General features: G+C 61.3%; 48 protein-coding genes, 1 tRNA gene and 1 rRNA gene (1 of these 50 cut by a window edge). 36 read left to right on the forward strand and 14 right to left on the reverse strand.

Going from position 1 to position 54,173, the window contains the following annotated elements; all coding sequences use genetic code 11:
- Positions 1-110, forward strand: the end of a protein-coding gene (locus tag GTP45_RS26240; RefSeq protein ID WP_161016774.1) for a GntP family permease. 1,306 nt of this gene lie to the left of the window's left edge; the window shows 110 of its 1,416 coding nt (coding positions 1,307-1,416); its start codon lies off the left edge, out of view; its stop codon occupies positions 108-110.
- Here the strand turns inward: GTP45_RS26240 and GTP45_RS26245 are convergent.
- The gene (locus GTP45_RS26245; RefSeq protein ID WP_161016775.1) at positions 52-855 is read right to left on the reverse strand and encodes a DNA-formamidopyrimidine glycosylase family protein; all 804 of its coding nucleotides are present in this window, start codon (positions 853-855) and stop codon (positions 52-54) included. The genes GTP45_RS26240 and GTP45_RS26245 overlap by 59 nt on opposite strands.
- Before the next feature lie 168 nt (positions 856-1,023).
- Here GTP45_RS26245 and GTP45_RS26250 point away from each other — a divergent pair, with 168 nt between their 5' ends.
- From GTP45_RS26250 to GTP45_RS26360, 23 genes are all read left to right on the forward strand, one after another.
- Positions 1,024-2,682 (forward strand): M28 family metallopeptidase, encoded by a 1,659-nt coding sequence (locus tag GTP45_RS26250; RefSeq protein ID WP_229258651.1) that lies wholly within the window; start codon positions 1,024-1,026, stop codon positions 2,680-2,682.
- A 6-nt stretch (positions 2,683-2,688) separates the two neighbouring features.
- Positions 2,689-3,324: a cytochrome c biogenesis heme-transporting ATPase CcmA gene (gene ccmA, locus GTP45_RS26255; protein ID WP_161016776.1), complete on the forward strand. Its 636-nt coding sequence runs from the start codon at positions 2,689-2,691 to the stop codon at positions 3,322-3,324.
- A complete protein-coding gene (gene ccmB, locus GTP45_RS26260) occupies positions 3,321-3,977 on the forward strand; it encodes a heme exporter protein CcmB (protein ID WP_161016777.1) in 657 nt (218 codons plus the stop codon). Before ccmA ends, ccmB begins: the two co-directional genes overlap by 4 nt.
- Positions 3,978-4,000: 23 nt before the next feature.
- Complete coding sequence (gene ccmC, locus GTP45_RS26265) at positions 4,001-4,732, forward strand: heme ABC transporter permease CcmC (RefSeq protein ID WP_161016831.1); 732 nt, start codon at positions 4,001-4,003, stop codon at positions 4,730-4,732.
- Positions 4,729-4,887, forward strand: coding sequence for a heme exporter protein CcmD (ccmD, locus tag GTP45_RS26270; protein WP_217363393.1), 159 nt, complete (start codon positions 4,729-4,731; stop codon positions 4,885-4,887). Before ccmC ends, ccmD begins: the two co-directional genes overlap by 4 nt.
- On the forward strand, positions 4,877-5,314 hold the full coding sequence (gene ccmE / locus GTP45_RS26275) for a cytochrome c maturation protein CcmE (RefSeq protein ID WP_161016778.1): 438 nt from the start codon (positions 4,877-4,879) through the stop codon (positions 5,312-5,314). The genes ccmD and ccmE overlap by 11 nt, the downstream gene beginning before the upstream one ends.
- Positions 5,311-7,266, forward strand: a complete 1,956-nt coding sequence (locus GTP45_RS26280; protein WP_161016779.1) for a heme lyase CcmF/NrfE family subunit — start codon at positions 5,311-5,313, stop codon at positions 7,264-7,266. The genes ccmE and GTP45_RS26280 overlap by 4 nt, the downstream gene beginning before the upstream one ends.
- A complete protein-coding gene (locus GTP45_RS26285) occupies positions 7,263-7,802 on the forward strand; it encodes a DsbE family thiol:disulfide interchange protein (protein WP_161016780.1) in 540 nt (179 codons plus the stop codon). The genes GTP45_RS26280 and GTP45_RS26285 overlap by 4 nt, the downstream gene beginning before the upstream one ends.
- Positions 7,795-8,235: a cytochrome c-type biogenesis protein gene (locus tag GTP45_RS26290; RefSeq protein WP_161016781.1), complete on the forward strand. Its 441-nt coding sequence runs from the start codon at positions 7,795-7,797 to the stop codon at positions 8,233-8,235. The genes GTP45_RS26285 and GTP45_RS26290 overlap by 8 nt, the downstream gene beginning before the upstream one ends.
- Positions 8,232-9,476 (forward strand): c-type cytochrome biogenesis protein CcmI, encoded by a 1,245-nt coding sequence (gene ccmI / locus GTP45_RS26295; protein ID WP_161016782.1) that lies wholly within the window; start codon positions 8,232-8,234, stop codon positions 9,474-9,476. The genes GTP45_RS26290 and ccmI overlap by 4 nt, the downstream gene beginning before the upstream one ends.
- Positions 9,477-9,587: 111 nt before the next feature.
- Positions 9,588-10,406: a hypothetical protein gene (locus GTP45_RS26300; RefSeq protein WP_161016783.1), complete on the forward strand. Its 819-nt coding sequence runs from the start codon at positions 9,588-9,590 to the stop codon at positions 10,404-10,406.
- A gap of 6 nt (positions 10,407-10,412) precedes the next feature.
- The gene (locus tag GTP45_RS26305; RefSeq protein WP_161016784.1) at positions 10,413-11,861 is read left to right on the forward strand and encodes a cytochrome c3 family protein; all 1,449 of its coding nucleotides are present in this window, start codon (positions 10,413-10,415) and stop codon (positions 11,859-11,861) included.
- 110 nt (positions 11,862-11,971) lie between these two features.
- The gene (locus tag GTP45_RS29375) at positions 11,972-13,867 is read left to right on the forward strand and encodes a heme-binding protein (RefSeq protein WP_217363394.1); all 1,896 of its coding nucleotides are present in this window, start codon (positions 11,972-11,974) and stop codon (positions 13,865-13,867) included.
- Entirely contained in the window at positions 13,857-15,872 is a 2,016-nt protein-coding gene (locus GTP45_RS26315) for an SH3 domain-containing protein (protein ID WP_229258664.1), read from the forward strand. The genes GTP45_RS29375 and GTP45_RS26315 overlap by 11 nt, the downstream gene beginning before the upstream one ends.
- 1 nt (position 15,873) lies before the next feature.
- Positions 15,874-19,635 (forward strand): LVIVD repeat-containing protein, encoded by a 3,762-nt coding sequence (locus tag GTP45_RS26320; RefSeq protein WP_161016786.1) that lies wholly within the window; start codon positions 15,874-15,876, stop codon positions 19,633-19,635.
- Entirely contained in the window at positions 19,632-20,984 is a 1,353-nt protein-coding gene (locus tag GTP45_RS26325; protein ID WP_161016787.1) for a multiheme c-type cytochrome, read from the forward strand. The genes GTP45_RS26320 and GTP45_RS26325 overlap by 4 nt, the downstream gene beginning before the upstream one ends.
- A gap of 2 nt (positions 20,985-20,986) precedes the next feature.
- Positions 20,987-23,413, forward strand: coding sequence for a cyclic nucleotide-binding domain-containing protein (locus tag GTP45_RS26330; protein ID WP_161016788.1), 2,427 nt, complete (start codon positions 20,987-20,989; stop codon positions 23,411-23,413).
- Between the two features lie 82 nt (positions 23,414-23,495).
- Positions 23,496-23,945, forward strand: coding sequence for a MarR family winged helix-turn-helix transcriptional regulator (locus GTP45_RS26335; RefSeq protein ID WP_166454747.1), 450 nt, complete (start codon positions 23,496-23,498; stop codon positions 23,943-23,945).
- Positions 23,942-25,990, forward strand: a complete 2,049-nt coding sequence (locus GTP45_RS26340; protein ID WP_161016789.1) for an FUSC family protein — start codon at positions 23,942-23,944, stop codon at positions 25,988-25,990. Before GTP45_RS26335 ends, GTP45_RS26340 begins: the two co-directional genes overlap by 4 nt.
- Positions 25,987-26,193 carry a DUF1656 domain-containing protein gene (locus GTP45_RS26345; protein ID WP_161016790.1) on the forward strand — a complete coding sequence of 69 codons (207 nt, stop codon included), beginning with the start codon at positions 25,987-25,989 and terminating at the stop codon, positions 26,191-26,193. Before GTP45_RS26340 ends, GTP45_RS26345 begins: the two co-directional genes overlap by 4 nt.
- 2 nt (positions 26,194-26,195) lie before the next feature.
- Entirely contained in the window at positions 26,196-27,074 is an 879-nt protein-coding gene (locus GTP45_RS26350) for an efflux RND transporter periplasmic adaptor subunit (protein WP_161016791.1), read from the forward strand.
- A gap of 13 nt (positions 27,075-27,087) precedes the next feature.
- Positions 27,088-28,512 carry an efflux transporter outer membrane subunit gene (locus GTP45_RS26355; protein ID WP_161016792.1) on the forward strand — a complete coding sequence of 475 codons (1,425 nt, stop codon included), beginning with the start codon at positions 27,088-27,090 and terminating at the stop codon, positions 28,510-28,512.
- A 40-nt stretch (positions 28,513-28,552) separates the two neighbouring features.
- Entirely contained in the window at positions 28,553-29,089 is a 537-nt protein-coding gene (locus GTP45_RS26360; protein ID WP_229258652.1) for a DUF2058 domain-containing protein, read from the forward strand.
- Positions 29,090-29,104: 15 nt separating this feature from the next.
- On the opposite strand, the gene GTP45_RS26365 is transcribed toward GTP45_RS26360, so the two are convergent.
- On the reverse strand, positions 29,105-31,114 hold the full coding sequence (locus GTP45_RS26365) for a DUF4910 domain-containing protein (RefSeq protein ID WP_161016793.1): 2,010 nt from the start codon (positions 31,112-31,114) through the stop codon (positions 29,105-29,107).
- Between the two features lie 102 nt (positions 31,115-31,216).
- Between GTP45_RS26365 and GTP45_RS26370 the strand changes: the two genes are divergently transcribed.
- A complete protein-coding gene (locus GTP45_RS26370; RefSeq protein ID WP_161016794.1) occupies positions 31,217-32,359 on the forward strand; it encodes a branched-chain amino acid ABC transporter substrate-binding protein in 1,143 nt (380 codons plus the stop codon).
- Here the strand turns inward: GTP45_RS26370 and GTP45_RS26375 are convergent, their stop codons facing one another.
- From GTP45_RS26375 to GTP45_RS26385, 3 genes are all read right to left on the reverse strand, one after another.
- Positions 32,360-33,130: a ParA family protein gene (locus GTP45_RS26375; RefSeq protein WP_161016795.1), complete on the reverse strand. Its 771-nt coding sequence runs from the start codon at positions 33,128-33,130 to the stop codon at positions 32,360-32,362.
- A gap of 134 nt (positions 33,131-33,264) precedes the next feature.
- On the reverse strand, positions 33,265-34,506 hold the full coding sequence (locus GTP45_RS26380) for a DUF4214 domain-containing protein (RefSeq protein WP_161016796.1): 1,242 nt from the start codon (positions 34,504-34,506) through the stop codon (positions 33,265-33,267).
- Between the two features lie 177 nt (positions 34,507-34,683).
- Positions 34,684-34,759, reverse strand: a tRNA-Phe gene (locus GTP45_RS26385).
- Between the two features lie 77 nt (positions 34,760-34,836).
- On the opposite strand from GTP45_RS26385, the gene GTP45_RS26390 reads away from it, so the two are divergent.
- From GTP45_RS26390 to GTP45_RS26420, 7 genes are all read left to right on the forward strand, one after another.
- The gene (locus tag GTP45_RS26390; protein ID WP_161016797.1) at positions 34,837-36,057 is read left to right on the forward strand and encodes an FAD-dependent monooxygenase; all 1,221 of its coding nucleotides are present in this window, start codon (positions 34,837-34,839) and stop codon (positions 36,055-36,057) included.
- A 26-nt stretch (positions 36,058-36,083) separates the two neighbouring features.
- Positions 36,084-36,812 carry a DsbC family protein gene (locus GTP45_RS26395; RefSeq protein ID WP_161016798.1) on the forward strand — a complete coding sequence of 243 codons (729 nt, stop codon included), beginning with the start codon at positions 36,084-36,086 and terminating at the stop codon, positions 36,810-36,812.
- 29 nt (positions 36,813-36,841) lie between these two features.
- Positions 36,842-37,300, forward strand: a complete 459-nt coding sequence (locus GTP45_RS26400; RefSeq protein ID WP_161016799.1) for a (2Fe-2S)-binding protein — start codon at positions 36,842-36,844, stop codon at positions 37,298-37,300.
- Between the two features lie 13 nt (positions 37,301-37,313).
- On the forward strand, positions 37,314-39,530 hold the full coding sequence (locus tag GTP45_RS26405) for a xanthine dehydrogenase family protein molybdopterin-binding subunit (protein ID WP_161016800.1): 2,217 nt from the start codon (positions 37,314-37,316) through the stop codon (positions 39,528-39,530).
- Between the two features lie 5 nt (positions 39,531-39,535).
- Entirely contained in the window at positions 39,536-40,102 is a 567-nt protein-coding gene (locus GTP45_RS26410; protein WP_161016801.1) for a nucleotidyltransferase family protein, read from the forward strand.
- Positions 40,099-41,910, forward strand: a complete 1,812-nt coding sequence (locus tag GTP45_RS26415; protein WP_161016802.1) for a M61 family metallopeptidase — start codon at positions 40,099-40,101, stop codon at positions 41,908-41,910. Before GTP45_RS26410 ends, GTP45_RS26415 begins: the two co-directional genes overlap by 4 nt.
- Positions 41,911-42,046: 136 nt before the next feature.
- Complete coding sequence (locus GTP45_RS26420; RefSeq protein WP_229258653.1) at positions 42,047-43,240, forward strand: GGDEF domain-containing protein; 1,194 nt, start codon at positions 42,047-42,049, stop codon at positions 43,238-43,240.
- On the opposite strand, the gene trpC is transcribed toward GTP45_RS26420, so the two are convergent.
- The 7 genes from trpC to rpe all read right to left on the reverse strand — a co-directional run bounded on the left by trpC (position 43,191) and on the right by rpe (position 49,323).
- Positions 43,191-43,991, reverse strand: a complete 801-nt coding sequence (trpC, locus tag GTP45_RS26425) for an indole-3-glycerol phosphate synthase TrpC (RefSeq protein WP_161016803.1) — start codon at positions 43,989-43,991, stop codon at positions 43,191-43,193. The two genes, GTP45_RS26420 and trpC, sit on opposite strands and share 50 nt — an antisense overlap.
- A gap of 3 nt (positions 43,992-43,994) precedes the next feature.
- Entirely contained in the window at positions 43,995-44,642 is a 648-nt protein-coding gene (locus GTP45_RS26430) for a LysE family translocator (protein WP_161016804.1), read from the reverse strand.
- A 2-nt stretch (positions 44,643-44,644) separates the two neighbouring features.
- Positions 44,645-45,682 carry an anthranilate phosphoribosyltransferase gene (gene trpD, locus GTP45_RS26435; protein WP_161016805.1) on the reverse strand — a complete coding sequence of 346 codons (1,038 nt, stop codon included), beginning with the start codon at positions 45,680-45,682 and terminating at the stop codon, positions 44,645-44,647.
- A gap of 17 nt (positions 45,683-45,699) precedes the next feature.
- Positions 45,700-46,263 (reverse strand): anthranilate synthase component II, encoded by a 564-nt coding sequence (locus GTP45_RS26440; RefSeq protein WP_161016806.1) that lies wholly within the window; start codon positions 46,261-46,263, stop codon positions 45,700-45,702.
- A gap of 1 nt (position 46,264) precedes the next feature.
- Complete coding sequence (gene trpE / locus GTP45_RS26445) at positions 46,265-47,761, reverse strand: anthranilate synthase component I (RefSeq protein WP_161016807.1); 1,497 nt, start codon at positions 47,759-47,761, stop codon at positions 46,265-46,267.
- 199 nt (positions 47,762-47,960) lie between these two features.
- Positions 47,961-48,653, reverse strand: coding sequence for a phosphoglycolate phosphatase (locus GTP45_RS26450; protein WP_161016808.1), 693 nt, complete (start codon positions 48,651-48,653; stop codon positions 47,961-47,963).
- 4 nt (positions 48,654-48,657) lie between these two features.
- A complete protein-coding gene (gene rpe, locus GTP45_RS26455; RefSeq protein WP_092279599.1) occupies positions 48,658-49,323 on the reverse strand; it encodes a ribulose-phosphate 3-epimerase in 666 nt (221 codons plus the stop codon).
- Positions 49,324-49,481: 158 nt separating this feature from the next.
- Between rpe and apaG the strand changes: the two genes are divergently transcribed.
- Both apaG and mltA read left to right on the forward strand, forming a co-directional pair.
- Positions 49,482-49,856, forward strand: a complete 375-nt coding sequence (apaG, locus tag GTP45_RS26460) for a Co2+/Mg2+ efflux facilitator ApaG/CorD (protein ID WP_161016809.1) — start codon at positions 49,482-49,484, stop codon at positions 49,854-49,856.
- A gap of 96 nt (positions 49,857-49,952) precedes the next feature.
- The gene (mltA, locus tag GTP45_RS26465; RefSeq protein WP_161016810.1) at positions 49,953-51,176 is read left to right on the forward strand and encodes a murein transglycosylase A; all 1,224 of its coding nucleotides are present in this window, start codon (positions 49,953-49,955) and stop codon (positions 51,174-51,176) included.
- On the opposite strand, the gene GTP45_RS26470 is transcribed toward mltA, so the two are convergent.
- Complete coding sequence (locus tag GTP45_RS26470; RefSeq protein ID WP_161016811.1) at positions 51,173-51,610, reverse strand: universal stress protein; 438 nt, start codon at positions 51,608-51,610, stop codon at positions 51,173-51,175. The two genes, mltA and GTP45_RS26470, sit on opposite strands and share 4 nt — an antisense overlap.
- A 44-nt stretch (positions 51,611-51,654) precedes the next feature.
- Complete coding sequence (locus tag GTP45_RS26475; RefSeq protein ID WP_161016837.1) at positions 51,655-52,920, reverse strand: MFS transporter; 1,266 nt, start codon at positions 52,918-52,920, stop codon at positions 51,655-51,657.
- 78 nt (positions 52,921-52,998) lie between these two features.
- Here GTP45_RS26475 and GTP45_RS26480 point away from each other — a divergent pair, with 78 nt between their 5' ends.
- Together GTP45_RS26480 and GTP45_RS26485 are read left to right on the forward strand one after the other, a co-directional pair.
- Positions 52,999-53,775, forward strand: coding sequence for an enoyl-CoA hydratase (locus GTP45_RS26480; RefSeq protein ID WP_161016812.1), 777 nt, complete (start codon positions 52,999-53,001; stop codon positions 53,773-53,775).
- 286 nt (positions 53,776-54,061) lie between these two features.
- Positions 54,062-54,173 (forward strand): 16S ribosomal RNA (locus GTP45_RS26485); the annotation flags it as partial.

The raw sequence follows: 54,173 nt of genomic DNA on the forward strand, positions 1-54,173 counted from the left end.
CCGGACTGACGCACCGCCAGTCCTACCGCGATATCTTCGGCATCACCATCATCAAGACGCTGGCGGTGTTCTTTGTGATTGCCGTGTACTACCTGACCGGGCTGGTGTAAGCGCAGGCGGGTACTGCTTCTGGCATTTCACGCAAAAGAAGCTGCGGCGCTGGGTCTTGCCAAGGTGCGCCTTGTGAAACGGGATGTCGCAGCGCGGGCAGATGCGCTTGGTGTGCGCCAGCCAGTGCTGCTTGAGCACAAAGGCTTTTTTCCAGCGCAGGAAATCAAAGGCGTACACACGCATCTGCTCCACCAGTTCGCGCAGCTTGGCAGCGGACAGCGCGCCCACCGTCGACAGCGGATGCACGCGGATGCGGAACAGCACCTCGTTCTTGAAGATATTGCCGGCGCCGGAAAAAATCTCCTGATCCAGCGTGGCGTCGCACACCAGCATGTCCGGCTGCGCGCGCAGCTTTTTCAGCGCGGCCCTGGCGTCCCACTGATCTGACATCACGTCCGCACTCCAGTCGTATTGCACGTCGAGATCGGCGGGCAGGGTCTTCACCGAGCAGGTGTAGAAATTGAATTCCTCGCCGTCGTCAAAGCCCAGGCTTAGGCGCGGCTGCGCATCTTCCTTGCGCTCATTGATGCGGTAACTGCCAAACATCAGCAAATGAATCCGCAGCACGCGATCCGGCAGCTGGATCAGGAAATGCTTGCCCCAGCTGCGCAGGGCAACGATCGGCTGCCCTTCCAGCGCCGCATAGTCGACTTCCTTGCTGTTGCCGCTGGCGCGCGTGATGGTGCGGCCGACGAAACCCTCGGCCTGTTCACGCAAAATAACGATGGATGGTCCTTCCGGCATGGCCTGCCCCTCAAGCGTACAGGCTATCAGTGTGGGCGCGCTGCCGCGCCCTGACCGTACGCTAGCTCACCGAGCTGTCCAGCATGTTGTGTACTTATGGCATTGTCGTTACGATTGATTCGTGGCAGTATGTCCGGTCACGATTTATGTAACCCGAGGGAGACTAGCTTGAAAAAAACCATGCTCGTAATGTCGCTGATCGCGGCGTTTTCGACCGCCGCCGCGCAGGCAGCAAACGGCCCTGAGATCGACGCAAAACGTCTGTCGCAAGATGTCAAAGTATTGGCATCGGATGAATTCGAAGGCCGCGGCCCGAACACCGCCGGTGAAGTGAAAACCGTCGACTACCTGATCGCGCAATTCAAGGCCGCCGGCCTGCAGCCGGGCGGTGATCTGGTCAAAGGCCAGCGCGCGTGGACGCAAGACGTGCCGCTGGGCCGCTTTGAAATCAAGGGCCCGGTGAAGCTCAGCGTCAGCGACGGCAAGACCGTGCAGGAACTGAAGCAGGGCGACGATCTGGCCGTGCGCGCCGCCATGAACGGTTCCAAGCTGGTCGACTTCAAGAACGCACCGCTGGTATTCGTCGGTTACGGCGTCACCGCGCCTGAGCGCAAGTGGGACGACTTCAAAGGCCAGGATCTGAAAGGCAAGCTGGCCGTGGTACTGATCAACGACCCGGACTTCGAAACCGGCGCCGGCGATTTCGGCGGCAAGGCCATGACTTACTACGGCCGCTGGACTTACAAGTATGAAGAGATGGCGCGCCGCGGCGCGCTGGGCACCATCATCGTGCACGAAACCGCACCGGCATCGTACGGCTGGAACACGGTGAAGAACTCCAACACCAACGTCATGTACGACATCGTGCGCAAGAAACCATCGGAAGCGCACGCACCGATGGAAGCGTGGATTCAGCGCGATCTGGCAGTGGAACTGTTCAAGCGCGGCGGCCTTGATTTCGAAGCGCTGAAGAAGCAAGCGCAAACGCGCGACTTCAAACCGGCTGAATTGAAAGGCGTTACGCTGTCGGCTAACTACGCGGTGGATGCACAAGTCATCACCTCGAAGAACGTGGTCGCCCGCGTAGTCGGCGCCAAGAAGCCGAATGAAACCGTGATCTATAGCGGTCACTGGGATCACCTCGGCGTAGGCCTGCCTGACGCGAAAGGCGACAAGATCTACAACGGCGCCATCGACAACGGCACCGGCATCGCCGCGCTGCTGGAACTGGCGCGCGCTTACGGCAAAGCGCCTGCACCGGCACGTAGCGTGGTGTTCCTCGCGGTGACGGCTGAAGAAAAAGGCCTGCTGGGTTCCGAGTACTACTCGGCTAATCCGGTGTATCCACTGGCGACCACCGTCGGCGTGATCAACATGGACGCCCTGAGCCCGAACGGCCCGACCCGCAACTTCACCATCTCCGGCAGCGCCAAGCTGGATCTGCTGGATCAACTGATCGCCAAGGCCAAGCAGTACAACCTGGCTTACACGCCAGATCCGCTGCCGGAAGCTGGTCACTTCTTCCGTTCGGATCACTTCCCGTTCGCCAAGCGCGGCGTACCCGCCATCTCGTATGGTTCGGGTAATGATCTGGTGAACGGTGGCGTGGAAGCTGGCCGCAAGGAAGAAGAGGCCTACACCACCAACAACTACCACCAGCCGTCCGACGAGTGGAGCGCCGATTGGAGCTTCACCGGCATGGCGCACGATCTGGGCATGTTGTATTCGCTGGGCCGCGATCTGGCCGACTCGAAGGCTTGGCCTAACTGGTCTAAGGATGCCGAGTTCCGCGCTGCGCGCGACGCTAGCGCTGCTCAGCGCAAGTAAGCCGCGATGACGCTACAAGCCCTCGACCTTTGCTGCGTTCGCGGAGAACGCCGCTTGTTCAGGGGCTTGTCGTTATCGCTGGAAGCAGGGCAGGCGCTGCGCGTGCGCGGCGCCAATGGCAGCGGCAAGACCACTTTGCTGCGTACCTTGGCCGGTTTGACGCATGCTGAATCGGGTGAGGTGCGCTGGCGGGGACGCAGCATCGCCGCTTGCCGCGATACGTATCACAGCCAGATGATTTATCTGGGCCATGCGGCGGCCGTCAAAGACGATTTGCTGGCGTGGGAAAATTTGGTCTATGCAGCGCGTCTCAATGGCCGTGCGCTAGACCGCAGCGCAGCTGAACAGTCACTGGCTGCATTGGGCTTGGGCCGCGCGGCGCAACTGCCGGCGCGATCGCTGTCGCAAGGGCAGCGCAAGCGTTTGTCTTTAGCGCGCTTGCACGGCGCGGAAGGCGAGGCTGCGCCGCTGTGGATTTTGGACGAGCCATTCAACGCGCTCGATCAAGATGCCGTCGCAGCGCTGTGCAGCACACTCGATCAGCACTTCGCCAGCGGCGGCATGCTGGTCTACACCACGCACACTGACCTCGCGCTGCAACCGGCGCAGGCGCTGGAATTAAATTTGGATCGCAAGCCATGATGCGCGCCTTCCTTGGCGTGATCCGCCGCGACCTGCTGCTCGCGCTGCGCAACCGCGCGGACGTGCTGTCCTCGGTTTTCTTCTTCATCATCGTCGCCGCACTCGCGCCGCTGGGGCTGGGCCCTGAGCCGGCGATGCTGCGCACCATCGGCCCCGGCATGCTGTGGATCGCAGCGTTGCTAGCCTCCATGCTGGCGTTGCACCGCCTGTTCGCCCAAGACCATGCCGACGGCACTCTTGAACAACTCCTCCTGTCGCCGGAACCAGCCACCCTGCTGGTGGCCGGAAAAATCCTCGCACACTGGCTAACCACCGGCATCCCGCTCATCATCCTATCGCCGCTATTGGCGCTGCAATTCGGCCTGCCCGCCAAACAAGTCCTCATCCTGATGGCCAGCCTTTTACTCGGCACACCGATCCTCAGTTTGATCGGCGCCATCGGCGCAGCACTCACACTTGGAGTGCGCGGTGGCGGTGTCCTGATTGCGTTATTAGTTTTGCCACTCTACGTTCCGATCCTGATTTTCGGCGCCGGTGCAGCTGTGGCGTCAGATCCACAATCGCATTTATTTTTACTGGGAGGCCTGCTGGCAGCCGCATTAGCACTGGCTCCGTGGGCCACGGCGGCGGCTTTGCGCATTGCACAAGAGTGAACACTGTTGATACAATGTCCACAATGAAAACCAGCCTGCTTTATCGCTACGCCTCACCGCAGCAGTTCTATCCATTAGCGGGCAAATTGATCCCATGGCTGGCCGCACTTGCAGTCCTGCTGACCGCCGCCGGCTTATACGTCGGCCTCATACTCGCTCCCACCGACTGGCAACAAGGCGACTCCTACCGCATCATCTACGTTCACGTGCCGGCCGCATGGATGTCGATGGTGATCTATTTGGCGATGGCATTCTGGGCCGGCCTGGGTCTCATCATGAACACGCGATTGTCATCGATGATGGCCAGCGCGCTCGCACCAACAGGCGCCATGTTCACCGTACTGGCCCTGTGGACTGGCGCGCTGTGGGGCAAGCCGACGTGGGGCGCATGGTGGGTGTGGGACGCGCGCCTGACTTCCGAATTAATCCTGCTGTTCCTCTACATCGGTTTCATGACCCTGCAATCGGCTATCACCGACGCGCGCCGCGCCGACCGCGCAGGCGCCGTGCTGGCACTGGTCGGCGTGGTGAATATCCCGATCATCTACTTCTCGGTCAAATGGTGGAACACTTTGCACCAAGGCGCCTCCGTCAGCCTGACCGCCGCACCCAGCATGGCGACCGTGATGTTGACCGGGATGCTGCTGGTGACGCTGGGCGCATGGGCCTATGCCTTCGCCGCCGCACTGGCGCGCCTGCGCTGCATCATCCTCGAACGCGAGAAACGCAGCGCGTGGATCAAGGAGGCGGCATGAGCGAATGGCTGCACATGGGCGGATACGGCTTGTACGTGTGGGGCTCGATCGGCGCTTCGCTGCTGCTGCCGCTGTGCGAGTTCGCGGCCCTGCGCCTGCGCCGCCGCGCCGCGCTGGAACAACTGAAGCGTCAACAGGATCACGATGAAACCTAGACAAAAGCGCCTCGCGCTAGTGGCGGCGGGCCTGGCCCTGTTGGCGCTGGCGGCGTGGCTGATCTCGTCCGCCTTCCAGAAAAATCTCGTGTTCTCGGTGACGCCGAGCGAGGTGCTGGCTAGCCCGGATCGCGCGCGCAATCTGCGCATGGGCGGCTTGGTGGAGAAGGGCAGCTTGCGCCGCGAAGGCGATGGCGTGACGGTGGACTTCATCATCACCGACATGGTGCAGCGCGTGCCGGTGCGTTACAGCGGCATCCTGCCTGACCTGTTCAAGGAAGGCAAAGGCGCGGTCGTGCAGGGTAAGCTGGACGCAGACGGCGTCTTCACCGCCACCGAGGTGCTGGCCAAGCACGATGAAAACTATATGCCGCCGGACGCCGCGCGCGCACTGAAAGAGGCCGCCGAGGCCAAGGACAAGAAATGATTCCAGAACTAGGTTCCTTCGCGCTGATGCTGGCGTTTTGCGTCGCGCTGCTGCAAGGCGTGATGCCGCTGGCTGCATCGCTGCGCCAAGGCTCGGCCTCCGCGTCGCGCTGGATGGCCGTCGCGCGTCCTGCTGCTTATGCGCAAGCCTTGCTGGTGACCTTTGCCTTCGCCTGTCTGGTGCAAGCGTTCGTGGCGAATGACTTCACGGTGCTGTACGTAGCCTCGCATTCCAACACGCTGCTGCCGCTGCACTACCGCATCTCCGCCGTGTGGGGCGGGCACGAAGGCTCGCTGCTGTTATGGATTCAAATCCTCGTATTGTGGACTGCCGCCGTCGCCGCATTGAGCCGCCAACTGCCGGCCGAAGTGGTGGCCCGCGTGCTGGGCGTCATGGGCTTGATCAGCGTCGGCTTCCTGGCTTTCATCCTGTGGACTTCCAATCCATTCGAGCGCTTGCTGCCCGGCGCCGCAGAAGGACAAGACCTTAACCCGCTGCTGCAAGACATCGGCATGATCGCGCACCCGCCCTTGCTGTACATGGGCTACGTCGGCTTCTCGGTGGCGTTTGCATTTGCCATCGCCGCCTTGATCGGCGGCCAGCTGGACGCCGCGTGGGCGCGCTGGTCGCGTCCTTGGACGCTGGTGGCGTGGACCTTCATGACGCTGGGGATTTTCCTCGGCAGCTTCTGGGCCTACTATGAATTGGGCTGGGGCGGCTGGTGGTTCTGGGACGCGGTGGAAAACGCGTCCTTCATGCCATGGCTGGTCGGCACGGCGCTGATCCACTCGCTGTCCGTGACTGAAAAACGCGGCAGCTTCAAAAACTGGACGGTGCTGCTGGCGATCATGGCGTTCGCGCTGTCGCTACTGGGTACCTTCCTCGTGCGCTCCGGCGTGCTGACTTCCGTTCATGCTTTCGCCACCGATCCAAAGCGCGGCTTATTCGTGCTGGTGTTCCTGGCGCTGGTGGTAGGTTCCTCGCTGCTGCTGTACGCATGGCGCGCGCCGCAAGTGGGACTGGGCGGCCGCTTCGCCATGTTCTCGCGCGAGTCGCTGCTGCTGACGAATAACGTGCTGCTGGTGGCTGCTGCCGGCACGGTGTTGCTTGGCACCTTGTATCCGCTGTTCCTCGACGCGCTGGGCATGGGGAAAATCTCGGTTGGCCCGCCGTACTTCGAAACTGTGTTCGTGCCGCTGATGGCGCCGATGCTGCTGCTGTTGGCCGCCGGCCCATTCCTGCGCTGGAAGCAGGCCGGCTTTAAAGATGTGCGCAGTCTGCGCTGGGTTGGCGTAGCGGCAGTGCTGCTGGCGCTGGCCGCCGCTTTTGCAGTCGGCATGTCGCCGCTGCTAGTAATGGGCCTCGCGCTGGCCGCGTGGATTTTGCTGGGCAGCGTATGGCATCTGCTGCAACGCCTGCGCGTGTTTGAAGATAACCATACGCGCTTCAGCCATCGCCTGTCTACGCTGCCGGGCAGCTATTGGGGCATGCTGATTGCGCACGCCGGCATCGGCGTATTCGTGATCGGCGTGACCCTGGTGAAGGGGCGCGAGATTTCACACGATGTGCCGATGCAGAGCGGCGATATCCATCATGTGGGCGGCTACGATTTCCGCTTCGTCGGTTTGCAGAACGTGGAAGGCCCGAACTATTCTGCGGTGCGCGGCACGTTTGATGTCACGCGCGACGGTAAGCACATCACCACGCTGTTGCCGGAGAAGCGCCAGTTTGCATCCGGCGGCATGCCGATGACGGAAGCGGCGATTAACCGCGGCCCAACGCGCGACCTGTATCTGGCGCTCGGCGAAGAGGTCAAACCGGGTAGCTGGATCGTGCGTATTCAGCACAAGCCTTTCGTGGCGTGGATTTGGACAGGTGCGCTGTTGATCGCGTTCGGCGGCCTGTTGGCGGCGCTGGACAAGCGTTATCGTCTGAAGAAAGGCAAGGCATGAAGCGCTTTATTCTGCCGCTAGGCGTGTTCGTTGCGCTGCTGGGATTCTTGTGGGTAGGCTTGCGCCTCAATCCGCGCGAGGTGCCGTCGCCGTTGATCGATAAACCAGCGCCGGCGTTTGCGCTGGCCCAGTTGCATGTGCCTGAGCGTCAGATCGGCACGCGCGATATGGCGGGACAGGTGTGGATTTTGAATGTGTGGGCATCATGGTGCGTGGCTTGCCGTCAGGAGCATCCGGTGCTGATGGAGATGGCGCGCATGAAGCTCGCGCCTATCGTCGGCTTGAATTACAAGGACAATCGCGACGAAGGCATCGCCAATTTGCAGCGCGCGGGCGATCCGTATGTGGTGTCGGCATTTGACCAGGATGGCCGCGTGGGTATTGATTACGGCGTGTACGGCGTGCCGGAGACGTTTGTGATCGATAAGCGCGGCGTGATTCGCTATAAGCAGATTGGTATTATGACGCCGGAAGTGGTGAGCAGCACGCTGATTCCGCTGATCGAGAAGTTGAACAGGGAGAGCGCTCATGGTTAAGCTGATTGCGGCTTTGATGATGGCGCTGGCCTTGGCGGCGCAGGCTGAAACGGATTTGGATAAGCGCGCAGCGGCGCTGGAAGAAGAGCTGCGCTGCCTGGTTTGCCAGAACCAGACCATCGCGGATTCGCACGCCGGCTTGGCTGCGGACTTGCGGCGCGAGGTGCGCGAGCAGCTGGCGCAGGGCAAGTCGGAGCAGGAGGTGTTGGACTTCATGGTGCAGCGATATGGCGATTTTGTGCTGTATCGGCCGCCGGTGAAATCGACTACCTGGCTGTTGTGGTTTGGACCGTTCTTGTTATTGGCTGCGGGGGCGGTGCTGCTGGTATCGCGGCTGCGGGCTGCGCGATCGCGTGCGGCCGAGCCGTCGCCGTCGGAAGAGGAATTGGCGCGCGCTCGTGCGCTGCTGGATAACGACAAGGAGCAGCCATGAACGGCTTCGTATTCGTGGCCGCCGTGATGTGCGCGCTGGTGTTGTGGCTGATCTTGCGTCCCTTATTGTCGCGCCGTGATGCGGCGGTCGCGCCGCAAGCGGATCAACTGAACCTCGCCGTCCTGCGCGACCAGCTGCGTGAATTGGAAGCAGACCGTGAGCAAGGTAGCATCGACGCCGCCGCCTACGCCGCCGCCCGCCGCGAACTTGAACAGCGCGTCGCCGAGGACGTACACCTCGCGCCCCGCGCAGGTACGCCGCCCGCCGCCGCGCCAGCGCCACGCTGGCAGGCTGCCGTGCTGTCGCTCGCGCTGATTGCGGGGGCGGGAACGCTGTACGCCACGCTCGGCATGCCGCAGGCACTGACCGCGCCGGGAGCTGCGCCTGCCGTCGCTGGCGGCCAGGCGCTCGACCCACACACCAGCAACGAAGCCGAAGCCATGGTCGCCAAACTGGCCGAACGCATGGCGCGCGAGCCGCAAGACCCGAACGGCTGGGCGCTGCTGGCACGCTCGTACAGCGCCATGGGACGCTTCGTCGCCGCCAGCGGCGCCTACTCTCGCCTCATCGCTCTCATTCCCGACGACGCGCAAATTCTGTCCGACTACGCCGACGTCTTGGCCATGACGCAGAACCAAAAGCTGGCCGGTGAGCCGGAACGCCTGCTCAAACGCGCCCTCGCTGCCGATCCGAAAAACGTCAAAGCCCTGATCCTGTCAGGTGACGCCGCCTTCGAACGCACCGACCTCGCCGCCGCCGCCGTCCACTGGCAAGCCGCCTTGGCCAACGCCACGCCCAACTCCGAATTCGCCCAAATGGCCCGCGACAACCTCGCCCACATCGGCGCACCGGTTGGAGGCGCAGCCGCGACCCCGAGCGCCGCGCCGACGGCCGCACCAGCCGCCACCAGCATCAGCGGCGCCGTCGAACTGGATCCATCCCTGCGCGCACAAGTAGGCGATAACGACACCGTCTTCATCGTCGCAAAAGCTGCCGACGGCCCGCGCTTCCCGCTCGCCGTGCTGCGCAAGCAGGTGCGCGACCTGCCGCTGCAATTCACCCTCGACGACACCATGGGCATGATGCCCGGCGTGACCTTGTCCCAGTTCGACAAGCTAATCGTCACCGCCCGCATCTCCAAAACCGGCAACGCCATCGCTGCTCCCGGCGATTTGGAATCGACTCCACAGCCCGCAAAACCGGGCCAAGCGCGCATACAGTTGCGTATAAGCCCCAAATAAAAATATCGCCAAATTTCCCATGCCGGAAAGTGTTAGACTGCCAGCATATAGTTGACTATTTGCAATGATAGTTAAATAAACAGACACCAGCCCATCGCCAGAAGTCACCTTATGTTGCAAGACAATTTCATGTCGTTCCAGCGTTTTCGCTACGCCAAGTGGGCCATCGCCCTGCTGGCGCTGTGCATTGCGCTGTACGTTCTCGATAACCCGCCGCTGAAGCCCGGCGGCGGCACCATGTTGGGCTATGGCTTAGGCACGCTGGGTGCATTGCTGATCGTCTTCCTGCTGCTGCTCGGCGTGCGCAAACGCGCTTACGCTTCGCGCATGGGTACCCTGCGCGGCTGGCTGTCGGCCCACGTCTACCTTGGCCTCGCGCTGGCGGTGGTGGCGACGCTGCACTGCGGTTTTGAATTCGGCTGGAACGTTCACACCTTCGCTTACGCGCTGACCATGGCCGTCATCATCAGCGGCATTTGGGGCGTAGCGCTGTACCTGTACCATCCGTCGCTGATGGGCGATCTGCTCGACGGCCGCACGCTGGATCAAATCGCACAAGATTTGCGCGACCTCGATGACCGCTGCCGCATGCTGGCGCAAGGCCGTCCGCCGGCGCTGCTGGCGCTCATAGAAGAATCGGCCGCCGGCCAAATCTTCTCGAAACGCCGCCAGCGCCTGACAGGCCGTAACCGCAACTGCGCCACCGCGCGCGTGCTGGCGCGCTTGCGCGAAGTAGGCGACCAAGCCGATGCCAATGCCAACGAAATCTACACCTTGCAATTCCGCCGCCTGCAACAGCTCAAACGCATACGCTCGTTCGTGCGACTGCGCACGCTGACGGAAATCTGGCTGCTGTTCCATGTACCGATGTCGATTGCGCTGCTGGTCGCGCTGATTGCGCACATCGTCTCGGTATTCTTCTACTGGTAATCGCTTATGCAATCTCGTAACAACGATAAGCTCCAGAAGGAGATCGATGCGCTACAACGCCCGCTGGTCGGACGGCGGGCCATGTCGTGGCTGGCGTTTGTGCTGGTGCTGCTGGCTTGCCTGGTGCTGCCGGTGATGGCGTCGATATGGCCGTCCGTGTTCCACCCGGTGGAAGAGAAGACCGCCAAGCTGCGCCAGACGCCGCATGCCGCGCCGGTGCTGAATAGCGCCTACATGCGCGCTTCGCCGACGGCGCTGGGACTGGACGCGCAGTGGAATCCCGGCACGCTGTCGGCATCGCACCAGCCGTTTGGCTTGGACTGCAAGTCGTGCCACTCGAAGCCGTTCCAGCAGGTGCAGGACAAGGACTGTCTCGCATGCCATCGCGGCATCGGCAATCACGTGGCCGATAAGGTTGCATCCATGCCGGCGCTGCATGAGACGCGTTGCGCCACTTGCCACCGCGATCACCAAGGTGCGGAGGGGCTGGTATCGCAGAACCGCCGCTATATCGGCGCTGGCTGCGCGTCCTGTCACGGCGACTTGGTGAGCAAGCTGCCCGGCACCCAGGTCGCCAATGTGAAGGACTTTGCAAAAGCGCACCCGCAGTTCCGCGTGCAAGTGGCAGCATCGGAGACGACGTTCGTGCGCCTGCGTCAAGGCGGCGCGCCGATTGCGCAGACCAATACCCTCAAGTTCCCGCACGATATCCACGTGGCTGCAGGCGGCATCGCCGGCCCGAGTGGCAAGACCAAGCTGGAATGTGCGAGTTGCCATCGGCCGAATGCGAGCGGTAATGGCTTTGAACGCGTGAGCATGCAGCGTGACTGCCAGTCGTGTCACACGCTGGCGTTTGAGCCGGCGCTGTCGCAGCGTCAGGTGCCGCATGGTTCGGTGCCCGAGGTGTTGTCGACGCTGCGCGAATTCTATGGTTACGTCAGTGGCAGCAAGGTGGCGATTGATACGCCGCCGGTTAATGGGCCGGTGTTCACGGTGCGTCCGGGGATGCAGGAGCGTCCGGCAGCCAGCTTTGTGCAAGGCCCGGGCGATGCGCGTGCGCGCGCGGCGGCGGCTGCGACAGAGTTGTTTGAGAAAACTTCGTGCATTGTTTGCCATAGCGTGAGCCGCGTGCCGGGGCCGGGCAAGGCGGGGACGCCGGGAGCGGATCTGCCGCAGTGGAAAATCGCGCCGTTGACGCCATCGCATGCATGGCTGCCGAAGGCCGCCTTCAATCACGCCGCGCATCGTCAAGCGCCGTGTGGTGATTGCCACTTGGCCGCCAAGTCGAACAAGGCAAGCGATGTGCTGATGCCGACTATTAAAGAATGCCGCGATTGCCACACCGGCACCGAGCCGGCCGTCGGCAAAGTGAAGTCCGATTGCGCGATGTGTCACGGCTATCACATGCCCGACCTGCACACCGCCGCCCAGCCAGCGAAAGCGATGAAGCCATGAATGCGGGTTTGACGCTGCTTGCCGCTTTAAAAATGCGCGGCACCACTCCACCCCGCACACCGCAGCGCCCGGGGTCTGACCCCGTACGGGGTCAGACCCCTTCGTTCGGGGTGATAGCTTGCCTCGTGGCCGCGCTGACAGGATGCAGCGGTGGTGGTGGAGGAACTAGCGCCGTTGCACCCGGCGGCACCTCGACCAGCGGCAGCTGCTTCACCCCAGCCCCCACCCCGCAGTCCATCACCGCAGCGGAAGTAGAGCAGGTGCTAGCCCAAGGCGCGGAGGCTGCGTCCAAGCTAGGCGCCAAGGCCACTATCGCAGTGGTAGACCGCGTCGGCAACGTGCTCGCCGTGTACCGCATGACCGGTGCCGGCACGACGGTAAATATCCTCAGCGGCAGCGGCAAGAACAGCGCCGACAGCCCACAAGGTCTCGACGGCCTCAGTGGCCTGATCGGCTCCGATCTCGCTGCCGTGGCCAAAGCGCTGACCGGCGCCTACCTATCCTCATCCGGCAACGCCTTCAGCACCCGCACCGCCAGCTTTATCGTGCAAGATCACTTTGTACCGGAAATCGGCAACACCGCCGGCGGCCCTTTATTCGGCGTTCAGTTCAGCCAACTGCCTTGTGGCGACTTGGTGCAGCGTGGCGCTGGCATCGGCATTGGGCCCAAGCGTTCACCGCTGGGCCTCGCCGCTGATCCGGGCGGCTTCCCGCTTTATAAAAACGGTCGCGTAGTCGGCGGCATCGGTGTGATTGCCGACGGCGTGTACGGACTCGATCCCAGTCCAACCACCAGCGGCGCAGACTTGGACGAGCGCATCGCCTTGTCCGCGCAAAGCGGCTTCGCAGCACCGGATTGCATCCGCGCAGACCGCATCACCGCAGGCGGCGTAACGCTGACGTATGCAAATACGGCCTCGCAGCCGGTCGCGGTAACGGCCACGCGCATCAGCGGCATGGCTGGCGGCTTGCTGGCGGTAGATGGCTACTACGACGGCGCGGCCATCCTGGCCGGCACCGCATTTGGCGAAGCGGCATCGGGCTTTATCGCACAAGGCAGCACGCAGATTCTGGTGAACGCATCGCAAAGCAATCGCTATCCTGCCAGCGCCTCGCTTGCGCCTTTGCCGGCAGCGGCGGGCATGACCGCTGCTGAGGTGCAGGAAGTACTGTCGCAAGCATTGAGTGTGGCCGCACAGGCGCGCGCGCAGATTCGCATTCCGGTTGGTTCGGCGGCGGAGGTGACGGTGTCGGTGGTGGATGCGTCCGGCCACGTGCTGGGTCTTGTGCGCAGCGGCGACGGGCCGGTGTTCGGCGTAGACGTCTCCTTGCAGAAGGCCCGTACGGCGGCGTTCTTCTCGTCGCCCGGCGCGTCGGCGGCGATTTCCGCCTTGCCGCAGCTGGGTTACTTTAACGGCTCGCTCAAGCAGGGCGCACTATTCGGTGTGGATGGCTACATGGCGTCGTCGCGCAGCTTCTTTGCAAATTCGTCCGCGTTCAGCGACGGCACGGCGTTTTCGGCGCGGGCCATCGGCAACATCGCGCGGCCTATTTTCCCGGACGGGATCGATGGCAATCCGGCCGGGCCGCTGTCCAAGACTAAGGCGACCTGGAGTCCGTTCAACGTAGGCTTGCAGCTGGACTTGGTGTATCCATCGCTGGTCGGTGCGATCTTGTCGCCAGCAGCGGCTAACCGCAGTTGTACCGGTAACGCGATTGGCCTGGAAAACGGCATGCAGACTTTCCCCGGCGGCTTCCCGATTTATCGCGGAACCACGTTGATTGGCGCGATTGGCGTGTCCGGCGACGGCGTGGATCAGGATGACATGATCGGCATGCTGGGCGTGTCGCGTGCGGCAGCGGTACTCAAGACCGGCATCGGCCATGCACCGGCGTCGCGCCGCGCGGACACCTTGAAGCCGCAAGGCCGCAACCTGCGCTACGCCCAGTGCCCGCAAGCGCCGTTCAATAACAGTACTGAGCAGAGCGTGTGTGATGGGATTTAAAACTACGTTTTCGCTCTGCGTGTCATCGGCGCTGGTTGCCGCCACAGCGCAAGCGGCACCGCAGCAGCTGCAAGTGCTGGCCGTGACGGTTCCGGTGCGCGCCGAGCCGTCGGTTACTTCGCTGTCGCTGGCCGAGCTGTCGCGCGGCGCGGTGATCGGCATCCTTGAGCAGCGCGGCGACTGGTACAAGGTGCCGCTCGATGCGCAGCGCGCCGGCTGGGTGCAAATGGCTCCCGCGGAATATGGCGAAATGACGCTAGTTGTTTTTGACGCGCCGGCCGGTGTCGCCGCAGCCGATGGCGGCGCGGAAGGCAAGGCGGATGATGGCATCATCGCCGCGCGTCCTGGCGCCACGTCCGGCGTGCCGCAGGCCGCTGTCCTGCCGACCATCGATCCATCGCAAGTGCCGCCGCCGCAAGCCAACCTGCCGCGCGAGTCCTTGTCCGTACCGGATCGCTGGCGCTTGATGCAAACCTTGGGCTTTAAATTCCCATGGTACGACCCATACAATCAGAACGTCTTGAAGGCCGACCTACCAGTGCTCAAACAGTACGCGCCTGACCTGTTCTTCAACCTCGGCGTGGTCTCCGACTCGCTGCTGGAGCTGCGCCGCTTGCCGACGCCGGTGTCCGGCCAAATCGGCATCGCGCCCGGCGCGAATGACATCTTCGGCCGCGGCCAGCAAACCGTCATGGTGCAAAACCTGATTTTGAACCTGGGCCTGATCAAAGGCGACACCACCTTCCGCCCGCCTGACTACGAACTGCGCTTTGTCCCAGTCTTCAACTTCAACCGCGCCATGGTGCAGGAAGCGGGCGCGCTGCGCATCGATCCTTCGCAGGACAAGCGCCGTACCGATAACTTCGTCGGCATTCAGGAGATGTTCGCCGACGTCCACTTGCGTAACGTCTCCGACCGCTATGATTTTGACAGCCTGCGCGTCGGCATCCAGCCATTCACCAACGACTTCCGTGGCTTCCTGTTCCAGGATTCGCCGGTCGGCGTGCGCTTGTTCGGTAACCGCGACAACAACCGCTGGCAATACAACCTCGCCGCCTTCGCGCGCTTTGAGAAGGATAGCAACAGCGGCTTGAACGCCGTCGGCAAAGGCCTGCGCAAAGACCAAATCTATATCGCCAACTTGTATCGTCAAGACTGGCCGTGGGTCGGCTTTACTTCGCAAGCCAGCATTGTCCATAACCGCAATCAGGAAACCGAAAAGACCTACGACACCAACGGTTTCCTGGTGCGCCCGGCTTTCCTTGGTGACCTGCGTTCGCACCGCTACCACGTCACCTACCTTGGTTATAGCGGCGACGGGCATATCGGCGAATGGAACCTCGCCACCTCGACTTACTTCGCGCTAGGCCACAACGAACACGATCCGCTGGCGCACAGCGCGCAGAAGATCCGCGCCGGCTATCACGCCAGCGAACTATCGCGCGACTTCAGCTGGATACGCGCGCGCGCCTCGCTGGTGCTGGCCTCCGGCGACAAAGACCCGTACGACAACAAGTCCACCGGCTTTGACGCCATCATGGAAAACCCGCAGATCGCCGGCTCGGACACCAGCTTCTCGATCCGCCAAGGCTTGCCGCTGATCGGTGGCGGCGGCGTCGCACTGTCCGGCCGCAATGGCATCTTGCCGTCGCTGCGGTCATCCAAAGATGAAGGCCAATCCAACTTCGTCAATCCCGGCCTGGCGTTGATCGGTGTTGGCGCGGACATGGACTTGAAGCCGGAACTGCGCGTGTTCGGCAATGTCTCTTATCTGCGCTTCATGGACACGCGCGTGCTGGAAGTGCTGCGCGCGCAGTCGATACCGTCGAAAGAAATGGGTACCGATTTCTCGGTCGGCCTGCACTGGCGGCCGTTCTACAACCAGAACGTGATTATCAATAGCTCCGTTGCCGCACTGCGGCCCGGCAAAGCACTGAAAGCCCTGTACGGCGACAAACAGGGCACGCTGTATTCCGTTTTATTCAACATGGTACTGAGTTTCTAACATGAAGGCGTTTAAACACATCCTCGCACTGGCGCTGCTGCTGATGGCAGTAGCGGCGGTATCGCTGGTGAGTGCCAATTCATCGGCGGTGTTAACGCTGCGCGACTACATCATGGCGCCAGCCGCACCGGCTGCGCAAACGGAAAAACAGGCCGACGCCAAATCGTCCGGCTGCCTGAGCTGCCACACCGTCACCGACCGTCATACCATGCACGCCAATCCCGGCGTGGTGCTGGGCTGCACCGACTGCCACGGCGGCAATGCGTCCGTAGTCGGCGAAGGCAAGCCGGATAGCGCCGCATATCGCTCCGCGCTGGACGCGGCGCACATCCTGCCGCGCAACGAGAAGTATTGGCAGTATCCATCGTCCGCTAATCCGCAAGGCTCGTATGCCAAGCTGAATCAGGAACACCCGGCCTACATCCGCTTTATCAATCCCGGCGACTTGCGCGTGGCGCGCGATGCGTGCGGCGCTTGCCACCTGCCGATCATTCAAGCGCAGGAACGCAGCTTGATGGCGACATCCGCCATGCTGTGGGGCGGCGCGAGCTACAACAACGGCATCCTGCCGTACAAGCGCTACATCCTTGGCGAGTCCTACACGCCGGAAGGCGCTGCTGCGGCCATCGTCAATCCGCTCCGTGTGGATAACGAGCTGTTTGTCCACAAGGGGATTCTGGATCGCCTGTATCCGCTGCCAGCATGGGAGACAATTCCACCGGCCGACGTGTTCCGCGTGTTTGAGCGCGGCGGCCGCGTAATCAGCAGCGCGTTCCCGGAAGTCGGTTTGCCGAACAGCTCCGGCACGCTGCAAAAACTCGATGAACCGGGCCGCCCGGATATCCATCAGTCCAATCGTGGCCCCGGCACCGGCGGCCGCATCGCCGTCCCGGCCATCAACATCACCAAGACGCGCTTGAATGATCCGCACCTGTGGTTCCTCGGGACGAACGAGCAGCCGGGCGACTATCGTTCTTCCGGCTGCACCGCGTGCCACACCATCTACGCCAACGACCGCGATCCGCTGCACTCCGGGCCATACGCGTCGGCCGGTAACAGCGGCATGACCAAGACCGTTGATCCTACCATTCCGAAGAACCAGTCTGGCCACCCGATCAAACACGAATTCACGCGCGCGATTCCATCGTCGCAGTGCATGACCTGCCATATGCACCAGCCGAACATCTTCGTGAACTCGTTCTACGGCTACACCATGTGGGACTATGAGTCGGACGCGCCGGCCATGTGGCCGAAGAAGCAGAAGTACCCGACCGACGCAGAGATCCGCGCCATCCAGGCACGCAACCCGGAAGAAGCGGCCACGCGCGGCAACTGGAGCGATCCCGAATTCCTGAAGAACGTATCGAGCCTGAACCCAACCCTGAAAGACACGCAGTTCGCCGACTACCATGGCCACGGCTGGAACTTCCGCGCGATCTACAAGCGTGACCGCAAGGGCGCGCTGCTGGATGCCAAGGGCAACATCATTGATGACAAAGACCCCGATAAATTCAAGAAGACCGTGCATCTTGCCTCCATCCACATGGAGAAGGGCATGCAATGCGTGGACTGCCACTTCTCGCAGGATGCTCACAGCAACGGCCACATTTACGGCGAGGTGGCGGCGGCGATTGAAGTCGATTGCATCGATTGCCACGGCAGCGCCACGCGCTATCCAACGTTGCGCACCAGCGGCCCAGCGGCCAAGCCGGGCGGCATGGATATGTCGCTGCTGAAAACGCAGGATGGCCGCCAGCGCTTTGAATGGCGCGAAGGCCGCTTGTACCAGCGCGCCGCTACCGATCCGAAAAAGGAATGGGAAGTCAGTCTGGTGAAGGATTCGGTCAATCCGGCCAATCCGCACTACAACGAGAAAGCCGCGCGCGCCAAGTTGATGAGCGCAGGGCCAGAAGGCCAGCAAGGCAAGTGGGGGCCGGGCGTCGGCAAGCTGGCGCACGATAACGACAAGATGAGCTGCCATAGCTGCCATCTGTCGTGGACCACCAGCTGCGCCGGCTGCCATTTGCCGATTCAGGCCAACTGGAAAACCGAACGCCTGCACTACGAGGGCGGCGAAACGCGTAACTACGCTTCCTACAATCCGCAGGTGGCGCGCGACGATATGTTCCAGCTGGGTGTGGCCGGCCCGGTGAAAGGTTCGAAGATTACGCCGGTGCGTTCCAGCTCCGCGCTGGTGCTGTCGTCGGTGAACTCGAACCGCGAGAAGATCTATATCCAGCAGCCGCCGATTGCAGCAAGCGGCTTCTCATCGCAAGCGTTTGCGCCGCACTATCCGCACACGGAGCGCAAGGAAGAAACCAAGACGTGCAGCGATTGCCACGTCTCCAAGGCCAACGACAACAACGCCATCATGGCGCAGTTGCTGCTGCAAGGGACGAACTTCGTCAACTTTGTCGGCTACAACGCCTGGATCGGCGAAGCAGGCCACGTGGAAGCGGCCACCGTCACCGAGTGGGATGAACCGCAAGCGGTGAAGGGCAGCTACTTGCAGCGCTATGCCTACCCGGACTGGTACGAGCAGCACAAGGCTCGCAAGATGGAGTTGACCGAAACGCACTCGCATCCGACGCAGGGCGCGGCCAGCTGCCTGCAACTGCGCGGCGAGTACTTGTTCACGGCGGAAGGCAAGGGCGGCCTGCGCGTGTACGACGTCGCCAGCATCGCCAACAAGGGCGTATCGCAGCGCATTGTCACCGCGCCGTATTCTCCGCTGGGCCAGAACACGCAAGTGCCGTCGAAGAATGCCACCTGCATGGCGCTGCCGACCAATCAGCCGATCGCTCCGACCCGTAACCAGGGCGATTTGATGCGGGTGACGAATCAGGAGCAGGCCTTCCACCCGATTTATCACTACGCCGCAATCAGTGATTCGCAAGAGGGACTGATCTTGGTGAACGTGGACACGCTGGCCGACGGCGAGGCACGCAACAACTTCCTCAAGCGCGCGCTGACGTGGAATCCGAACGGCTTGCTGAACGGCGCGCAGCACATTGTGCTGGGTGGGCATATCGCCTACATCGCTGCGGATGCGGGCATGGTGATCGTTGATCTGAATGATCCGTTGAAGCCGCGCCACTTGGCGACGGTGCAGCTGGATGGTGCGCGCGCCTCGGCGCTGCAATTCCGCTACCTGTTCGTGACCGACAAGAGCGGTCTGCGCGTGATTGACGTAACGCTGTCGGCCAAGCCGGTGCTGCTGGCGGGCCGCGTGGCGCTGGCTGATGCGCGCAAGGTGTACGTGGCGCGGACTTACGCCTACGTGGCGGCAGGCCGCCAAGGCCTTGCCATCATCGATATTGAGAAACCGGCCGAGCCGAAGGTCTATCAGATGTTTGATGCGGACGGCCAGTTGAACGATGCGCGCGACGTTATCGTCGGCTCGACCAATGCTTCGCTGTTCGGCTACGTGGCCGACGGTGCGAACGGCTTGAAGGTATTGCAACTGACCGCACCCGATACCCAGCCGCGCTTCTACGGCTTCTCGCCTGAGCCTAAGCCGCAGCTGATCGCATGGAGCCGCACCCGCACGCCGGCGCTGGCTTTGTCGAAAGGGCTGGACCGCGACCGCGCGGTGGATGAAACGGGCGGCCAGATCGCGGTATTCGGCCGTATCGGTTCGCGTCCGTTCAATGCCGCAGAAATGGCTAAACTGTACTTAAGGCCTGACTCGCAAGTGTGGACTGTCAGCGATCAGGGCGTGCCCGGCGATTACGTGCCGCGCACGCAGAAAGGGAAGAAATGAAAAGGATGCTGTCCGCCTGCCTGATGCTGGTCTGCGGCCTGGTGTTGGCCGCTAGTTCCAGCACGTCGCCGGTGCTTCCTAACGCTTCGCCGCACCAGTCGGTGGGCACGGTTAATTGCGCCAGCAGCACTTGCCATGGCGCGGTTGCGCCGTGGACTGGCTCCAATGTGCAGCAGAACGAGTACACCACCTGGCTGCGCCTGGACAAGCATGCCAAGGCTTATGCGGTGCTGCTGAACGCGCAGTCGCGCTCCATCGCCGCCAAGCTGGGACTTAAGCAGGGCGCGGAGAATGCGCAGGAATGCCTGGACTGTCACGCGCACAATCCAGCGCCATCGCTGCGCGGCGAACGTCACATGATTTCTGATGGCGTGGGCTGCGAGGCCTGTCACGGCCCGGCCGACAAGTGGATACGTTCGCACACCGTGCCGGGCGCCACGCACGCGGACAATGTCGCCAAGGGCATGTACCCGACCGAAAAGCCGGTGGAGCAAGCCAAATTGTGCCTGTCCTGCCACGTGGGCGACAGTAGCCGTTTTGTCTCGCACCGCTTGATGGGTGCTGGCCATCCGCGTTTGAGCTTTGAGCTGGACACCTTCGCGCAACTCGCGCCGGCGCACTACAAGATTGATGACGACTGGCGGCAGCGCAAGGGCGATTACGACAGCGTGCGCTTGTGGGCTATCGGCCAGGCGCTGGCGTCCAAGAACCAGCTGGATGCGCTGACCGATCCAAAGCGCGGACGCGACGGCCTGTTCCCGGAACTGGCGCTGTTCGATTGCCACGCCTGCCACCACCCGATGAGCGAGAAGAAGTGGACGCCGCGCCTTGGCGTGGGCCCGGGCCGCATGCGTCTCAACGATAGCAATCTGCTGATGCTGCGCGCGATTGTGCGCGCGACTGATCCAGCCGGTGCGAATGCCTTCAGCGATCAAGTGACGCAGCTGCATCATGCGGTGGCGGGGAATAACGCCAGCGGCATGGCCGGCCGCAGCGCCGATCCGCTGGTGCTGGCTTCAGCCTTGTCGGCCACCATCCAGCGCGTCATCGTCAAGCTGGAACAGCAGCGCTTCACGCCGGCCGTGCAGCGCGCCGTGCTGGCTGGCTTGATCGATGAGGCCAAACGCCAGCAGTATTCCGACTACGCCGGCGCCGAGCAGGCCTACATGGCGATTTCGAGCCTGTCGTCGTCGTTGGCGAAGCAGGGCGCGCTTACCAATGTGGCGGAGATGAACCGCAAGCTGGCCGCGCTGCGCGTGTCGCTGGCGAATGAAGACGCGTTCAAGCCGGACGTCTTTGCGAACGGCCTGCAAGGGCTGTCGCGCACCATTTCACCGCAGGCGAATTAATCATGGACGCTACTGAACTGTACGAGATCGTTATCGTCGGCTCCGGGCCGGCCGGCTTGTCCGCCGCCGCCCGCGCCAAGGCGCTGGGCGTGCGTCACGTGCTGCTGGAATCGCAGCCGCACCTGTCGGACACCATCTACCAGTACCAGAAGGGCAAGCACGTGATGGCCGAACCGGGCATCCTGCCGCTGCGCAGCGACCTGAGTTTCAGCGCCGGCAAGCGCGAGGCGCTGCTGTCGGCGTGGAGTCAGGAGATGGGGCAGCAGAACGTCAACGTGGCGCACGGCCAGCGCGTGAGCGCCATCGTACGCGATGCTGACAGCGGCATCTTCACGCTGACCAGTGAAGGCGCAGGCGGCAAGAGTACGTGGCAATCGCGCACCGTGATTCTTGCCATTGGCCTGCAAGGGAATATCCGCAAGCTCGGCGTGCCCGGCGAAGACCTGCCGGGCGTGCAGTACACCCTTTCCGATCCTGACGAGTATTCCGGCGAGACCATCGTGGTAGTCGGCGCGGGCGATGCCGGCATCGAGAATGCGCTGGCGCTGGCCGAGAAGAATACGGTCTACATTCTGAATCGGCAGGAAGAATTCGCAACCTGTAAAGAAGGTAACCGCGTGCTGATTACGGCTGCGGAAAAGAGCGGCAAGATCAAGGTGCGCTACAGCGCTACGACTAAGCACATCGAGCGTGCCGACGACACACCGCTGCTGTTTGTCTTCACCGGTAAGCACGGTGAAGAATCGGTACACGCGCATCGCGTGATCGCCCGTCTCGGCGCAACGCCGCCGCGCAAACTGATTGAGAGTTTCGGCGTGGTGTTCCCGAATGCGAATCCGGCGTCCACGCCGGCGCTGTCGGATACCTACGAATCCAACGTGCCGGGCCTGTACATTGTTGGCGCGCTAGGGGGCTATCCGCTGATCAAGCAGGCCATGAACCAAGGCTATGAGGTGGTGCAGACCATTGTCGGCAAGCCGGTGCAGCCTGCCGATGAATCGCTGCTGCGCGAGAAGCTGCATCCTTGGCGTACCGGTATGCAGGTGTCGCAAGTGATCGAGGAAATCAAGGGCAGCGTGCCGCTGTTCGCCCAAGTGACTACCTTGCAGCTGCGCGAGTTCATGCTCGAATCGACTTTGCTCACGCCGCGCCAAGGCGACATCGTTTTCCGCAAGTTCGACTACACCAACACGTTCTATTCCATTTTGGAAGGCACGGTGGAGATTGAGTTGACCGGCAATGACGGCAAGGTGCGTAATATCAAACTCGATAAGGGCCAGTACTTTGGCGAGATGGGTTTGATTTCGGGCCGCCGCCGTACCGCCACCATTCGCGCCGGCGAGAACTGCGTGCTGATGGAAACGCCGCGCCGCACCATGCTGAAGCTGATCGCCTCGGTGGACGATGTGCGCAAGCGCATGGACATGGTCTTCGTGCGCAACGCAATCTACAACTACCTTGGCAATATGCTGTCGCGCACCGCCATCGATGCGCTGGTGGCGGGCGGCGTTACGGTCAAGCGCTATGAGGCCAAGCAGGCGCTGTTCAAGGAAGGCGATGAGCCGGACGGCATGTACCTGATTCGCCGTGGCTCGGTGACGGTGTCGCGCCGCGATGACTCGCGCGGTGGTGAGCGTATCTTGTCTTACGTCGCCGCCGGTAACTATGTCGGCGAGATGGCGCTGCTGCGCGATGCGCCGCGCAGCGCCACGGTGACGGCCACCGTGCTGACGGAAGCGCTAGTGCTGGACGCGCAAACCGTGCGCGATCAGCTGATCGCCAATCCTAGCTGGCGCAAGTCGGTCGAAGAGCAGGTGATTTCGCGCACCGAACAAAACGTGCTGCTGGAGCATACCAAGAGCCGCGACGGCGACTTGATGCAGTTCTTGCTGGGGCAGGGCGTAGGTGAAGCGTCGGACGTTTTGCTGATCAACGAGACCATGTGCATCCAGTGTAATAACTGCGAGACCGCGTGCGCCGAAACGCATAACGGCACCTCGCGATTGAAGCGCGCGCTGGGGCCGACCTTCGCCAACATCCACCTGCCGACTGCCTGCCGCCACTGCGAGAACCCGCACTGCATGAAGGACTGCCCGCCGGATGCCATCGGCCGTTCGCTGCAAGGGGAAGTGTTCATCAGCGACGCCTGCATCGGCTGCGGCAATTGCGAGCGAAACTGCCCATACGGTGTGATTCAGATGGCAGTGGACAAGCCGCCGAAGCGCGGCGGCGGCTTATCGTGGTTGCTGTTCGGCCTCGGCGCCACGCCGGGCGAGCGTCAGGCCGACTACGATCCGGCGGTGCAAAAGAAGGCCGTTAAATGCGATTTATGCAAGGATTTGAAGGGCGGGCCGTCGTGCGTACGCGCTTGTCCGACCGGCGCCGCCATCCGCATCTCGCCAGAAAAGTTCTTTAAAAACAGCGCTTAACGAGGTTTTTGAGCGCTGCTCTGCGCGGATTTTCGTTTGATGCTAATATTTAGCATCCTAAGTATATTCAAACGAGTCCGCGATGAGCAGCTACGACAAAACCCTGATGTCCCTGACCCACACGCTGATCCACGTGGCGCGCGCCTACAAGGCGGCTGCCGACGGGTTGACGGCGGATTTTGAATTGTCGCACGCCAGCGCGTGGCCGGTGCTGATGATTTCGCGCCTTGGCGACGGCGTGCGTCCGGGGCAGGTGGCGGACGCCGTTGGCATTGAGCCGCCGTCGCTGGTGCGCATCATCGATCAACTGGTGGCGGCGGGGCTGGTGCTGCGCCAGGATGATCCGAGCGACCGCCGCGCCAAGACCCTGACCTTAACCGCCGACGGCAAGCGTGTCGCCGAGCGCCTCGAAAAAGCGCTGGCCCCATTCCGCCGCGAGCTGTTTAAAGACATGCCGCAAGCGGACGTGGAAGCCACCGTCCGCGTATTGATCAGGCTTGACCAGGTACTGGCCGAGCGCAGCGCATCATGAACGCGCCGAAGATGAGCGAGATGCTGTTCTCGCTCAAGTGCTTTACCGCTTCCATGCTGGCGCTGTACGTGTCGCTGGCTGCTGGCCTGCCGCGTCCTTTCTGGGCCATGATGACGGCCTATATCGTCGCCAGCCCGTTCTCGGGCGCGGTGCGCTCCAAGGCGCTGTTCCGCGTGTGCGGTACGCTGATCGGCTGCACCGCCACCATCGTCATGGTGCCGCGCCTGGCCAACGCACCGGAGCTGCTGTCGCTGGCATTGGCGTGCTGGGTGGGGCTGTGCTTATACATCTCGCTGCTGGATCGCACGCCGCGTTCGTATATTTTCATGCTGGCCGGGTACACGGCAGGTTTGATCGGCTTCCCGGCGGTGACGGATCCTTCCACCATTTTCGATACCGGCTTGGCGCGCGTGGAAGAAATCACCATCGGCATTTTGTCGGCGACGGTGGTGCACTCGCTGGTGTTTCCGCAAGGCGTAGGCCCGGTGCTGCTGGGCCGCCTCGATCGCGCGATCGCGGATGCACAGCGCTGGATGGGCGACGCGCTCAAGCCCGGCGGCGACAAGGCACAAGCCTTGCACACGCGCCTTGCGCTGGCTGGAGAGATCAGCGAACTGCGCGTGATGTCGACCCATTTGCCATTCGATACCTCGCAACTGCGTTGGACGGCGGGTATGGTGCATGGCCTGCATGACCGCCTCACAGTCATGGTGCCGCTGTTGATGGCGGTGGAGGATCGCCTGAATACCCTGCGCGAAGCAGACCCTGAAAGCCTGAAGCCATGGACGACGCTGCTGGACGATATCGCCGCGTGGGTATGTGCTGGCCGTGACGCCGATCCCGCCCGCGCCGCGCAACTGCGCGCCCAATTGGCGCAGCTCACGCCGACGCTGTCCACCAACGCCGGCTGGAGCGAAATCCTGCGGTTGAATTTGGCCCAGCGATTGGACGCCTTGATTGAAGCCTGCGAAGACGGCCTTGAACTGCGCAGCAATGTCAGTAGCGTGATGGATGGCGGCGTGGCCCGCTACACGCCGCACCTGACGCCGGCCGTGCTGCATCGTGATCACGGCATGGCGTTCCGCTCGGCCTTGGCGGCGGTGGTCACTATCCTGCTGTGCTGCGCCTTTTGGATTTTCACCGCATGGCCGTCCGGCGCTGCTGCGCCGATGATGGCCGGTGTGCTGTGCTGCTTCTTCGCCACTCAGGACGACCCCGTGCCGGGCATCCGCATGTTCTTGAAATGGACGGTGATATCGATGCCGGTTGCGGCGTTCTACATCATGTTCGTACTGCCTGCCGTGCATAGCTACGAAATGCTGGTACTGGTGCTTGCACCGGTATTCCTGATCGGCGGCGTGTTCATGCCGCGTCCTGCCACGGCGGGTAGTGCGCTGGCGTTCTTGATCGGCGTGGCAGGCACCTTGTCGCTGCAGGATACCGGCACGCTGGATATCCCGAGCTTCTTGAACAGCATGATCGCGCAGCTGTTTGGCTTTATCGCGGCCGGTGTCATCACCAGTTTGATACGTACCGTGGGCGGCGACTGGATGGCGCGCCGCATGCTGCGCACTGCGCGCCGCGAAGTGGCGCAGATGACGCAAGCACCATCATCCGAGCCGCTGCTGAATATATCGGCGCGCATGCTGGATCGCATCGGCCTATTGATGCCGCGCCTCGCCGTCGCGCATCCGACGCCGGAAGCGCGCGCGGTGGCGGTGGATGGCTTGCGCGAGCTGCGCGCCGGCCTGCACACCGCGCAGCTGTGCGGCTTGCAGCAACCGCTGGAGCAGGCCGGCGTGGCATTGAAGCCGCTGCTGCAAAAGCTGGGCGCCTACTTTGGCGGCAGCGAGCATCGCCACGGCCAAGCGCCGGCATCCCTGCTGGAAAAGCTGGATAGCACACTGCGCGAAGTCTGCGCAGCGGCTGCCGAGACTAGCGCCGCGGTTGCAGATGCGCGTCCTAAAGCCGCCGCCGCTCTTGCCAGCATGCGCCGCGACCTGTTCCCGCGCGCGGCCGCCTATCAACCGGAGATTGCATCGTGACTGCTGAATTGAGCCTGTACGGGCTATACGTACCAACCTTGCTGCTGTTGTCTATCCTCGCGCTGATTTGCACGCGCGTACTCGGACGGCTGCTGATGCGCGTTGGCTTTTACCGCATGGTATGGCATCCAGCGCTATTTGAATTTGCGCTGTTCTTCATCTTCCTGGGCAGCTTCTCTACATTGATAACGAATCGGGGCTAAACATGAACCTCAAAAATCCTTTACTGGCCACTGGCCGATTTATCGTCACCATGGCGGCGGTGGCCGTCGCTGGTGTTCTCGCATGGCGCTTGTGGCAGCACTACGAAGTGGAACCATGGACGCGCGACGGCCGCGTGAAAGCGGACGTGGTGCAGGTAGCGCCGGATGTCACCGGCCAAGTGACGGCAGTGCTGGTACACGACAATCAACAGGTTAAAGTGGGGCAGGTGCTGTTTGAAGTTGACCGCGCGCGCTTTGAGCTGGCCTTGCGTCAAGCCGATGCCGCAGTGCAGGCGCAGCGCACCATGCTGGAACAGGCGCAGAAGGAATCGCGCCGTAATACCGATCTACGCGATCTGGTATCGGCTGAGACGCGCGAGCAAGGTTCGTCGCGCGTTGACCAACTGCGTGCCGCGCTGGCGCAAGCGGTAGTGGCGCGCGATGTCGCCAAGCTGAATCTAGACCGTACCCGCGTGGTGTCGCCGGTTAACGGCACTATCTCCAATTTAGATCTGCGCGCGGGTTCGTACGTTAGTGCCGGCCGCGCCGTGATGGCGCTAATCGACAGCGACTCTTATTACGTTGAAGGCTATTTCGAAGAGACCAAGCTGCCTGCGATTCAAGTGGGCGATGAAGTGGCAGTACTGCCGATGGGAGATTCGCTGCGCCTTAAGGGCCACGTTGAAAGCCTGTCTGGCGGCGTGGCAGACCGCGACCGCAGCACTTCGGCGAATCTGCTCTCCAGCGTGAACCCGACCTTCAACTGGGTGCGGCTGGCGCAGCGCATCCCGGTGCGCATCAAGCTGGACGCCTTGCCGGCCGGTGCGCGCTTGGTGGCCGGTCAGACCGTGACGGTTGATGTGCAGAGCAAGCACTCGTAAGACGGAGGATGCGATGAATTCTCTGAAAATACTCGGCAGCGCAGCGTTGCTAGCTTCCTTGGCCGCCTGCAGCACCGTCGGCCCCGATTACAAAGTGCCGGAGCAGGCCGTGGTCAAGCGCCCGGAAGCAGCTGCGCCATTCCTCGGTGCGGAGGAAGCCGCCTACAAGCCGGAGCCGTTGCCAGCGCACTGGTGGCGTCTATATGACGACCCCGTACTGGATAAATTAATCGAGCAAGCGCTGAAGGCCAACGCCGACTTGCGCGTGGCCGCCGCCAACCTGGCGCGCACCCGCGCCGTATTGAGCGAAGTGAAAGAGGGCGAGAAGCCGGTGGTCAGCGTCAGCGCAGCGCCGGGTGTGGGCCGTTCTTCTGGCGCGGCGAAAGGATCACCGACCGCGTTGCACGATATGTGGACTTATGACGCAGGTGTTAGCGTGTCCTACCAAGCCGACATGTTCGGCAAAATTGCGCGTGCCGTGGAAGCCGCCAGCGCCGACACGCAAGCAGCGCAAGCCGGCGTGGACGTGGTGCGCGTAACAGTGGCTGCCGACACGGCGCGCGCTTATGCCGACGCTTGCTCGGCGGTGCGCCAGATCGCCGTAGCCCAGCAATCCGTCGATTTGCAGCAGAAGTTCGTCGCGCTGACGGATGAACGCACCCGTGCCGGTCGCGGCACCGCCATTGACGATTCCCGTGCGCGCAGCCAGTTGGCGCAGTTGCAGGCGGCCTTGCCGCCGCTGCAAGCGCAGCACCGCACTGCATACTATCGACTTGCCGCCCTCACCGGCCAAACGCCGAACGAGATGAATCTGCACCTGCTGCAATGTGAAGCCGCGCCGCGCTTGACCACGCAAATTCCGGTGGGTGATGGCGCCGCGCTGCTGCGACGCCGCCCGGATATCCGTCAGGCCGAGCGTAATCTTGCTGGCGCTACTGCGCGCATTGGCGTGGCGACGGCCGATCTGTACCCAAGCATCAGCCTTGGCGCATCGATCGGCAGCACCGGCTTGCTCGATCATTTCGGTGCAGGTAACGCCTTCCGTTGGAGTCTTGGCCCGCTGATTTCGTGGACGCTGCCGGACACCGGCTCGGCCCACAGCCGCATCGCGCAAGCGGAAGCCGGCACCGACGGCGCGCTGGCGCGTTTCGACGGCGTGGTGCTCAACGCGCTGAAAGAAGTAGAAAGCGCGATGACGGTCTACGCGCGTGAGCTGGACCGCAATGCCGCGCTGAAGACGGCGCGCGATCAAAGCGCGTTGGCATCCGAACAATCGCACCGCCTGTACCAATATGGCCGCATTGATTTCCTCTCGGTGCTGGACGCAGACCGCACGCTGGCTGCTACCGACGCTGCATGGGCTGCCTCCGACGCGGCGCTGGCGTCCGACCAGATTGCGCTATTCCTCGCCCTCGGCGGCGGCTGGGAGCAGCAGTAAGAATGGTATGCTATCGCCTTCGATAATAAGGAGTAGCATCATGGGACTGGCAGACCAGTTATTAAAAGCCGGCTTGGTCGACAAGAAAAAAGCGAAAGTCGTCCATCAGAACAAGAGCAAGCAGCAGAAGGACGACCGCCGCGCCGGTGTAGAAACGGTGGACGAGGCCAAGCTGGCCGCGCAGGAACTACAACGCGCGAATGCCGAGAAAGCGCGTCTGGCCAACGCTGAGCGCGACGCAGCCGCTCAGCAAAAAGCCATTTCCGCGCAGATTACGCAGATGGTGCAGCAGAATAAACAGAGTAAAGGTAACAACGGCGACATCGCCTACAACTTCACCTTCGGCACCAAGATTGAGCGCATTTACGTAACCAACGCGGTGCGCGAGCACTTGGTTGCTGGCCGCTTGGTCATCGTGGGCGAAGGCGGCGGCTACGAGCTAGTGCCGCGCGTGATCGCCGATAAAATCGCCGAGCGCAACGCGGACATCGTCGTGCGCGTCAAGCAGGCCAGCACTGAAGTCGATGAGGATGATCCATACGCCGACTTCAAGATCCCTGATGATTTGATGTGGTAAGCCGCATCACTTTCATTACTTCCACTGAATGATGCCGGCCGCCTCCAGCCGCTCAAAGTGAGCGGCCACCAGCGCTTGCGGCGTTGGTGCGTAGCGGCCGCTGAGGATGTCGCGGATGTCGCTGACGGTACGGCGGCCGTCTGCCAGATTCATCGCTTCATATAGCAGCAGTTCTGCATCGCCTTCGAACTCCGGCAGTGCAGCGGTTTTCACTCCGCGTACTTTCTCCATTTCTCCCACATGATCGTAGTAGTACACACTCAGCGGACCCTTGATCGCTGGCGACGGCAGTGGCACGCGCTGGTCGCGCTGCTGCGCGGCCGGTAGCGTCAATGCCGCTTGCTGCATCTTGAGCTGTTCCGTTAGCGGACGCGCGGCGGTTGCAATGGCGGGCCAGCGCTGCACCAGCGATTGCAGACTGCTGGCGTTCATTGACAGCGTTTCGCGGATCGCTAGTGCACCGTCGCGAGGATTGTCGCCCAGGGCGGCGCGCAGGCGGGCTTGCGCCAACTGCTGGTCGCCGGTGTAGCGGTTGATTGCCAGCAGACGCGGGGCTTCTGCGTCTGGCAGCGCCGCCAGCGTGTAGGCGATGCCGGCGCCGAGGTAGGTCACGCGTCCTAGTTTGGTGGCGTCGAGATTCTCCGGCTGGTCTTTGCTGGTGTGGATGGTGACGTCCGGCCAGTCGTGGAAGTACAGCATCGGCACGCCCCAGGCGGAGGATTGGAACACGTCATGGTCGCTGCCTAGTTCCACGTTGCGCGCGTCGGCAAGGAATAGGTCGCGTGAGCCGCCCGGCGTGACGAAGCCTGCGTAGCTGTCGCCGCCGCGCTCTGCGTACTGCGCCGAAGCGGTGCTTACTTCATCAAGGAAGGCCCGCCCGATATCGTTAAGGACGTGTGGCAGCGTTTGCGCGGTGCGCGATAGGTGGAAAGTGCTGTGCGTGGTGCCCAGCAGCGCGCCGACCATGTCCATGTGGATGCCGCCGACGATACGGCCTTGCAGTTCCGGATGGCGCGTCAGCCACGCTTGTGCGCCGGTGATTTCCGGCGTCCACAAAAAGCGAATGGTGAGGCGCGGCCGCGCGATGGCGCCGGATTCAATAGCGCGGCTCAGCGTGCGCGCCACTTGCAGAATGGCGGCGCTGCCGGAGGCGTTGTCATTGGCGCCGGCCGATTGATGGCACAGGTGCGCGGTGAGGATTACTTCGCCTGCGCTTGGATCGGAGCCGGGAATGGTGGCGCTGACCACGTCGAAATTGGCAGGCGTCATGCGGGCGCGTACTTGCGCGTGCAAGGTGATGGTTTCGCCGGCGCTTAAGCGCGTGCGGTAGCCATTAGCCTGCCGCTTGGACAGCATGAAGGCGAAGCGGTTCTCGGTTTGATACGGCGACAAATGGCCCCAGCGTACTAGGTCGGTATCGTCGCCTGACCATGCCGTGGTTTGATTCGGATAATCGGACAGGATGCCGAGCGCGCCGCGTTCTTCCACCGCCAGCTTGTGCACCAGCGCTAGCGGGCCGGATGCCAATACCAGTTTGCCTTTGATGTCTTTACCGTCGTAGTCCGTGGCCGCTGCGCCAGCGCCCACGTTGATCAGTTGCGCTTTGACGTTGGCGTTTTGGCTGTAGTCGGCAAGTGCTACCGGCAGATCAGGGAAGCGGGCCACGGGGCGTGCTTGCGGCGATACTTCATCCAGTTGCGCATCCTGCGCATCCCAGCCAAGATAACTGCGGAAATGCGCGTACTGCGTTTTGCCGTCAGCGGGGAAGTGTTCTACTATGGCGTCGCGCAGGCCGGCGGCGCGGGCTTGATCTTGCACCCACTGTGCCGCAGCCGCATAGCCAGGCGAACCGTGCACGCGATGGAAGCGGCCCAGCACGCGCACGCTTTCCAGTGCGGCTTGTCCGTCGACTGCGGCATGAATGGCGTCCGGCACGGCGTTCGGCCAGAAGGGTATATTGCGCTCGGCCGCCGTTGCGGCAGCGGCGGCGAAGAGGGCGGCGATCAACAACGGCAGCTTGGACAAGGCGGCTCCTGTGTGTGGATGTGTATTTTTTAATCTTGTCATAAACGCGCGATGCCTACAATGTTATGATCGTTCGGACATCCCCAATCTACGGAGCCGTGAATGACGCCTGCGCAACGCCTTCTTCCCTTATTGACCGTATTGGCATGGAGCGGCGCGGCGGCTGCGCAGGAGGTGGTGAAGATCGGCGTGGCGGGGCCGCTGTCCGGCGAAATTGCGCACTTGGGCAAAGCGATGGAGAACGGCGTGGCGCTGGCCATCGAGGACTTGAACGCCAAGGGCGTCACCATCGGCGGCAAGAAGGTGCTGTTCAAGATGCAGAGCGAGGATGACGCGGCCGATCCCAAGCAAGGCACGGCGGTGGCGCAGAAGCTGGTCGATGCGCGTGTGGCGGCGGTGATCGGCCACGCCAACTCCGGCACCACGGTTCCTGCTTCGCGTATTTACAACGCAGCCGGAATTCCGCAGATTTCGCCGTCGGCCACCACGCCCGCTTACACCAAACAGAAATTCGCCGGCGCGATGCGGGTGGTTGCCAACGACAATATGCTTGGGAGTTCGCTGGGCCGCTATGCGGTCGAGCAGCTGGGGGCGCGCCGCATCGCCATCATTGATGACCGCTCGGCTTACGGGCAGGGCGTGGCCGATGAATTCGTCAAGAGCGCGCAGGCCCGCGTGCCGGGCATGAAAATGCTGGCGCGTGAATTTACCACGCCCAAGGCTACCGACTTTTCCACCATCCTGACCAGCATCCGCGCCAGGAAACCGGATTTGATTTTCTTCGGCGGCATGGACGCTACCGCCGGCGGCATCCTGCGCCAGATGAAGGCATTGGGCATCGAGGTGCGCTTGATGGGCGGCGATGGCATTTGCACCGAGGCCTTGCCGGCGCTGGCGGGGGAGGGCATGCGCGATGGCGCGGTGTTCTGCGCCGAAGCGGGCGGTGTCGATGCGGCGCATGAGAAAGCGGTCAACGACTTCATCGCGCGCTTCCACGCCAAATTCCACAGCGATATCCAGACTTACGCGCCGTATGCCTACGATGCGACCATGGCGGTGGCTGCGGCGATGCGTGCCGCCGGCTCCTACGATCCGGCCAAGTACCTGCCGGCACTGCGGCAGATTCAATATCCGGGCCTGACAGGCATCATCCAGTTCGACAGCAATGGCGATATCCGCGATGGCGCGATGACCGTCTCCACCTACAAGGGCGGCAAGAAGGCCAAGCTGGCCGTTCTGCGCTGATTAGCTGCCTTGCAGTTCGTGGTACAGCGCGAGGTATTCCTGGCTTAGTTTGTGGCTGCGGTCCAGGTGCACCATCGGCAGATTGCGCTCGTGCGATTCGCGGATGCGGATGGAACTCGATAGCTTGCTCGCGCAAACAGGCAGGCCTTCTTCCGTCAACTGCTCGACCATCCGCTGCGGCAGCAGGGCGCGCGGCTGGAATTGATTGACCACGATGCCTTCAATTTTCAGGTCGGCGTTGTGGTCGGCCTTAATTTCCTTGATGTTGTTAATCAGGGAGTAGAGGGCCTGGCGCGAGAAATCGTCGCAGTCGAAAGGAATCAGGCAGCTGTCGGCCGCAATCAGAGCGGACTGGCTGAAGAAGTTATAGGCGGGCGGCGTGTCGACGAAGATCTCGTCATATTCCTTGCTCAGATCCCGCAGCAAGTCGCGCAGCTTGTAGATCTTGTTGCGCGACTCCAGCTTCGATTGCAGATCACCGAGCTCGGAGTGGGCCACAATGATCGACAGGTTTTCAAACGGCGTCGGATGAACATAGTAGCCGGGCGCCTGTGCGAACATGCTGTAGCTGAGGACTTGTTCGAAATAGGCGCCAAGCGTGGGTACCGCCTCCTGCGCGGTCGCGCCCAGCACGTAGCGGCTGGAATTGCACTGAGGGTCGATATCGATCAAGAGCGTGCGCTTGCCTTGGCTCGCCGCGATGGCCGCCAGGTTCACCGCAATCGTCGATTTACCCACGCCACCTTTTTGATTGAAGATCACCCGTTTCATAGCGCGCCCATGTAATGATGAAATTACAACCATTCTAAAACAAACAGGGGCGAAGACGGCGCATTCATGAAACAAAATTCTTGGTAGATCTCGCTAGCGGACTACCTGCTGTGTTGTGGTGCGCCGTGAATGCGTCAGCCGACGTACGGCGTGTAGGCAAAGCCTTGACCGATGATGGTGGCCATCGCCGCCTGATTTTCCGCACTTTCGCTAATCTGCGCCAGCACCTCGGCTGCGGTGGAGGTGTGGTTGTTGAGCAGGCCGACCCAGAAATCGAAGCCGGATTTTTCCGGCGCGCGGTTCAGGATGTTCTCGTAGAATTTGTTGACCAGCTGCTCATTGGTCGGTGCGGCGCCGTAAGCCGCCAGGAACTCTTTTGAGGTCATGAAACCCTTGGCCGCATCAATCAGCGATGCGCCTTTGTCGAGAGCATTCATCCAGAAGCCCAGGCCACCGGCGTCGGGCGTGCGATGGAACGCGGCCTGATACAAACGGTAGGCCTGACCGCCGTTGCCATTGATATCGAGGGCAATGGCGCCATCCGAGAACGTCAGGCGCTCGAAGTGTTCGAGATAATTCACTCCTTCCGTGCCAGTTTTGTCGGTGACGATAGCGCTGGCGCCGGACAATGCGACGCTGAAGTCGGCCATTTTTCCGGTATAGCTGAGGGTATCGAGTCCGCTGCCGCCATCGGTGTGATAGCTGCCAGCACTGCTGTGGAAGGTGTCGTTGTTAGCGGTGCCTACCGGACTGACATTCACGGTAAGGGTTTTTTCTTTGCTGTCGAAGACGTCGGCCACTTTCAGCGTGAACGTGTCGGTGCCATAGAAGCCGGCGGCGGGCGTGTATTTCCATGCCGACGGATTGATGCTGTCGCCAAACACCACGCTGCCGTGCTGCGCGGCCGTCTTCAATGTGTAGGTCGGAGAAAAGAAGCTGTCCAGCGGATTGTAGGTGCCGGACGCGCTGCCGTCGGCCTGTAATGCCACGATTTCGCCTGGGGCGGCGATGATCGAAAAGTTATAGGCGGCGGGATCAGTGTAGGACTGCGCACTGCCGTTGATCTGAAGGCTAGTGATATCGGCGTTAAACGATCCTTTGCCGTTTGCATCGAACAGGAAGGTAGCGAACGGCTGGCTGGATGCCGGGAACAGACTGCCCGTGATTTTGACCGAACCGACTGAGCCGGCGTAGTCCGAGTTCAGGGTGGTGGAGGACGAACCGGAATAGCTGGCGCTGTTGAACTGTACGTTGGCGCCGGTGTAGTTGAATACCAGAGAGAAGGTAAAACTACCTGCCGGCAAATCCGTGCTGGAAAGGGCGAGGGCGATTTGACCGTTTGCAGTGGTCGATTGGGTGAACGAGATTGTTGCCATTAGTCTCTCAATGTTTCCTGTTTGAAAATATTGCATTGTAACAGCTAGCAATGTTTCAATATTCACCAATAATCACAGGGAACGCGTGAAAGGCGGGGAAAGGGCGGGATCGGGCACGAGGATTTTTTTACGCCGGAAAACAAAAAAGCCACCCGAAGGTGGCTTTTTCTGAATTCTTGGTGGCCCGGGGCGGAATCGAACCACCGACACAAGGATTTTCAATCCTCTGCTCTACCAACTGAGCTACCAGGCCAAGGAGCAGAATTATAGCATGTGGATTCCAAAGCGCAAGGGCCAATTTCCATTTCACACAAACGCTATAATGGCCGGATGAATAAGCCCACCTCTCCCGCAGCGCTGCGCGTGATCGAAAGTGATATTTGCATTGTTGGCAATGGCGCGATTGCCAAGACCGCTGCGCTGGGCCTCGCCCAAGCCGGCCTGAGTGTGACCCTGCTTGGCCCGCCGATGCCGCCGCCCGCGCCGGCCGCCGCCGATCCGGGCTGGGACGCACGCGTCTACGCACTGAATCACACCGCCTACAAACTGCTGTCCTCCCTCAAGGTGTGGGATGCACTCGATCACGCCCGCGTGGCGCCGGTCGATGCGATGATCGTGCAGGGCGACGGCCCTCACGCCGGCGGCTTGGCCTTCGACGCCTACGGCGCGCACGCCAACACACTGACGTGGATACTGGAAGACCGCAATCTCAATCAGGCGCTCGACGCCGCGCTGCGCTTCGCCCAGAACGTGAAGGTGGTCAGCGGCCGCGCCACCGGCTTGCTGCGCGCCCCCGATGGCGCCTCGGTGCATCTCGACGACGGTAGCGCCATCAAGGCCGCGCTGGTGGTCGGCGCCGACGGCGCGCAGTCGTGGGTGCGCGGCCAGTGCGATATCGGCCTCGATTACCGCAGCTATAACCAGCGCGCGGTGGTCTCCAATTTTGAATGCGAACTGCCGCACCACGGCGCGGCCTATCAATGGTTCACTGGCGCCGAAGGCATCGTGGCCTTGCTGCCGCTGCCAGGGAACAAGGTGTCGCTGGTGTGGTCGGCCCCTGAACAACTGGCCGACACGCTGCGCACCGAGTCGGCGCAGCAGATCGCCGAACGCCTGGCCGTCTACGCGCAAGAGAAGCTGGGCGCCTTGACGCCGCTGCAACCGGAGCTGGTGCGCGACTTCCCACTGCGCCTGATGCGCCCTCACACCATGATCGCGCCGCGCGTGGCGCTGATCGGCGACGCCGCCCACGTGGTGCACCCGCTGGCAGGCCATGGCATGAACCTTGGCTTTGCCGACGTGGCGCAATTGATCAAGACCCTGTCCGAACGCGAGTCCCATCGCGGCATCGGCGACGATCGCGTGCTGGCCCGCTACGAGCGCGCCCGCAAGGAAGATGTGCTTCTGATGCAGCTCACCACTGACGGTTTGGCGCGCCTGTTCGAGACCGATATTGAGCCGCTGCGCGTGGTTCGTAATTTCGGATTAAACTTGTTGGATAAATTACCTGTGCTGAAGCGCCGCCTTATCTCTCACGCGATGGGCAAGTAGTCAGCCGTTACCGGAGCAAAGTAGTTATGAGATTCAGTAAGTCCGTGTTGTTGTCCTTGTCCGTGCTGATGGCGTCCTGCGTCGGCGCAGAAAATCCACCTAGCACCGAGGCGATCAAGAAGCTGATCGAGCCGCGCCTGGGCGTTAACGTCAAGGTCGACTCGATCACCGAAACGCCGTACAAAGGCCTGTATGAAGTGCGCATTGGCACGGACATCCTGTACACCGACAAAACCGCCACGTATCTGCTCAACGGCCAGCTGTTTAATATCGTCACCAACACCAATCTGACCCGCGATCGCATCGACGAAATCACCAAGATCAAGTTCTCCGATCTGCCGCTGGATAAGGCGATCAAGACCGTCAAGGGCGACGGCTCGCGCGTGATCGCGGTGTTTGAAGATCCTAACTGCGGCTACTGCAAGCGCCTGCGCCAGACCACGCTGAAGGAAACCGATAACGTCACCATCTACACCTTCATGTACAACATCCTGTCGGATGATTCGTTTACCAAGTCGAAGAACATCTGGTGCTCGGCCGACCGCGGCAAGGCGTGGGATGACTGGATGATTAACGGTAAAGCCGCACCGGCTGCCGCCGAGTCCTGCGACTCGCCTAACGACGAAGTGCTGGCGCTGGGCCGCAAGCTGGGCGTGTCCGGCACGCCGGCCATCTTCTTTGCCGACGGTTCGCGTATTCCTGGCGCCATCGACACCAAGGCATTGGAAGCGAAGCTCAAAAAAGTAACGCAGTAATAACAACGCAGCGACAACAGGAGACTTGAATGATCACTTTGAACATCAACGGTAAAGATGTACAGGTAGACGCCGACCCTTCGACGCCCATCCTGTGGGCCTTGCGCGACAACCTGAATATGACCGGCACCAAATTCGGTTGCGGCATGGCGCTGTGCGGCGCCTGCACCGTGCACTTGGGTGGTCAGCCGATCCGCTCCTGCGTGACGCCGATTTCGGCCGCCGCCGGCCAGAAGATCACTACCATCGAAGCGATGGAGACCGACAAAGTCGGCAAGGCCGTGCAAGATGCGTGGGTCAAGATCGACGTACCGCAATGTGGCTACTGCCAGAGCGGCCAAATCATGAGCGCCACCGCGCTGCTGCGCACGAATAAAAATCCATCGGATGCCGATATCGACAACGCCATGAGCGGCAATATCTGCCGATGCGGCACGTATCAGCGCATCCGCGCCGCGATTAAAGACGCTGCTAAATCCATCGCCTGAGGAGGAGACCATTATGCGTATCGAATGGCTTAACCAAGGCATGATTGCCAGCGCTTCGGCATCGGGTATTTCGCGCCGCAGCTTTATGAAAGCGGGTGCCGCCGCAGCCGGTGGCTTTGTGCTGGGCTTCGTGGTGCCGGGCGCAGGACGCTTTGCGAATGCGCAGCAGCCGCCGGCCAAGGTGTATGAGCCGAACGCCTTCCTGCACATCGCGCCTGACAACCGCGTGACCGTGCAGGTCAACCGCCTGGAGTTCGGCCAAGGCGTGCAAACCGCGCTGCCGATGCTGATCGCGGAAGAGCTGGAGGCCGATTGGTCGCTGGTGAATGGCGCGCTGGCGCCGGCCGGTGACCAATACAAGGATCCGGCCTTTGGCATTCAAATCACCGGCGGCTCGGGCAGCGTGGCCCACTCGTTTATCCAGTACCGCGAAATCGGCGCCAAGGCGCGCGCGATGCTGATCGCCGCGGCAGCCGAGCAGTGGAAGGTGCCTGCCGATCAAATCAAAACCGTCAAAGGCACGCTGATTGGCCCGGCAGGCCAGAAGGCCACTTACGGTTCGCTGGCCGATGCGGCCATGAAGCAGCCGGTGCCCGCCACCGTCAAGCTCAAAGATCCGAAGGACTTCACCATCATCGGCAAGCCGGTCAAGCGCTTGGATGCAAAGGCCAAGTCGACCGGCAAGCAGCAATTCGGTATCGACTTCAAAGCGCCGGACAGCAAAGTCGCTGTGGTGGCGCGTCCACCGGTATTCGGCGCCAAGGTCGCCAAGTTCGACGCCAGCAAGGCCAAGGCCATCAAGGGCGTGATCGACGTGCTGGAAGTGAAAACGGATCGCGGCGGCAGCGGCGTGGTGGTGATTGCGGATGGCTACTGGCCAGCCAAATCTGGCCGCGAAGCGCTGGCTATCGATTGGGACACCAGCGGCGTCGAAAAAGTCAGCAGCGAGAAGCAGCTGGCCGAGTACAAGGCGCTGGCGCAAAAGCCCGGCAATCCGGTGCGCAAGGCCGATACCTCCAAGCTGGCCGGCGCGGCGAAGAAAATCTCCGCTGTCTATGAATTCCCGTATCTGGCGCACGCGCCGATGGAGCCACTGAACTGCGTGGTTGATCTGCGCAAGGACGGCTGCACCGTGTGGGCCGGCTCGCAATTCCAGACCGTCGATCAAGGCGCGATTGCCGCTACCGCCGGTTTGAAACCAGAGCAGGTAGTGTTGAACACCATGATGGCCGGTGGTGGCTTTGGCCGCCGCGCGGTGCCGACTTCCGACTATCTGGTTGAAGCGGTCAACATCGCCAAGGTGTGGCAGGCTGCAGGCCACAAGGAACCGGTCAAGGTAATCTGGAGCCGCGAGGACGATATCAAGGGCGGCTACTACCGTCCATCGCATGTGCACCGCGCCGATATCGGCGTCGATGCCAAGGGCGAGATCGTGGCGTGGGATCACGTGATTGTCGGCCAATCCATTGTCACCGGAACGCCGTTCGAGCCGATGATGGTGAAAGACGGTGTCGATGCGACCATGGTCGAAGGCATGGGCGAACCATATGAAGTGCCGCTAAACCTGAGCGCGCACTCCGTCAAGGCCAACGTGCCGGTGCTGTGGTGGCGTTCCGTCGGTTCAACCCACACCGCGTTTGTGATGGAAACCCTGATCGACGAAGCCGCGCATGCGGCCAAGATGGATCCGGTGGCTTATCGCAAAAAGCTGATGGGCGAGAAGGGCAAGCGCCACGTGGCAGCGCTGGATCTGGCGGTCGCCAAGTCGGGCTATGGCAAGAAGGCTTTGCCTAAAGGCCAAGCTTATGGTGTGGCGGTGCATGAATCGTTCAATACGGTGATCGCCTACGTAGTGGTAGCCTCGGTGAAGAACGGCCAGCCAAAACTGCACAAGGTCACGGCCGGCGTCCACTGCAACACGGCGGTTAATCCGCTGACCATCGAAGCGCAGATTCAAGGCGCGGCGCTGATGGGCCTCGGCATGACCTTGCCGGGTGCTGCCATCACGCTGAAAGACGGCGTGGTGGAGCAGCAGAACTTCAGTGACTATGTGGTGGCGCGCATGACCGATATGCCGAAGATTGACGTGCACATCGTGCCATCGAACGATCCGCCAACCGGCATGGGTGAACCTGGCCTGCCGCCATTGGCGCCGGCCTTCGCCAACGCGCTGTTCAAATTGACCGGCAAGCGCCTGCGCAAGCTGCCGTTCGATTTGGCTAGCGCCTGAGCGGGATGGCCTTAACCGGCATCCTGCTTGCAGCCGGACGTGGTCGACGTTTCGACCCGTCCGGCGTTCAAAACAAACTGCTACAACAAATGGCGGACGGCGAAATCGTCGTCGCCGCCAGCGCCAGGAACATGCTGGCCGCGCTGCCGCGTGTGCTGGCCGTGGTGCGCGAAGGCGACGACACGGTCGCCGCGCTGCTGGGCAGCCTCGGTTGCGAAGTGCGCGTCTGCGCCACCGCCGATCTAGGCATGGCCGAATCCCTCATCACTGCAATCGAATACACCAAGGGCGCCGAAGGGTGGCTGATCGGCTTGGGCGACATGCCCCACGTTCAGCCGGACACCATGCGCGCATTGGCCGCTACAATAGAGCGTGGCGCGCACATCGCGGCGCCCGTGTTTGAAGGGCGGCGCGGTAATCCGGTCGCCTTTAGTTCATATCACCTGCCGTTGCTGCTGGCGCTGGAAGGCGACCAAGGGGGGCGCGCAATCTTAAAAAGCCACGCGGTAAGCGAAGTGGTGGTCGATGATGAAGGCGTGGTGCGCGACATCGACACAAAACAGGATCTATGATGAAAAAAAACCAAGCAGCTATCGCCTATACCATCGTCGGCCATGATCTGGCCGCGCACTTGTTCCACGTCTCGGTGACGGTGGCCGCGCCGGCGGAAGGCGGCCAGATTTTCGCGCTGCCCGCGTGGATCCCCGGCAGCTACATGATCCGTGAATTTTCGCGCAATATTGTGCGCATCCGCGCCGAGTCCAAGGGCGAGCCGGTCGAGCTGACCAAGCTGGATAAGCACTCGTGGCAGGCCGCGCCGCTGGCCGACCGCCGCGCATCGCTGACCGTGCACTACGAGGTGTACGCGTGGGATTTGTCGGTGCGCGCCGCGCATCTGGATCAGAACCACGGCTTCTTCAACGGCACCAGCGTGTTCCTGCGCGTGCTTGGCCAGGAAGAGCAGCCGCATGTGGTGGACATCCAGCGCCCGGATCACGAAGCTGCGCAAAACTGGCGCGTCGCCACTTCGCTGCCGGAGCTGAAAGCGAAACGTTACGGTTTTGGCACCTACATCGCCTCCAATTACGATGAACTGATCGACCATCCGGTGGAGCAGGGCGACTTTGCGCTGGCGACGTTCAAGGCGCACGGCGTACCGCACGACATCGTGATCACGGGCCGCGTGCCGAATCTGGATCTGGCGCGCCTGAGCGCCGACCTGAAAAAAATCTGCGAAACCCAGATCGCCTTCTTTGAGCCGAAGACCAAAAAAGCGCCGATGGACCGCTATGTGTTCATGACCATGGCGGTGGGCGATGGCTACGGCGGCCTGGAACACCGTGCCTCGACCGCGCTGATTTGCAACCGCAATGACCTGCCGACCACCTCGGCCAAGAACAAGGACATCAGCGACGGCTACCTGCAATACCTCGGCCTGTGCAGCCACGAGTATTTCCATACGTGGAATGTAAAGCGCATCAAGCCGGCCGCATTTGCACCGTATAACTTGCAGGTTGAAAACTATTCTCCGCTGCTGTGGCTGTTTGAAGGTTTCACCAGTTATTACGACGACTTAATGCTGGTGCGCGCTGGTCTGATTGCGGAGCCGGCTTATTTCAAATTGCTCGGTAAAACCGTGGGCAGCGTATTGCGCGGCAGCGGCCGTACCAAGCAAAGCGTGGCTGATTCGAGTTTTGACGCATGGGGTAAATATTATCGCCAGGATGAAAATGCGCCGAATGCGATTATTAGCTATTACACCAAGGGCTCTTTAATCGGCTTGGCACTGGATTTAAGTATTCGCGCTAAAACCGGCGGTGAAAAGTCGCTGGATGATGTCATGCGCACCTTGTGGCAGCGTTATGGCCGCGATTTTTACACTGGCGGTGGCCGTGGTGTTACGCCGGCCGAAGCCGAAGCCTTGTTTGATGAAATCAGCGGCGGTCGTTTTAAAGCCTTCTTTGATAAATATATACGCGGCACCGAAGATTTGCCACTGGCGAAATTGCTGGTTCCGTTCGGCGTTAAATATAACGACGAGCGTAAATCGTCCAAGCCGAGTTTCGATGCAAATCTGGGCCGCGATGGCAATGATTGCAAACTCTCCGCTGTTCATGAAAATGGCGCTGCGCACCGGGCTGGATTATCGGCTGGGGATATCTTGATTGCCGTGGATGGTCTGCGCATTACTGCTACCAACCTGGATAATCTGCTGTCGCGTTATTCCGTGGGCGATACCGTGGAAGTCCACGCCTTCCGCCGCGACGAGTTAATGACCTTTAATTTGACTCTGCAAGGCGACCGCATACCCGGCATCACCCTCACCCTGGAGCAGGCCGGCAAGAAGACGACTGGGCCGCTGCGACCGAGCGCAAGCTGATAAAAAAGGCCGCATCCCACCGATGCGGCCTTTTTTTTGCCAGTTTCATGCCAGTTTTTGGCATGTACTCGCCAATTTCTAGTGTGCGTCCCGCTTTATTTCCTCATTCCGGTTTTGTGGTTTAGAATCGGCGCAGATGAATTTGCCCGATCCCTCCACCATATTGCTGATGGCGACCCTGATGGCTACTGCCATGAGTGTCGTTCTGTACTCAGCTTATCTGAACTTCCCGAAAGAAATCCGCGGCTTGCGCGAGTGGGCGCTGGCGCTGGTATTGCTCGTGGGCGGTGTCGTGATATTCGCCCTGCATGGGAAGTCGGATATCCTGCTCCTGTTTTCCAATGTCGTTATGACCTGGGGATTGGGATTAATGATGATTGGCACCGAAAGGTTTTATGAAATAAAGCCATCCTGGAAGCTATTCCATTTAAGCTGGATATTAATTGTTGTGCTGCTTGGCTACTGGTTGTGGATTACGCCAGATTTTCTTACCCGTGTCGCGGTTTCCTCAGTGGTGGTATTTATCCTTCACACGCGCGCAATAGTTGTTATATTAAAAAACGGCGACCGTCATTTCTCCACGCTGTTTTTCGTCACATTAATGCTGATCGAATCCATTATGGTTGCGGTGCGCGGTATATTGGCGGTGACGAGTGATAGCGATGTTAATCTGCTTGGCACCGGTACATTCGCCAGTTTGTACTTGGCTACCGCGCATTTTATGACGTTGATGATGACGGTGGGTTTCATGACTGTTTGCACGCGGCGCCTGCAGGTAACACTGGAACGCCGATCAACGCTGGATCCATTAACCGAGGTATTAAACCGCCGTGGTTTCGCCGACATTTACGCCAAAGAGCATGCCTTGATGCGTCGCGAAGGCACTCTCATGACGATGCTGAATATCGACATCGATTACTTTAAAAATATTAACGACTGCCACGGCCACGCTGTCGGCGACCGTGTATTAATCGATGTGGCGCAGGTGATTACCAAGACCTTGCGCGCCTCCGACCACCTGGCGCGATTTGGCGGCGAGGAGTTCGTGGTGCTGCTGCCGGCCACCGGGCTGGATCGGGCGCTGCACATCACTGAGCGCATTCAGGCCGCCTTGCGCGAGCCGCGCCCCGGCATTCCGCCGTACACCGTCAGTTTCGGCGTGGCGTGCCAGACCAGCGCGGACGAAAGCCTTGATGGCATTCTGATCCGCGCCGACAAGGCGTTGTATTGCGCTAAGGAAAGAGGGCGCGACCGTTACGAGATCGCGCCGGAAGCGTCGCTCAGTCGAACAGGCGAGCCAGTTCGGCGCCCGGATCAGGCGCGCGCATAAACGCTTCGCCAACCAGGAAGGCGTGTACGTTCGCATCGCGCATGGTTTTCACGTCGGCCGGAGTCAAAATGCCGGATTCGGTGATGACCAGTTTCTCCGGCGGCATGCGATCCAGCAGATCAAGGGTGTTTGTCAGCGATACCTCGAACGTGCGCAGATTGCGGTTGTTCACGCCGACCAGCCTGGTTTTCAGCTTGAAGGCGGCGGTCAGTTCGTCGCCGTCGTGAGTTTCCACCAGCACGTCCATGCCCAATTCGTGGGCCACGGCTTCCATTTCCGCCATCAGGCCGTGATCGAGCGCCGACACAATGAGCAAAATCGCATCGGCGCCCATCGCGCGCGCTTCGTAGATTTGGTAGATGTCGACCATGAAGTCCTTGCGCAGCACCGGCAGCGCGCAGGCGCCGCGCGCTTGCTGCAAATACGCGACCGAACCCTGGAAGAACTGTTCGTCGGTCAGCACCGACAGGCACGCGGAGCCATTGGCCTCGTAGCTGGCGGCGATGTCAGCAGGGCGGAAGTCGGCGCGCAGCACGCCTTTCGACGGCGAAGCCTTCTTGATTTCGGTGATAACGCCTGCTTTGCCGGCGCTGATCTTGGCGCGCAGGCTGGCTTCAAAGCCGCGCAGGCCGGCGCGCAGTTCAGTGTTCGATTCCACCTCGTCGCGCAGGCTGGCAAAGCTGCGGTACTTTTTAGCGGCGGCCACTTCATCGGCTTTCACCGCGAGGATTTTGTTCAGAATGTCAGACATGATTTAGTGTTGCTCCGAGAGGGCAAGACGCACGCCGAGGGCCAGAAACAGGCCGCCCATGGTGCGGCTTAGCCACAGCGATACCAGCGGCTTGATGTTCAAGCGCGCGCTGGCAAAGGCCGTGAATAAGGCGAGGCCGTGGCAATACAGCATGCCGTTGAAATTAAAAATCGTCCCGAGGAGGATGAAGGCCAGCGGCTTGCTGCTGGAATCGGCCGAAATAAACTGCGGCACAAACGCCAGGAAGAACAGCGCCACTTTGGGATTCAGCACATTGGTCAGAAAACCTTGGAAGTAGATTTTGCGCCAGGCCAGCGGCTGGGCGGCGCGCGTTACAACTTCGCTGTCGTCGTTCTGGCCGCGCAGCTTGGCGCGCAGCATGCCGATGCCCATGTAGACGATGTACGCGGCGCCGACCCATTTCACCACCGTGAACGCCGCAGCGGACGTCGACAGCACGGCAGATAAGCCCAGCGCCGCCGCCAGCACATGCACCATGGTGCCGGTGCCGATACCCAGCGCGGCGGCCGAACCGGCGCGCCAGCCCTGCGTCGCGCTGCGCGTCATGATCAGCAGATTATCGGGGCCGGGCATGATGTTCAGCAGCAGGCCCGAGATGATAAACAGCGTCAGGTCATGAATGCCGAACATGCTCAATTCCCCTTGCCGAGGATTTGCGTGACTTCGATGAACTGATCGATCTTGCGCAGCGCCGCGCCGGAAGTAATCGCCTCGCGTGCGCGCTTCAAGCCATCTTCAATCGAGCTGGCCACACCGGCCGCATACAGCGCGGTGCCGGCGTTGAGCGAGACGATATCGTAAGCCGCACCCGGCTCGCCGCGCAGCGCTTCCATCATGCGCTGCTTGGATTCTGCCGCATCGGCCACTTTCAGATTGCGGCTGGCGATCATCTGCATGCCGAAATCTTCCGGGTGAATTTCATACTCGCGGATTTCGCCGTTAATCAGCTCACCAACCATGGTCGATGCGCCCAACGACACTTCATCCATATTGTCTTTGCCGTACACCACGATGGCATGCTGCGCCCCCAAGCGCTGCAACACGCGCACTTGAATGCCGACCAAGTCGGCGTGGAATACGCCCATCAGAATATTCGGTGCGCCGGCCGGATTGGTCAGCGGCCCGAGAATATTGAAGATGGAGCGCACGCCCAGTTCCTTGCGCACCGGCGCCACGTGCTTCATGGCGGCGTGGTGGTTAGGTGCGAACATGAAGCCGATGCCGGTCTGCGCGATCGACTGCGCAATCTGTTCCGGCTTCAAATTGATGTTCGCGCCCAGCGACTCAATCACGTCCGCGCTGCCCGAGGACGACGACACGCTACGGCCGCCATGCTTGGCCACGCGCGCACCTGCCGCCGCAGCCACGAACATCGAGGTGGTGGAGATATTAAAAGTGTGCGCGCCGTCGCCGCCGGTGCCGACGATGTCGAGCAGGCCAGTGGTATCGGCCATCGGCACCTTGGTGGAGAACTCGCGCATCACCGTCGCGGCGGCGGCAATTTCGCCGATGGTTTCTTTTTTCACGCGCAGGCCCATGGTCAGGGCGGCCACCATGACCGGCGACATTTCACCGGACATGATCTGGCGGAACAGGTGCAGCATCTCGTCGTGGAAAATCTCGCGGTGCTCAATGCAGCGCAGCAGTGCTTCTTGATGGGTGATAGGCATGGCTTATCCTTCTTTAATCAGCGTACGAGGAAGTTCTTCAACAGTTGATGGCCGTGTTCCGACAGGATGGACTCAGGGTGGAACTGCACGCCCTCGATGTCGTATTCCTTGTGCCGCACGCCCATGATTTCACCGTCGTCAGTCCATGCCGTCACTTCGAGGCAGGACGGCAGCGAGCTACGCTCGATAGCCAACGAGTGATACCGGATCACTGTGAAGGGGGAAGGCAAGTCCTTGAAGACGCCCACGCCCGTATGCGCGATTAAAGAAGTTTTGCCATGCATGACCTGCTTGGCGCGAATGACTTTGCCGCCGAACGCTTCGCCGATGGCCTGGTGGCCAAGGCATACGCCCAGGATCGGCTTCTTGCCGGCGAAGTGCTTGAGCACCTCGATAGAGATGCCAGCTTGCGCCGGATCTTTCGGCCCCGGCGAAATGCAGATGTGGTCAGGATTCAGCGCCTCGATCTCCGCGATGGTGATTTCATCATTGCGGTAGACGCGCACGTCTTCACCCAGCTCGCCGAAGTACTGCACGATGTTGTAGGTGAAGGAGTCGTAGTTGTCGATCATCAGCAGCATATTAGAACTCCCCATCCAGGCCATCTTGCACTTGCTCGGCGGCGCGCAGCACAGCGCGCGCTTTGTGTTCAGTTTCTTGATATTCCATTTCGGCGATGGAGTCGGCGACGATGCCGGCGGCGGCCTGCACGTACAGGTTGCCATCCTTGATCACGCCGGTGCGGATCGCAATCGCCACGTCCATCTCGCCGCCGAACGACAGGTAGCCGCAGGCGCCGCCGTAGATGCCGCGCTTGGAGATTTCCAGTTCGTCGATGATTTCCATCGCGCGCACTTTCGGCGCGCCGGTCAGCGTCCCAGCCGGGAAGGTGGCTCGCAGCACGTCCAGGTTGGACAGGCCGTCTTTCAGCTTGCCCTCAACGTTGGAGACGATGTGCTGCACGTGCGAGTATTTTTCGATGACCAGGCGGTCGGTCACTTTGACGCTGCCGATTTCCGAAATGCGGCCCAGGTCATTGCGCGCCAGGTCGATCAGCATCACGTGTTCGGCGATTTCCTTCTGGTCGGCCAGCAGTTCTTTCGCCAGCTCGGCGTCGCGCTCCGGCGTCGAACCGCGCGGGCGGGTGCCGGCGATAGGGCGCAGCGTGACTTTCTTCTGGCCGTCCGGCGCGGTCTCATTGCGGACCAAGATTTCCGGCGAGGCGCCGACGATCTGCATGTCGCCGAAATTGTAGAAGTACATATACGGCGACGGGTTCAGCGAACGCAGTGCTCGGTACAGGCTCAGTGGCGAATCGACGTAAGGCTTGCGGATGCGTTGGCCGATCTGTACTTGCATCAAGTCGCCGGCCAGCACGTATTCGTGGGCGCGGGCGACTGCTTTCAAATAATCTTCCTTGGCGAATTCGCGTACTGCTTCGGTGCGCACCGAGGCGGTAGCCACCGGCACTTCAACACCGCGGCGCAGCATGATGCGCAGGTCTTTCAGGCGCTGCTTCGCTTTGGAGTAGGACTCGGGCTGGGTAGTGTCGGCGTAGACGATCAGATACAGCTTGCCGGACAGGTTGTCGATGACCGCCAGTTCCTCGGTCACCATCAGCTGGATATCGGGCAGGCCCAGATCATCCTTAGGCTGCGACTTAGCCAGCGTTTTCTCGATATGGCGTACGGTGTCGTAGCCGAAGTAGCCGGCCAGGCCGCCGCAGAAACGCGGCATGCCGGGACGCACGGCGACTTTAAAGCGCTTCTGGTAAGCCTCAATGAAATCGAGCGGATTGCCTTCGTGCGTTTCGATGACGGCGCCGTTTTTGACGATCTCGGTGCGGTTGCCGAAAGTGCGCAGCAGGGTGCTGGCCGGCAGGCCGATAAAGGAGAAACGGCCGAAACGCTCGCCGCCCACCACCGACTCCAGCAAGAAGGTGTTCTTGCCGGCGTTCTGGCTCTGGGCCAGTTTCAGGTACAGCGTGAGCGGGGTTTCGAGATCGGCGAATGCTTCCGCGATCAGGGGAATACGGTTGTAGCCATCCGTGGCCAACGATTTGAATTCGAGTTCGGTCATGTGTTCTCTCCATGCGCTGGCCGAGGTGTGCCAGCGTAGTGGTGCATCAAAAAACCTGTCGCGCGCAAGCGGGCGGACGACAGCAATCAATTCGGCTTAGTTATGCCAGGATTGCCAGCGTCGCCACAGCCAGGCCTCAATCGAGCCTGGTTGGTTGACGATGTGTTTTTTGGTGAGAGACGACATGTTGGTCAGTTGTTCAGCTATTGGTGTGATGTGAACGAATCAGGCTAGCCGCTTCTAGCAGCGTGCCTACTATACCATCGGAATCGGTTTCGTGTATAGACTCTCCGTGGTTATAACCATATGGCACCGTCAGCACCGGGCAACCCGCTGCCCGCGCGGCTTGCGCGTCATTCGAGGAGTCGCCGATGGCTACCACTTGCGACGGCGGCAGATCGAAATCGGCGCATACCGTTTGCAGGGGGAGCGGGTCTGGTTTTTTGCGCGGCAGCGAGTCGCCGCCGTAAACCACTTCAAAGAATTCGCTCAGGCCTTTCAGTTTCAGCAGCGGCGTGGTGAAGCTGATAGGCTTGTTGGTCACGCAGGCGAGGCGCAGGCCTTGCGCTTTCATCGCGCTCAGGCCTTCAATCACTTGCGGGAACAAGGTGCTGTAATTACCGTTGATGCTTAAATAGTGGCGCTGGTAGGCGTCCATCGCTTGCGCAAACGCGGCCTCGATGCGGCTTTCGTCCCAATCGAGCGCCAATACGGAGCGGATCAGGTTTTCCGAGCCTTTGCCGACCATCAGGGCGATTTGCTCCTGCGTGATCGGGCCCAGGCCCAGTTCCGCGCGCATGCCGTTGATCGCGACGTGGAAGTCGGGAATCGTGTCCAGCATGGTGCCGTCGAGGTCTATGATTGCGGCGCGTACGCCTGCCAGCACGCTCATCGCCTTAGACCTTGGCCAGGTTGGCGCGCATGGCGTCGATGACGGCCTTGTAATCTGGCTGGCCGAAGATAGCGGAGCCGGCGACGAAGGTGTCCGCGCCGGCTGCTGCGGCAGCGGCGATGTTCTCGATCTTGATGCCGCCGTCTACTTCCAGCAAGATGTCGCGGCCGGATTCATCGATCAGGCGGCGTGCTTCAGCGATTTTCTTCAGCGCTTGCGGGATGAAGGACTGGCCGCCGAAGCCTGGGTTGACCGACATAATCAGGATCATGTCGATCTTGTCCATTACGTGTTCCAGGTAGCTCAGCGGTGTGGCCGGGTTGAACACCAGGCCGGCCTTGCAGCCGTGGTCGCGGATCAGTTGCAGCGAGCGGTCGATGTGATCAGACGCTTCCGGGTGGAAGGTGATGATGTTGGCGCCGGCCTTGGCAAAGTCCGGGATGATGCGGTCTACCGGCTTGACCATCAGGTGCACATCGATCGGCACATCCACGTGCGGACGGATCGCCTGGCACACCAGCGGGCCGATGGTCAGGTTAGGAACATAATGGTTGTCCATTACGTCAAAGTGGATGATGTCGGCGCCGGCCGAGACGACATTGCGGACTTCTTCACCCAGGCGGGCGAAATCGGCGGACAGGATGCTGGGAGCGATGCGGTAGGTGGTCATGGCGTTGGGCTTGCAATAAAAAAGATGCGCTATTTTACGCTGCTACGGCCGGCTATGCCCGTTTTCACCCGCGCCGTCCTTGCATAGTGGGCCAAATTGCGGTGCAATGGACGTCTGGCGATATACAATCGCCAAGCTTGCATATTAGAGGAATGTTGATGTCGAATTATGAATTTACCGTGTCGGTCAGAACCCAGTACCTGCCGGATCAGTCAGACCCGGAACGCACGAACTTTGTGTTCACGTACTCGATTACGATCAAAAATACCGGCACGGTGGCCGCGCAGCTGATCTCGCGCCACTGGATCATCACCGACGCCAACAATCACGTGGAAGAAGTGCGCGGACTGGGCGTGGTTGGCCATCAGCCGCTGCTGCAGCCGGGCGAGCAGTTTGAATACACCAGCGGCGCGGCGCTGCAAACCCAGCAAGGGTCGATGGTCGGCGAGTACTTCTGCGTGGCCGAGGACGGCCATCAGTTTGAAGTGAAAATCCCGGAATTCGTGCTGTCGCTGCCGCGCACGCTGCACTGATTACTTCTTACCCTTCATCGTCCACCAGACGATGAATACGAGCAGGAAGAAGGCCACGCCTGCTTCTACCATCAATAGCCACATAGTTATCCTTTTATGTCTCTCACGTCCCGTAGTCTACTCGTTCCGCTGAGCGCCGTCGCGCTGGCGTTGGCCGCTTGTACTTCCACGCCGCTGCCGCCGGAGAAGCCGGTTGAACCGCCGCCGGTGCAGCCGCAGCCGCCAGTCCAGCCAACGCCTCCCGTGCAGCCGGCGCCGCCAGTGCCGCCCAAACCGGCCGCGCTGCAAATGGTGCCGGCCACCTTCGCGGCGCTGCCAGGCTGGGACAAGGATGATTTGCGCGCCGCGTGGCCGGCGTTCACGTCCTCGTGCACGGTGCTGGTCAAGCAAGCGCTTTGGAAAGAGGCCTGCACCATCGCCCGCACTGTCAACGGCAATGATGAAAAGGCGATTCGCACTTTCTTTGAAGCCTTCCTGGAGCCGAACCAGGTGATCGCACCGGACGGCGCTACCGACGGCCTGATTACCGGCTACTACGAGCCGCTGCTGCACGGTTCCCGCAAAAAGGGCGGCGTGTACCAGACGCCTCTGTATAAAGTACCGGACGACATGGTCACCATCGAGCTGGCCAGCGTCTACCCGGAGCTGAAAGGCATGCGCCTGCGCGGCAAGGTGGTCGGCAAGAAGGTGATCCCTTATTCGACCCGTGCCGATATCGAATCGGCCAACTTCAGCGGCAAGGAACTGCTGTGGGTGGACGATCCGGTCGAATCGTTCTTCCTGCAGGTGCAGGGTTCGGGCCGTGTGCAGCTGAGCGAATCCGGTGAAACCGTGCGCGTGGCGTACGCCGACCAGAACGGCCATCCTTACAAGTCGATTGGCAAGTACCTGGTGGAGAAGGGTGAACTGACCCTGGAGCAGGCGTCGGCGCAGGGCATCAAGGCGTGGATCGCTGGTCACCCGACCCGCATGCAGGAGCTGTTTAACGTCAATCCGAGCTATGTGTTCTTTAAAGAGGAAAAGCTGCCGGATCCGAAAGTGGGCCCGAAAGGCTCGCTGGGCGTGCCGCTGACGCCGCAGCGCTCGGTCGCCATCGACGCTACCCAGCTGCCGCAGGGCGCGCCGGTGTTCCTGTCCACCACCCAGCCGAATAGCGACATTCCGCTGCAGCGGCTGGTCATGGCGCAGGATACGGGCGGCGCGATTCGCGGCGCCATCCGCGTCGACTACTTCTTCGGCTTCGGCGTGGAGGCGGCGGAGAATGCGGGCCGCATGAAGCAACGAGGCGCCATCTGGGTGCTGCTGCCGAAGAAGTTTTAACGCAGGACTAGAACGGGCAGCGTGGTGTGGGACAGCACGCGCTGCGTCTCGCTGCCCAAAAACAGTTTGTTCAGGCCCGTGCGTCCGTGCGAGGCCATCATAATCAAATCGCAGCCGTACTTCTTGGCGCCTTCCACAATCTCCTCGTAGGGATTAGGCGACATCGCGATCACTCCCTGAAATGGAATGCCAGCCGCGTTGGCGGCCAACGCCACCTTGTCGATATGATGGCGGGCGGCGTCTTGCATCTGCGTTTCGTAAGCTTCGGCGGTGACCATTGCGCCGCTGTCGCCGAGCGAGGGCATCAGCATAGGCTGAATTACCGTGAGCGCGACGATGCGGGCCTGGTGCAGCTTGGCGAAATCGACTGCGATGGCGGTAGCCTTGTCCGACAGCTCGGAGCCGTCGGTGGGCAGCATGATGGATTTGAACATGGCGGACTCCGTTGATTAAGCACTGGAGCCAGCCTACTGGCTAGTCAGCTTTTCTGGCGCACGGATGGCGACAGGGCCAACAGCAGCATCAGCACCACGCTGCCGGCGGCCACGCAGGCCAGGCCGGTGCGCACGTTGAAGTGTTCGCCGAGGTAGCCGGCCGTCAGCGCGCCCAGCGGCGCAATCGCCACCGTCAGGAAGCGCATGGTGGAGACCATGCGGCCCAAATACTCGTCCGGCGTGACCTTTTGGCGCATGGTGGTGTAGGGCATGAGGAACAGCATCACGCCGCAATCGAGGAAGAAGGACAGGGCGGCGCAGGCAATCGCGCTGGCCAGCGGATAGCCGAACAGATTCGCCGGAATCAGCGGATTAATAATGTAGGCGAAGGTGCACAGGCCTACGCCGGTCAGCATGGCGCCGGTGGCGCCGAAGCGCTGGGTCAGCGGCTTGAGCATGAGCGAGCTGGCCAGCACGCCGACGCCACCGATCATCTGCGCCACGCCCAGCATGCCAGGGCTCATGCCCAGTTCGCGGGTGGCAAAAATCACGTGCAGCGCGGCGAAACCGTAGAACAGCATATGCCACAGGCCCGAGGCCCAGGCCAGCGTGCGCAGCAGTGGTTGGCTCCAGATGAAGCGGAAACCATCCTGAATGTCGCGCAGCGGATGCTTATTGGACGGCGGCGGCTTGGGATCGTTGGCCTGTACATTGCGCAGCAGGAGGATAGAGACCACGAAGCCGAGCGCATTGAGGATCACCGCGTACGGCGCGGTCAGCCATTGAATCAGCACGCCAGCCATGCCCGGCGCCAGCAGGCGCGAGGCGGAATCGGTGGCGGCAAACTTGGATTGGGCGTCGGTCAGCTTGTCGCGGCCGATGAGATTAGTCAGGAACACTTGCTCCGCGCCGCCGCCCACCACGCCGCAGGCGCCGCTGATAAAGGACACAGCGTACAGCCATTGCACCGTCAGCACGCCCAGCCACCACGCCAGCGGGATGCTGCCCAGCGCCGCCGCCTGAATCGCCTTGCTTGCCAATAGAATAGGCAGCTTGCGGTTGCGGTCGAGGAAAACACCAGCCGGCAAAGCCAGTAGCGCGAACGGCAACGCGGCCGCCGCGCCCATCATGCCCATCTGCGCGGGCGAGGCTTTTAATAGCAGCACCGCGCACAGCGGAATCGCGAGGGCGCTGACGTAACTGCCAAAGCCGTTGAGGATGGCTGCTGACCAATAGCGGCGGAAATCGCCGTTGCGAAGAAGCTCGTCGCTGCGAAGGAAGTTAAAAATGGGACACTCATCAGTGCTAATTGCCGAATTTCAATCATACCAGCGCCGGGGATAGACGCTACAATCGATTAGTCATATTCCACATTGGAGGAGCAACCCATGCAGTACCAAGACCTGATCGTAGAAGTGCACGACAAAGTAGCCCTGATCCGTCTGAACCGTCCGAAGGCGCTGAATGCGCTGAACGACAATATGATGAACGAGCTGGGTGAGGCCTTATATAAGTTCGACGCCGACCCGGCCATCGGCTGCATCGTGCTGACCGGCAGCGAGAAAGCCTTTGCCGCCGGCGCCGATATCGCGGCCATGGTGGACTACAGCTATCCAGATACCTATCGCGACAACTACATCGGCCGCAACTGGGAGCACATCCTGCGCGTGCGCAAGCCGGTGATCGGCGCCGTGGCCGGCTTTGCGCTGGGCGGCGGCTGCGAACTGGCCATGATGTGCGACTTCCTGGTCGCGGCGGACAGCGCCAAGTTCGGCCAGCCGGAAATCAAGGTCGGCGTGGTGCCGGGCGCAGGCGGTACGCAGCGCCTGCCGCGCGCGATTGGTAAAGCCAAGGCCATGGACATGCTGCTGACCGCGCGCACCATTGATGCGGCAGAGGCCGAGCGCATCGGCCTGGTGTCGCGCGTGATCCCGGCGGATAAGCTGATCGAGGAAGTGCTGGCGATTGCCAAGCAGATCTCCTCGATGTCGACTTCGGTGGCGATGCAGATTAAAGACTCGGTCAACCGCGCCTTTGAAACCACGCTGTCGGAAGGCGTTACTTATGAGCGTCGTTTGTTCCAGGCTGCGTTCGGCACGCCTGCCCAGAAAGAAGGCATGCAAGCATTCCTGGAAAAGCGCTTGCCAAACTTCGAAGGTCTTTGATATGATTCTGTCCCTCGCAAGACAACGCAGACGCTGCAAAGCGGAAACGAAGAAAAGCGAGGGGTTGACGAGATGTACGAAACACTTCATAATCTCATCTCTCTGCTGCGAACAAAACGCTTCGCAGTGCAAGACAAGATCTTTAAAAATCAACAGTCGATAAGTGTGGGCATTTGGTGCTGCAACAAAAAAGCATTAAATGCTCAACAAGAAATAATACAGTAGTAATACTGTCAGTATTTTGAGTGAGCGAACCATCTCGGTAAAACGAGATAAAACAGAGATTAAACTAAAGAGTTTGATCCTGGCTCAGATTGAACGCTGGCGGCATGCCTTACACATGCAAGTCGAACGGCAGCACGGAGCTTGCTCTGGTGGCGAGTGGCGAACGGGTGAGT

It is taken from the genome of Duganella rivi (assembly GCF_009857435.1).
Classification (GTDB): Bacteria; Pseudomonadota; Gammaproteobacteria; order Burkholderiales; family Burkholderiaceae_D; genus Rugamonas; species Rugamonas rivi.

Bases quoted from the DNA above. Each gene is read 5' to 3' on its own strand.
- GTP45_RS26375 (WP_161016795.1), bottom strand. From the start codon at position 33,130: ATGAAACGGGTGATCTTCAATCAAAAAGGTGGCGTGGGTAAATCGACG.
- GTP45_RS26355 (WP_161016792.1), top strand. From the start codon at position 27,088: ATGAATTCTCTGAAAATACTCGGCAGCGCAGCGTTGCTAGCTTCCTTG.
- GTP45_RS26360 (WP_229258652.1), top strand. From the start codon at position 28,553: ATGGGACTGGCAGACCAGTTATTAAAAGCCGGCTTGGTCGACAAGAAA.
- ccmB (WP_161016777.1), top strand. From the start codon at position 3,321: ATGATGCGCGCCTTCCTTGGCGTGATCCGCCGCGACCTGCTGCTCGCG.
- GTP45_RS26390 (WP_161016797.1), top strand. From the start codon at position 34,837: ATGAATAAGCCCACCTCTCCCGCAGCGCTGCGCGTGATCGAAAGTGAT.
- GTP45_RS26410 (WP_161016801.1), top strand. From the start codon at position 39,536: ATGGCCTTAACCGGCATCCTGCTTGCAGCCGGACGTGGTCGACGTTTC.
- GTP45_RS26450 (WP_161016808.1), bottom strand. From the start codon at position 48,653: ATGAGCGTGCTGGCAGGCGTACGCGCCGCAATCATAGACCTCGACGGC.
- ccmE (WP_161016778.1), top strand. From the start codon at position 4,877: ATGAAACCTAGACAAAAGCGCCTCGCGCTAGTGGCGGCGGGCCTGGCC.
- GTP45_RS26280 (WP_161016779.1), top strand. From the start codon at position 5,311: ATGATTCCAGAACTAGGTTCCTTCGCGCTGATGCTGGCGTTTTGCGTC.
- GTP45_RS26405 (WP_161016800.1), top strand. From the start codon at position 37,314: ATGCGTATCGAATGGCTTAACCAAGGCATGATTGCCAGCGCTTCGGCA.
- ccmD (WP_217363393.1), top strand. From the start codon at position 4,729: ATGAGCGAATGGCTGCACATGGGCGGATACGGCTTGTACGTGTGGGGC.
- GTP45_RS26440 (WP_161016806.1), bottom strand. From the start codon at position 46,263: ATGCTGCTGATGATCGACAACTACGACTCCTTCACCTACAACATCGTG.
- GTP45_RS26480 (WP_161016812.1), top strand. From the start codon at position 52,999: ATGCAGTACCAAGACCTGATCGTAGAAGTGCACGACAAAGTAGCCCTG.
- ccmC (WP_161016831.1), top strand. From the start codon at position 4,001: ATGAAAACCAGCCTGCTTTATCGCTACGCCTCACCGCAGCAGTTCTAT.
- GTP45_RS26415 (WP_161016802.1), top strand. From the start codon at position 40,099: ATGATGAAAAAAAACCAAGCAGCTATCGCCTATACCATCGTCGGCCAT.
- trpC (WP_161016803.1), bottom strand. From the start codon at position 43,991: ATGTCTGACATTCTGAACAAAATCCTCGCGGTGAAAGCCGATGAAGTG.
- GTP45_RS26470 (WP_161016811.1), bottom strand. From the start codon at position 51,610: ATGTTCAAATCCATCATGCTGCCCACCGACGGCTCCGAGCTGTCGGAC.
- GTP45_RS26325 (WP_161016787.1), top strand. From the start codon at position 19,632: ATGAAAAGGATGCTGTCCGCCTGCCTGATGCTGGTCTGCGGCCTGGTG.
- GTP45_RS26315 (WP_229258664.1), top strand. From the start codon at position 13,857: ATGGGATTTAAAACTACGTTTTCGCTCTGCGTGTCATCGGCGCTGGTT.
- GTP45_RS26430 (WP_161016804.1), bottom strand. From the start codon at position 44,642: ATGTTCGGCATTCATGACCTGACGCTGTTTATCATCTCGGGCCTGCTG.
- mltA (WP_161016810.1), top strand. From the start codon at position 49,953: ATGTCTCTCACGTCCCGTAGTCTACTCGTTCCGCTGAGCGCCGTCGCG.
- trpD (WP_161016805.1), bottom strand. From the start codon at position 45,682: ATGCCTATCACCCATCAAGAAGCACTGCTGCGCTGCATTGAGCACCGC.
- rpe (WP_092279599.1), bottom strand. From the start codon at position 49,323: ATGACCACCTACCGCATCGCTCCCAGCATCCTGTCCGCCGATTTCGCC.
- GTP45_RS26420 (WP_229258653.1), top strand. From the start codon at position 42,047: ATGAATTTGCCCGATCCCTCCACCATATTGCTGATGGCGACCCTGATG.
- ccmA (WP_161016776.1), top strand. From the start codon at position 2,689: ATGACGCTACAAGCCCTCGACCTTTGCTGCGTTCGCGGAGAACGCCGC.
- GTP45_RS26330 (WP_161016788.1), top strand. From the start codon at position 20,987: ATGGACGCTACTGAACTGTACGAGATCGTTATCGTCGGCTCCGGGCCG.
- GTP45_RS26245 (WP_161016775.1), bottom strand. From the start codon at position 855: ATGCCGGAAGGACCATCCATCGTTATTTTGCGTGAACAGGCCGAGGGT.
- trpE (WP_161016807.1), bottom strand. From the start codon at position 47,761: ATGACCGAACTCGAATTCAAATCGTTGGCCACGGATGGCTACAACCGT.
- GTP45_RS26320 (WP_161016786.1), top strand. From the start codon at position 15,874: ATGAAGGCGTTTAAACACATCCTCGCACTGGCGCTGCTGCTGATGGCA.
- GTP45_RS26305 (WP_161016784.1), top strand. From the start codon at position 10,413: ATGCAATCTCGTAACAACGATAAGCTCCAGAAGGAGATCGATGCGCTA.
- GTP45_RS26350 (WP_161016791.1), top strand. From the start codon at position 26,196: ATGAACCTCAAAAATCCTTTACTGGCCACTGGCCGATTTATCGTCACC.
- GTP45_RS26300 (WP_161016783.1), top strand. From the start codon at position 9,588: ATGTTGCAAGACAATTTCATGTCGTTCCAGCGTTTTCGCTACGCCAAG.
- GTP45_RS26340 (WP_161016789.1), top strand. From the start codon at position 23,942: ATGAACGCGCCGAAGATGAGCGAGATGCTGTTCTCGCTCAAGTGCTTT.
- GTP45_RS26380 (WP_161016796.1), bottom strand. From the start codon at position 34,506: ATGGCAACAATCTCGTTCACCCAATCGACCACTGCAAACGGTCAAATC.
- GTP45_RS26285 (WP_161016780.1), top strand. From the start codon at position 7,263: ATGAAGCGCTTTATTCTGCCGCTAGGCGTGTTCGTTGCGCTGCTGGGA.
- GTP45_RS26395 (WP_161016798.1), top strand. From the start codon at position 36,084: ATGAGATTCAGTAAGTCCGTGTTGTTGTCCTTGTCCGTGCTGATGGCG.
- GTP45_RS26290 (WP_161016781.1), top strand. From the start codon at position 7,795: ATGGTTAAGCTGATTGCGGCTTTGATGATGGCGCTGGCCTTGGCGGCG.
- GTP45_RS26400 (WP_161016799.1), top strand. From the start codon at position 36,842: ATGATCACTTTGAACATCAACGGTAAAGATGTACAGGTAGACGCCGAC.
- ccmI (WP_161016782.1), top strand. From the start codon at position 8,232: ATGAACGGCTTCGTATTCGTGGCCGCCGTGATGTGCGCGCTGGTGTTG.
- GTP45_RS26335 (WP_166454747.1), top strand. From the start codon at position 23,496: ATGAGCAGCTACGACAAAACCCTGATGTCCCTGACCCACACGCTGATC.
- GTP45_RS26370 (WP_161016794.1), top strand. From the start codon at position 31,217: ATGACGCCTGCGCAACGCCTTCTTCCCTTATTGACCGTATTGGCATGG.
- apaG (WP_161016809.1), top strand. From the start codon at position 49,482: ATGTCGAATTATGAATTTACCGTGTCGGTCAGAACCCAGTACCTGCCG.